This is a genomic window from Hydrogenophaga sp. OTU3427 (assembly GCF_038440225.1).
GTDB lineage: Bacteria > Pseudomonadota > Gammaproteobacteria > Burkholderiales > Burkholderiaceae_C > Hydrogenophaga.
On sequence record NZ_JASATI010000018.1, the window covers coordinates 1 to 56,276 of the forward strand.

Annotated in this window: 56 protein-coding genes (1 of these 56 running past the window's edge); 20 read left to right on the plus strand and 36 right to left on the minus strand. The window is 65.9% G+C overall.

What is annotated here, in order from left to right:
- Nucleotides 1–475 (plus strand): hypothetical protein (locus AAHB17_RS12160; RefSeq protein ID WP_342130851.1); only part of this gene is annotated, 475 nt, incomplete at its 5' end.
- 94 nt (nt 476–569) lie between these two features.
- Here the strand turns inward: AAHB17_RS12160 and AAHB17_RS12165 are convergent.
- The 4 genes from AAHB17_RS12165 to AAHB17_RS12180 all read right to left on the minus strand — a co-directional run bounded on the left by AAHB17_RS12165 (nt 570) and on the right by AAHB17_RS12180 (nt 3,523).
- On the minus strand, nt 570–1,490 hold the full coding sequence (locus tag AAHB17_RS12165) for a DUF4365 domain-containing protein (protein ID WP_342130852.1): 921 nt from the start codon (nt 1,488–1,490) through the stop codon (nt 570–572).
- Between the two features lie 9 nt (nt 1,491–1,499).
- Nucleotides 1,500–1,979: a hypothetical protein gene (locus AAHB17_RS12170; RefSeq protein WP_342130853.1), complete on the minus strand. Its 480-nt coding sequence runs from the start codon at nt 1,977–1,979 to the stop codon at nt 1,500–1,502.
- An 8-nt stretch (nt 1,980–1,987) separates the two neighbouring features.
- On the minus strand, nt 1,988–2,947 hold the full coding sequence (locus tag AAHB17_RS12175) for a hypothetical protein (RefSeq protein WP_342130854.1): 960 nt from the start codon (nt 2,945–2,947) through the stop codon (nt 1,988–1,990).
- Between the two features lie 432 nt (nt 2,948–3,379).
- Entirely contained in the window at nt 3,380–3,523 is a 144-nt protein-coding gene (locus tag AAHB17_RS12180; protein ID WP_342130855.1) for a hypothetical protein, read from the minus strand.
- A 47-nt stretch (nt 3,524–3,570) separates the two neighbouring features.
- Here AAHB17_RS12180 and AAHB17_RS12185 point away from each other — a divergent pair, with 47 nt between their 5' ends.
- The 3 genes from AAHB17_RS12185 to AAHB17_RS12195 all read left to right on the plus strand — a co-directional run bounded on the left by AAHB17_RS12185 (nt 3,571) and on the right by AAHB17_RS12195 (nt 7,562).
- On the plus strand, nt 3,571–5,403 hold the full coding sequence (locus AAHB17_RS12185) for a PAS domain-containing protein (RefSeq protein ID WP_342130856.1): 1,833 nt from the start codon (nt 3,571–3,573) through the stop codon (nt 5,401–5,403).
- A 279-nt stretch (nt 5,404–5,682) separates the two neighbouring features.
- Nucleotides 5,683–6,162, plus strand: a complete 480-nt coding sequence (locus AAHB17_RS12190) for a VOC family protein (protein ID WP_342130857.1) — start codon at nt 5,683–5,685, stop codon at nt 6,160–6,162.
- A gap of 77 nt (nt 6,163–6,239) precedes the next feature.
- The gene (locus tag AAHB17_RS12195) at nt 6,240–7,562 is read left to right on the plus strand and encodes an MFS transporter (RefSeq protein WP_342130858.1); all 1,323 of its coding nucleotides are present in this window, start codon (nt 6,240–6,242) and stop codon (nt 7,560–7,562) included.
- Nucleotides 7,563–7,719: 157 nt separating this feature from the next.
- Here the strand turns inward: AAHB17_RS12195 and AAHB17_RS12200 are convergent, their stop codons facing one another.
- A complete protein-coding gene (locus tag AAHB17_RS12200; RefSeq protein ID WP_342130859.1) occupies nt 7,720–8,631 on the minus strand; it encodes a LysR family transcriptional regulator in 912 nt (303 codons plus the stop codon).
- Between the two features lie 128 nt (nt 8,632–8,759).
- On the opposite strand from AAHB17_RS12200, the gene AAHB17_RS12205 reads away from it, so the two are divergent.
- Nucleotides 8,760–9,764: a helix-turn-helix domain-containing protein gene (locus tag AAHB17_RS12205; protein WP_342130860.1), complete on the plus strand. Its 1,005-nt coding sequence runs from the start codon at nt 8,760–8,762 to the stop codon at nt 9,762–9,764.
- A gap of 87 nt (nt 9,765–9,851) precedes the next feature.
- Here the strand turns inward: AAHB17_RS12205 and AAHB17_RS12210 are convergent, their stop codons facing one another.
- Genes AAHB17_RS12210 through AAHB17_RS12265 form a run of 12 tightly spaced genes read right to left on the minus strand, consistent with a single transcriptional unit; the run spans nt 9,852 to nt 20,719 of the window.
- Nucleotides 9,852–10,622 carry an ABC transporter permease gene (locus AAHB17_RS12210; protein WP_342130861.1) on the minus strand — a complete coding sequence of 257 codons (771 nt, stop codon included), beginning with the start codon at nt 10,620–10,622 and terminating at the stop codon, nt 9,852–9,854.
- On the minus strand, nt 10,619–11,383 hold the full coding sequence (locus AAHB17_RS12215) for an ABC transporter permease (protein ID WP_342130862.1): 765 nt from the start codon (nt 11,381–11,383) through the stop codon (nt 10,619–10,621). Before AAHB17_RS12215 ends, AAHB17_RS12210 begins: the two co-directional genes overlap by 4 nt.
- A gap of 1 nt (nt 11,384) precedes the next feature.
- Nucleotides 11,385–12,194 carry an ABC transporter ATP-binding protein gene (locus AAHB17_RS12220; protein WP_342130863.1) on the minus strand — a complete coding sequence of 270 codons (810 nt, stop codon included), beginning with the start codon at nt 12,192–12,194 and terminating at the stop codon, nt 11,385–11,387.
- Between the two features lie 35 nt (nt 12,195–12,229).
- Nucleotides 12,230–13,030 (minus strand): FAD binding domain-containing protein, encoded by an 801-nt coding sequence (locus tag AAHB17_RS12225; RefSeq protein ID WP_342130864.1) that lies wholly within the window; start codon nt 13,028–13,030, stop codon nt 12,230–12,232.
- 11 nt (nt 13,031–13,041) lie between these two features.
- A complete protein-coding gene (locus tag AAHB17_RS12230) occupies nt 13,042–13,509 on the minus strand; it encodes a (2Fe-2S)-binding protein (RefSeq protein WP_342130865.1) in 468 nt (155 codons plus the stop codon).
- 20 nt (nt 13,510–13,529) lie between these two features.
- Nucleotides 13,530–14,447 carry an ABC transporter substrate-binding protein gene (locus tag AAHB17_RS12235; RefSeq protein ID WP_342130866.1) on the minus strand — a complete coding sequence of 306 codons (918 nt, stop codon included), beginning with the start codon at nt 14,445–14,447 and terminating at the stop codon, nt 13,530–13,532.
- A 36-nt stretch (nt 14,448–14,483) separates the two neighbouring features.
- Nucleotides 14,484–15,248: an SDR family NAD(P)-dependent oxidoreductase gene (locus AAHB17_RS12240; RefSeq protein WP_342130867.1), complete on the minus strand. Its 765-nt coding sequence runs from the start codon at nt 15,246–15,248 to the stop codon at nt 14,484–14,486.
- A gap of 1 nt (nt 15,249) precedes the next feature.
- On the minus strand, nt 15,250–17,598 hold the full coding sequence (locus AAHB17_RS12245) for a xanthine dehydrogenase family protein molybdopterin-binding subunit (RefSeq protein ID WP_342130868.1): 2,349 nt from the start codon (nt 17,596–17,598) through the stop codon (nt 15,250–15,252).
- The gene (locus AAHB17_RS12250) at nt 17,595–18,419 is read right to left on the minus strand and encodes an alpha/beta fold hydrolase (RefSeq protein ID WP_342130869.1); all 825 of its coding nucleotides are present in this window, start codon (nt 18,417–18,419) and stop codon (nt 17,595–17,597) included. Before AAHB17_RS12250 ends, AAHB17_RS12245 begins: the two co-directional genes overlap by 4 nt.
- A complete protein-coding gene (locus AAHB17_RS12255; protein ID WP_342130870.1) occupies nt 18,416–19,252 on the minus strand; it encodes a DODA-type extradiol aromatic ring-opening family dioxygenase in 837 nt (278 codons plus the stop codon). The genes AAHB17_RS12250 and AAHB17_RS12255 overlap by 4 nt, the downstream gene beginning before the upstream one ends.
- Nucleotides 19,245–19,538 carry a subunit of meta cleavage enzyme gene (locus AAHB17_RS12260; protein ID WP_342130871.1) on the minus strand — a complete coding sequence of 98 codons (294 nt, stop codon included), beginning with the start codon at nt 19,536–19,538 and terminating at the stop codon, nt 19,245–19,247. The genes AAHB17_RS12255 and AAHB17_RS12260 overlap by 8 nt, the downstream gene beginning before the upstream one ends.
- A gap of 20 nt (nt 19,539–19,558) precedes the next feature.
- Nucleotides 19,559–20,719: an alpha/beta hydrolase family protein gene (locus AAHB17_RS12265; protein ID WP_342130872.1), complete on the minus strand. Its 1,161-nt coding sequence runs from the start codon at nt 20,717–20,719 to the stop codon at nt 19,559–19,561.
- A gap of 413 nt (nt 20,720–21,132) precedes the next feature.
- On the opposite strand from AAHB17_RS12265, the gene AAHB17_RS12270 reads away from it, so the two are divergent.
- From AAHB17_RS12270 to AAHB17_RS12290, 5 genes are all read left to right on the plus strand, one after another.
- Complete coding sequence (locus tag AAHB17_RS12270) at nt 21,133–21,942, plus strand: 3-keto-5-aminohexanoate cleavage protein (RefSeq protein WP_446719594.1); 810 nt, start codon at nt 21,133–21,135, stop codon at nt 21,940–21,942.
- 38 nt (nt 21,943–21,980) lie between these two features.
- A complete protein-coding gene (locus tag AAHB17_RS12275; RefSeq protein WP_342130873.1) occupies nt 21,981–23,099 on the plus strand; it encodes an FAD-dependent oxidoreductase in 1,119 nt (372 codons plus the stop codon).
- 26 nt (nt 23,100–23,125) lie between these two features.
- Nucleotides 23,126–23,692: a CoxG family protein gene (locus tag AAHB17_RS12280; RefSeq protein ID WP_342130874.1), complete on the plus strand. Its 567-nt coding sequence runs from the start codon at nt 23,126–23,128 to the stop codon at nt 23,690–23,692.
- A gap of 360 nt (nt 23,693–24,052) precedes the next feature.
- Complete coding sequence (locus AAHB17_RS12285) at nt 24,053–24,775, plus strand: nitroreductase (protein WP_342130875.1); 723 nt, start codon at nt 24,053–24,055, stop codon at nt 24,773–24,775.
- Between the two features lie 18 nt (nt 24,776–24,793).
- A complete protein-coding gene (locus tag AAHB17_RS12290; protein ID WP_342130876.1) occupies nt 24,794–26,479 on the plus strand; it encodes an AMP-binding protein in 1,686 nt (561 codons plus the stop codon).
- Between the two features lie 15 nt (nt 26,480–26,494).
- On the opposite strand, the gene AAHB17_RS12295 is transcribed toward AAHB17_RS12290, so the two are convergent.
- Nucleotides 26,495–27,181 (minus strand): Crp/Fnr family transcriptional regulator, encoded by a 687-nt coding sequence (locus tag AAHB17_RS12295; protein ID WP_342130877.1) that lies wholly within the window; start codon nt 27,179–27,181, stop codon nt 26,495–26,497.
- Between the two features lie 118 nt (nt 27,182–27,299).
- Nucleotides 27,300–27,734 (minus strand): Lrp/AsnC family transcriptional regulator, encoded by a 435-nt coding sequence (locus tag AAHB17_RS12300; RefSeq protein ID WP_342130878.1) that lies wholly within the window; start codon nt 27,732–27,734, stop codon nt 27,300–27,302.
- Between the two features lie 131 nt (nt 27,735–27,865).
- Between AAHB17_RS12300 and ilvB the strand changes: the two genes are divergently transcribed.
- Nucleotides 27,866–29,647, plus strand: coding sequence for a biosynthetic-type acetolactate synthase large subunit (gene ilvB / locus AAHB17_RS12305; RefSeq protein WP_446719592.1), 1,782 nt, complete (start codon nt 27,866–27,868; stop codon nt 29,645–29,647).
- Here the strand turns inward: ilvB and AAHB17_RS12310 are convergent.
- Nucleotides 29,644–30,702: a YeiH family protein gene (locus tag AAHB17_RS12310; protein ID WP_342130879.1), complete on the minus strand. Its 1,059-nt coding sequence runs from the start codon at nt 30,700–30,702 to the stop codon at nt 29,644–29,646. The two genes, ilvB and AAHB17_RS12310, sit on opposite strands and share 4 nt — an antisense overlap.
- Before the next feature lie 113 nt (nt 30,703–30,815).
- Between AAHB17_RS12310 and AAHB17_RS12315 the strand changes: the two genes are divergently transcribed.
- Complete coding sequence (locus AAHB17_RS12315) at nt 30,816–33,086, plus strand: molybdopterin guanine dinucleotide-containing S/N-oxide reductase (RefSeq protein ID WP_342130880.1); 2,271 nt, start codon at nt 30,816–30,818, stop codon at nt 33,084–33,086.
- Here the strand turns inward: AAHB17_RS12315 and AAHB17_RS12320 are convergent.
- Nucleotides 33,083–33,841, minus strand: coding sequence for an IclR family transcriptional regulator (locus AAHB17_RS12320; protein WP_342130881.1), 759 nt, complete (start codon nt 33,839–33,841; stop codon nt 33,083–33,085). The genes AAHB17_RS12315 and AAHB17_RS12320 overlap by 4 nt on opposite strands.
- A gap of 140 nt (nt 33,842–33,981) precedes the next feature.
- Here AAHB17_RS12320 and AAHB17_RS12325 point away from each other — a divergent pair, with 140 nt between their 5' ends.
- From AAHB17_RS12325 to AAHB17_RS12355, 7 genes are read left to right on the plus strand one after another with little or no spacing between them, the layout of a single operon-like run.
- Entirely contained in the window at nt 33,982–35,142 is a 1,161-nt protein-coding gene (locus tag AAHB17_RS12325; RefSeq protein ID WP_342130882.1) for a CaiB/BaiF CoA transferase family protein, read from the plus strand.
- 4 nt (nt 35,143–35,146) lie between these two features.
- Nucleotides 35,147–35,800, plus strand: a complete 654-nt coding sequence (locus tag AAHB17_RS12330; protein ID WP_342130883.1) for a cysteine dioxygenase family protein — start codon at nt 35,147–35,149, stop codon at nt 35,798–35,800.
- Nucleotides 35,797–36,549 carry an enoyl-CoA hydratase/isomerase family protein gene (locus AAHB17_RS12335; protein ID WP_342130884.1) on the plus strand — a complete coding sequence of 251 codons (753 nt, stop codon included), beginning with the start codon at nt 35,797–35,799 and terminating at the stop codon, nt 36,547–36,549. The genes AAHB17_RS12330 and AAHB17_RS12335 overlap by 4 nt, the downstream gene beginning before the upstream one ends.
- 53 nt (nt 36,550–36,602) lie before the next feature.
- Nucleotides 36,603–37,583, plus strand: coding sequence for a Bug family tripartite tricarboxylate transporter substrate binding protein (locus AAHB17_RS12340; protein ID WP_342130885.1), 981 nt, complete (start codon nt 36,603–36,605; stop codon nt 37,581–37,583).
- 24 nt (nt 37,584–37,607) lie between these two features.
- A complete protein-coding gene (locus AAHB17_RS12345; protein ID WP_342130886.1) occupies nt 37,608–39,740 on the plus strand; it encodes an acetate--CoA ligase family protein in 2,133 nt (710 codons plus the stop codon).
- Between the two features lie 38 nt (nt 39,741–39,778).
- Complete coding sequence (locus AAHB17_RS12350) at nt 39,779–40,516, plus strand: enoyl-CoA hydratase/isomerase family protein (RefSeq protein ID WP_342130887.1); 738 nt, start codon at nt 39,779–39,781, stop codon at nt 40,514–40,516.
- A 31-nt stretch (nt 40,517–40,547) separates the two neighbouring features.
- Nucleotides 40,548–41,519 (plus strand): Bug family tripartite tricarboxylate transporter substrate binding protein, encoded by a 972-nt coding sequence (locus AAHB17_RS12355; protein WP_342130888.1) that lies wholly within the window; start codon nt 40,548–40,550, stop codon nt 41,517–41,519.
- Nucleotides 41,520–41,531: 12 nt separating this feature from the next.
- Here AAHB17_RS12355 and AAHB17_RS12360 read toward each other — a convergent pair whose 3' ends face one another.
- Genes AAHB17_RS12360 through AAHB17_RS12385 form a run of 6 tightly spaced genes read right to left on the minus strand, consistent with a single transcriptional unit; the run spans nt 41,532 to nt 47,184 of the window.
- Complete coding sequence (locus AAHB17_RS12360) at nt 41,532–41,873, minus strand: carboxymuconolactone decarboxylase family protein (RefSeq protein ID WP_342130890.1); 342 nt, start codon at nt 41,871–41,873, stop codon at nt 41,532–41,534.
- Nucleotides 41,874–41,899: 26 nt separating this feature from the next.
- On the minus strand, nt 41,900–42,751 hold the full coding sequence (locus tag AAHB17_RS12365; RefSeq protein ID WP_342130891.1) for a sulfurtransferase: 852 nt from the start codon (nt 42,749–42,751) through the stop codon (nt 41,900–41,902).
- On the minus strand, nt 42,751–43,971 hold the full coding sequence (locus AAHB17_RS12370; RefSeq protein ID WP_342130892.1) for a CaiB/BaiF CoA transferase family protein: 1,221 nt from the start codon (nt 43,969–43,971) through the stop codon (nt 42,751–42,753). The genes AAHB17_RS12365 and AAHB17_RS12370 overlap by 1 nt, the downstream gene beginning before the upstream one ends.
- A gap of 26 nt (nt 43,972–43,997) precedes the next feature.
- Nucleotides 43,998–45,011, minus strand: coding sequence for a Bug family tripartite tricarboxylate transporter substrate binding protein (locus AAHB17_RS12375; protein ID WP_342130893.1), 1,014 nt, complete (start codon nt 45,009–45,011; stop codon nt 43,998–44,000).
- Nucleotides 45,012–45,049: 38 nt separating this feature from the next.
- Nucleotides 45,050–46,444, minus strand: a complete 1,395-nt coding sequence (locus AAHB17_RS12380) for an FAD-binding oxidoreductase (RefSeq protein ID WP_342130894.1) — start codon at nt 46,442–46,444, stop codon at nt 45,050–45,052.
- Nucleotides 46,444–47,184, minus strand: a complete 741-nt coding sequence (locus AAHB17_RS12385) for an enoyl-CoA hydratase/isomerase family protein (RefSeq protein WP_342130895.1) — start codon at nt 47,182–47,184, stop codon at nt 46,444–46,446. The genes AAHB17_RS12380 and AAHB17_RS12385 overlap by 1 nt, the downstream gene beginning before the upstream one ends.
- A gap of 150 nt (nt 47,185–47,334) precedes the next feature.
- Here AAHB17_RS12385 and AAHB17_RS12390 point away from each other — a divergent pair, with 150 nt between their 5' ends.
- Nucleotides 47,335–48,228 (plus strand): LysR family transcriptional regulator, encoded by an 894-nt coding sequence (locus AAHB17_RS12390; protein ID WP_342130896.1) that lies wholly within the window; start codon nt 47,335–47,337, stop codon nt 48,226–48,228.
- Nucleotides 48,229–48,301: 73 nt separating this feature from the next.
- Here the strand turns inward: AAHB17_RS12390 and AAHB17_RS12395 are convergent, their stop codons facing one another.
- The 9 genes from AAHB17_RS12395 to AAHB17_RS12435 all read right to left on the minus strand — a co-directional run.
- Complete coding sequence (locus AAHB17_RS12395) at nt 48,302–49,279, minus strand: NAD-dependent epimerase/dehydratase family protein (RefSeq protein WP_342130897.1); 978 nt, start codon at nt 49,277–49,279, stop codon at nt 48,302–48,304.
- A gap of 10 nt (nt 49,280–49,289) precedes the next feature.
- On the minus strand, nt 49,290–50,273 hold the full coding sequence (locus tag AAHB17_RS12400; protein ID WP_342130898.1) for a fumarylacetoacetate hydrolase family protein: 984 nt from the start codon (nt 50,271–50,273) through the stop codon (nt 49,290–49,292).
- Between the two features lie 16 nt (nt 50,274–50,289).
- Nucleotides 50,290–51,042, minus strand: a complete 753-nt coding sequence (locus AAHB17_RS12405; protein WP_342130899.1) for an SDR family NAD(P)-dependent oxidoreductase — start codon at nt 51,040–51,042, stop codon at nt 50,290–50,292.
- Nucleotides 51,039–51,617 carry a cupin domain-containing protein gene (locus AAHB17_RS12410; RefSeq protein WP_342130900.1) on the minus strand — a complete coding sequence of 193 codons (579 nt, stop codon included), beginning with the start codon at nt 51,615–51,617 and terminating at the stop codon, nt 51,039–51,041. The genes AAHB17_RS12405 and AAHB17_RS12410 overlap by 4 nt, the downstream gene beginning before the upstream one ends.
- 128 nt (nt 51,618–51,745) lie before the next feature.
- Nucleotides 51,746–52,741: a Bug family tripartite tricarboxylate transporter substrate binding protein gene (locus AAHB17_RS12415; RefSeq protein WP_342130901.1), complete on the minus strand. Its 996-nt coding sequence runs from the start codon at nt 52,739–52,741 to the stop codon at nt 51,746–51,748.
- A 2-nt stretch (nt 52,742–52,743) separates the two neighbouring features.
- Nucleotides 52,744–53,538 (minus strand): cyclase family protein, encoded by a 795-nt coding sequence (locus AAHB17_RS12420; protein WP_342130902.1) that lies wholly within the window; start codon nt 53,536–53,538, stop codon nt 52,744–52,746.
- On the minus strand, nt 53,535–54,692 hold the full coding sequence (locus tag AAHB17_RS12425) for an MFS transporter (RefSeq protein ID WP_342130903.1): 1,158 nt from the start codon (nt 54,690–54,692) through the stop codon (nt 53,535–53,537). Before AAHB17_RS12425 ends, AAHB17_RS12420 begins: the two co-directional genes overlap by 4 nt.
- Nucleotides 54,693–54,715: 23 nt before the next feature.
- Entirely contained in the window at nt 54,716–55,744 is a 1,029-nt protein-coding gene (locus AAHB17_RS12430) for a formylglycine-generating enzyme family protein (protein WP_446719593.1), read from the minus strand.
- Nucleotides 55,741–56,276: the 3' end of an arylsulfatase gene (locus AAHB17_RS12435; protein ID WP_342130905.1), read on the minus strand. Its footprint extends 1,183 nt past the window's final position; 536 of the gene's 1,719 nt are visible here — the last part of the coding sequence; the start codon falls outside the window, past its right edge; the stop codon is at nt 55,741–55,743. The genes AAHB17_RS12430 and AAHB17_RS12435 overlap by 4 nt, the downstream gene beginning before the upstream one ends.

Consider the following 56,276-nt stretch of genomic DNA (forward strand, 5'->3'; position numbering starts at 1 on the left):
TCGGGAGGCCGTCAAGTTCAAGCTGTCGGTCGCCAGGAAGGCGACGAAATCCAAGCCCGATCAGGCGGTAGTCGACGCGGCCATTCGCGACATGTTCACGCTCATCGAACAGACGATACGGTTCAAGCTCGTCCAGTGGGCGAAAGCCTACGTCGATCTCCTTAAATACGCCCTTGAAGCAGAGGGGCGGCCTGAAATGGTTCCGCTGGTCTACGACTTTTCACTCGCCCTCGAGCTGGGGGTCTCCACGACAACGGGCAGGTCTCTCGTCGAGTTCGGCTTGTCGCGCATCACAGCTTCTGCGATTGCCGGCTTGATTACCGACTCGTCCCTGACACCAGACAAGGTGAAAGCATGGATTCGCTCGCAACCGGAGGAAATGCTGTCACAACTATCCAGCCTCATCGTCGCTGAGCTGCGTGCCAAGGAATTGCTGTCCATGGAGGCGGCGGACGACGCCGTTCCTCCCGTTTGAACAAGAGCTTGGAGCTGCTCGCGCGGGCTATCAGTCTTGAATTTTGACCATCGGGAAGGCCGTGGAAAAATCCCCCAGGAGCAGGGCTCGCCGCCTAACGCTGAGTCCTGGTTCTAGCCGCCTCGGCCTCGAGATCCTCAAGCGTGAATGAGCGCGGCTCATCCGAGTCGGCATCCAGAAAGGCGTCGGTCACAAGGAAGCCTTCACCCAGCTCGTTCAACGAAAGTACCAGGCTGTAACGCTCAATTTCGCCGTCTTCGTACACCGGCACGAAGTAGTCGCGCTCAGGGTGGGCATCCTCATCCCACGGCTCTTCCGAATTCTCGTTGTACGCATCCTCGTTCATCGAGAACTCGGCCCATGGAAAGAGGTGTTCGAGCATGCCTTCAATGCCGGTGCCAGGCATGTAGGTCATCGGCAGCACCTCGGACTCCTCAAAGCATGACAGAGTGACCTGATACCGCGGAAGAGATTTGTTGACCCAGTCGTCGAATTCGACGACGACCTGATCCCCGTCGGCAATGCGCTCCATCCAGCGGCGGTCGACGCGAAGCTTGTTCAACCGCCTGACATACGGCTCAGGCTGAAGAATCTCGGATAGCAGGCGAAGCGTGCGCTCGGGGTCATCAAACGAATGGGCTTTAGGAACAACGACCTTCCATCCCTTCCCCGTGCTCACAGCTGTCTGCTTCGAGATGTGCTGCCAATACATCTGCTGCGTCTCGGGATGAAATAGCACCACGACGACGGGCATAGAGTGCTCCGTCCAGTATCGGATGTGCTTCTCGTCCGAGGGGAACGGTACTGAGTCATCCGTCTCGTTCGAGAAATAGCTCTTTCCAGCTTTGATTTGAAGTGCAATTAGCTCGCCGGTAGGAGCGCCCCCGCGAACTATTTCAACGTGCGCATCAATGCCCCAATCGTGGGTGAACTGTTCGCGGAAGTACCAGCCATTCTTGGCGAAGAACGCAGCCAGCGCAGCTACGCCTTGGCGCTCGGTCAGTCCTGTATCCATGCTGTTGTCTCAGTGTTCGAAGTTCAGCTGCACACGATGGTCGAGTACCGCACAAGCTCGCAGAACATGCAGGCTGGCCTGCACCAGCTTCTCATTGCGGCCGGGCTCCTGTTCGCCGTCTGGCAGGTACTTCCCACCATGGAACAAGTTATTCCTGACGGTGCGAACCATGCGAATTCCCTGCTGCGTCGGCGCTTGCTTGGGGTCGATTTTCTGATCGGCGAAGCCGAGCTGGTCGCCCAGCAGGACATGCTTGCGAGGCGGGGAATGCAGCAAATAGTTCTGGGCCTCGACAACGTCTGCGTCGGCAATCGCCATGAAGGCTGCGTTGACGCTGTTGGCGAAGGCGTCCCAGTTTGGGTCTACGCCTTTGTCGTTGCCGACGGCGAAGCCCCCTACTTTCAGCGCGTACTCCATGCGAGAGAACACTGCCAAGAACTCGACGGCCAGTTCCGGGTCGAAATGGAGATGGCGAAACATGTCTTGCATGGTGCTCCTCAGGTCGGCTTCTTCGGCAGCAGGCTGGCCTCGCTGGTCGACGCCCAATCATCCATTGACCGCGCAATCTCGTGCCAGCGCTCATGGAGGGCGGGCAACGTCTCCGGCAGGCTCCACGGTTGATCCAGGTGCTCCAGGACGTCAAACTGCGGCGTTGCGACCACTGAACCGAAGCCGCCCTCGGCCAGGAGATTCCAGGATACGAGCTGGCACACACGCACGATGATGCCCAGGGCCTCGTCAATATCGTTGTAGGTCGCCACGGGAACGGCCGGTGCGTCGGCGGCGAGGCGCTCAGCATGGGCGACTGTCTTGTCGACCATCGTGCACACCTTCTCGATGGTCGGATGCTTCAGTTGAGCGCGCAGGTTCGCGAGCAGCGACCCGTCGATGCGGTCCAGGGGCTTGCGTGCCCGCGGGTAGCCGCAGACAGCGTCAAAGGCCTCATGCATGCGTGCCGCAGTGTCGAAGGCCTCGGGTCCCGTCGTCGCCAGCCACTGCGAGCTTGGATCGGACTTGTACGTCTCCAGGTGCGCTTTGTAGACTGTCTCGTCGTCGAAGGGTAATCCGTCATGGCAGACGTAGAACTCGCGGGTGAGCAGTTCGGGTCGCCGCTCAATCCGGCCGATGACGTTCCAGACTGAGTCGGCGTTGGGGTGGGTGTCGACCAGACGCCGGATGCCGAGCGTGATGATGTTCGAGTAGCCAGCCGTCATCAGCTCCCACATCGCGCCGTTGACGCTGCGGGTAGGCTCCAGCCGTCGACTCTCGTTAAGGGTGCGGAACACGGCCGTGTGCCAGGTCAGGTTCAGCACCTGGTTCAGCACCGACGTGTCGGCTTCGCCCTGCAGCCGCTCCAGGCAATCGCGCCGGAAAGTCCTGTAGGCTTCGAGGGCAGGCCGCCTTACCGCGGGCACGCTGCACTGATCGACGGGATATTTGTAGTCTGGTAATCGCACGCTTGCATAATAAGGGAGGCCCCTAACCGACTCGCCCCTTCCGCGGCCTCGCAAATTCGTCCAGCTACTTGCCGCGGCGGAACGTAAGACTGTTGGTAAAGAAGGTCTTACCACCATCGGCCTCCCACTTGATTCGTTGGTCACGTTTCGGAGATCGAAAGTGCAGCTCAACTGCTCTGTCAAGGGGGCGACAAACTGCGCAGGTTGGTTTCCTCCACCGAGCTCCGGCGCCCGTTGCATCCAACGTTGAAAGGCCGCTTTGGAGCGCTGACCTCAGCGACTTGAAGGACCGCACCCGCTGCACAGTCGCCCTTCGAAACTCTACGTCGAATCAAGCTACCTGTAGGCGGTAAGCATGTCCGACCATGACAACAGCACGGAGCGCCTTTGCTCTCTTCACTCTGCAATGTCGCGCTCCTAGATCAGCTGGCTTCACATCTGAAGCTCGCGCTCCAGGCGTGCCCTCGCTTCAGCTGCAGTGGAAGGGATAGGCTTGAATCCGTTCTTCGCCATACGCTCCTTGATGGCTGGTCGCTCCAGCACATTGCGCAGTGTTGCATTGAGTTTGTCGATCACCGGTTTGGGCGTGCCAGCCGGAGCGAATGTTGACGTCGGCGACGGCCTTGAACAACTCGGCCGACATGTGGAACGTGCTGCCAGGTCCCGCAGATCCATGGTTCATCTTGCCGGGAGCTGCCTTGGCGGCCGCTACCAACTCCCCGATGCTGACCAGAACCCCTGCCATACTTAAACTGGTGTGGTTGATTTTCCTATCCGTTGTTCACCTGCCCCCTTTTTTGCGACAGCCCTGCATGCCTACCACTTTCACGCCGTCCGCACAGCTGCTGCACCTGCTGCCCGAGGCAGTGGTGCAAACCGATGCGCTGTGGGAGATCACTTACCTGAATCCGGCGTGGACCACGCTCACCGGCCATTCGGTAGAGGCCGCGCTCGGCAGGTCTCTGCTTGAATTTGTGCATCCCGGCGACGTTGGCACCATGCGCTCGGGCATGCCGGTGTTCCGGTTGCGATTTGCCGACACGGACTATCGCTGGGTGCGTCTGAAACTCCACCCGGAGACGGATGCGGCGGAGCGGGTGATCAGCCGCCAGGGTGTCCTGGTCGAGATCACCGAGGTCACCGAGCAGGTGCTGGTGGAGATTCGCCAGCGCTTTTTGCGCTTACTGGAAACCATTGATGGCGTAGTTTGGGAAGCTGAAATCGGCGTGGGCAATACTTTCCTAAGCCCGCAGGTCGAACGGTTGTTCGGTTACTCCGTGGAGGAGTGGCGGTCTGACCCGGGCTTTTGGCGGGCGCATGTGCATCCCGATGATCTGGCGCAGGCCGTGCTTATCGATGATGCCGCCTACAACGCCACGCACAGCTATGCCTACGAGATGAGTTATCGGCTGATTGCAAAGTCCGGCAAGGTCGTGTGGGTGCGCGATCTGTGCCGCGCAGTGGTCGAGCCGGGGCGGCCGAACCGCATGATCGGCCTGATGATCGACGTCACCCAGCAGAAGAACACCGAGCTCGAGTTGTTGCGCTCCGAAAACCGCTACTCGCTGGCGAGCCGCGGATCCAATGACGGCATTTGGTACTGGGACTTGCGAACGGACGCCCTGCATGTGTCCGGGCGCTTTCACCAGATCGTCGGGCTGGGTAGCGGCGATCATGTGCACGACGGTGGCTGGAGCTTTCTGGAGCAGCTCATCGATCCTGAAGATCGCGTGCGCGTGCAGGCGGCCTACCGCAGGCACCTGTCGGGGAACAGCCCGAACTTTTCGGTGGATTTCCGCGCGTTCCACGCGGCTGGACGGCTGGTGTGGGTCAATTGGCGCGGGCTCGCCGAGTTTGAAGACGGCGTTGCGGTGCGCATGGCGGGCTCGTTGAGCGATCTGGCTGACCGTGGCAGTTCCTACGATGCGCTGACCAGCTTGCCCGGCCGGCCGTTGTTCCGCGATCGCCTCGCGAATCTCATGGCGCTGCAACAGAACGAGGCTGCGAACGGTGATGGCGTGCCAACACGCGATGGAGCCACAATGTTCACCGTGCTGCTTCTGGATCTCAACGGGTTCAAGGCCGTCAATGACAACTACGGGCATCATGTGGGCGACCGGCTGTTGCAGCAGGTGGCGCGGCGGCTCGAATCCTGCGTGCGGGCGGTTGATCTGGTCGCCCGCATGAGTGGCGACGAGTTCAATGTGCTGTTGGAGTCCATTGATCCCGCTGAAGCCAGCAACCGCGCCCAACAGATCGCCGCCGCCCTCGCAACGCCTTACGTGGTCGGCGAACACACCGTGATCAGTGGCGCGAGTATTGGACTGGTCAGCAGTGCATCCATGCTGGCGACGGTGGACGACTACCTGCGTGCCGCAGACACCGCAATGTACCAGGCCAAAAGCCAGTCATTGGGCGTGTGCGTGTTTCAACCTACCTGTCGCTCCAGCTCCTGAATGTCAGTTCATGGTGCCGAAAGCGATCCGACGGCGCCTATCTGACAACCGGCAGCAATCGCTGCATGCAGGTCATACGCCCCCCGCATCGATTTTCACCAAAACCATCATCCAGCCAACGGCCATCACGGAACAAGCATCCGCCGTTCGCTCCATTTGTAACAACAACCTCTCAATCCCCGCCCAGGCAGACAATCCAACTTGCACACCCCCAGGCACACCAAGTGCCCTCCCCTCGTGGCAGCCCAAGCGGCCCACCCCCACCCAGGAGAAGCCCCCATGATCAGCAAAAACACGATCTGTCTCTGGTACACCGACGACGCGCTGGAAGCCGCGACCTTCTATGCCGCGACGTTTCCGGACAGCAGGGTGGGTGCGGTCCACCGAGCGCCGGGCGACTATCCCTCGGGGCAGGAGGGCAATATCCTGACGGTCGAGTTCACAGTGATGGGCATTCCCTGCCTGGGCCTCAACGGAGGGCCGGCGTTCAAACACAGCGAGGCATTTTCGTTCCAGGTGGCGACGGACGACCAGGCCGAGACGGACCGCCTGTGGGATGCGATCATCGGCAACGGCGGGCAGGCCAGCGAATGCGGCTGGTGCAAGGACAAGTGGGGCCTGTCGTGGCAGATCACGCCGCGCGCGCTGACAGCCGCCTACACCGATCCGGACCGGGCGGCGGCCAAGCGGGCGTTCGAGGCGATGATGACCATGGGCAAGATCGACATCGCGGCGATCGAGGCGGCCCGACGCGGCTGACGCATCCCGTGTCCACGCTGGGTTGGGCCCCTTCCCAATCTGCCAGCGCATGGTCCGGCGCGGCATAGACTCGCTGGATGAATCCTTCGCAACCGATTTCCACCGGCGCGGCACGCTTGCGCCAGCAACACGATTACCTGCGCCTGCTGGGCACGCGCGTGACCGGTGGCGCCGCCAACCAGATGCTGATGGTGGCGCTGGGCTGGCAGATGTACGACCTGACCGGGAGCGCCTGGGAACTGGGCCTGGTGGGCCTGGCCCAGTTCCTGCCGGCGCTGCTGCTGACGCTGCCGGCTGGCCACCTGGTGGACCAGCACGACCGGCGCCTGCTGCTGGCGGGCAGCCTGGGCCTGCAATGGGTGGTCGCGGTCAGCTTGGCGCTGTCCAGCGCCCAGGGTTGGATAGGCCCGAACATGATCCTGCTGCTGTCCATCCTGCTGGGCATGGCACGCGCGTTGCAAATGCCCGCGCAGCAGGCCCTGATGCCCACGCTGGTGCCTCCGGAGCTGCTGCCCCGCGCGGTGGCCGCCGCGAGTTCGACCATGCAGGCCGCGGTGATCGCCGGCCCGGCCCTGGGCGGCGCGCTCTACGCCCTGGGGCCCTGGGTGTCCGGCCAATTCGCGGGCGCTGACCACGGTGCCCAGGCCAGCGCGCACTGGGGCGCGGCGGTGGTCTATGGCGTCTCGCTGCTGCTGCTGATCCTGGCGATCTACGGCGTGCTGAGCATCCGGCATCGGCCCGTGCAGAGCCCGCGCGCCGCGCCTGGCCTGGCGCAGCTGACGGCCGGCATCCGCTTCATCTGGAACCGTCCGGTGGTGCTGGGTGCGATTTCACTGGACCTGTTTGCCGTGCTGCTGGGTGGCGCCACCGCCTTGCTGCCCATCTTTGCGCGCGACATCCTGCACACCGGCCCCGAAGGCCTGGGCCTGCTGCGCTCGGCGCCAGCACTGGGCGCGGTGGTGGTGGGGCTGTACCTGTCGCGCATGCCGATCGCCCGGCGTGCCGGGCGTTGGCTGCTGGGAGCGGTGGCGGTGTTCGGGCTGTCGATGATCGGCTTCGCGCTGACCACCTCCTTCTGGGTCGCTTTCACGGTGCTGGCCATCGGCGGCGCGGCCGACATGTTCAGCGTCGTCATCCGCCAGTCGCTGGTCCAGCTCGAAACACCGGACGAGATGCGGGGCCGCGTGGGCGCGGTGAACTCGGTCTTCATCGGTGCCAGCAACCAACTGGGGGAGTTCGAGTCGGGTGCGACGGCGGCCTTGCTGGGCCCGGTGGGCTCGGTGTTGCTGGGTGGGGTCGGCACGCTGGTGGTGGTGGCCCTGTGGTTCCGGCTGTTTCCGGCACTCGCGCAACGCGACCGGCTGCAGCCGGATGCACCGCCACACCGGGCACAGGGATAGCGGTTTCCTTGGTCTGTGCACCAGGCTCGGTGCGCTTGCTGGTGTCGATAGGCGGATGGAAATCAACGCCGAGCGAGTGCAGCCTGCTCCGAAAGATGCATGCCCAGATTCAAGATGACCGGTTCAAACAACGACATAGAGGTCGGCATCAACCGCCTCAATGGCGCAACTCTCTTGCCACATCCTTCAACGTCTCTCTCACCCAAGAAATCGCCGGGTCCAAGGTTTGGTAGCGATGCCACTGAACAGCGGTGACGACCGGACTGATCTTGATCGGACAGCGCACCAGTCGAATGGGCCATTGGGACCGCATGGACATGGCGAGACGGGTCTGCACGGTCGCCACACGCTGGGTGTTCTCAAGAAAAGCAGGCACCATGGAAAACGTAGGCGCCCGAATTTCCACGCGCCGACGGATCCCTTGCTCCTCAATGGCAATTTGATCCAAAGTCGTCACACGACCATGGCCCAACACCACCGCCACATGTCCCAGTGACTGAAATTGGGCCAAACTCAACCGATCCTTCACCGTTTGGTGACCTGTCCACACCAGGCACGAGAAGTCGTCCTGATAAAGAACCTCGCTGGGATGGCGATCGGAGACGCCAGAAGCCAGCGACACAACGATGTCCACGTCACCCTGGTCGAGCTCGCCGCTGATGTAGCCGCTGATGGATCGAACGTCAAAGCGCAAACCAGGCGCTTCATGCGCTGCCCGGCGGAACAAGGGCGCGAGAAACACCGACTGCACGTAATCCGAGCCGACGATGGTGATCTCCCGTTCGATCTTCGATGCATCCAGTTCGGGGCGCCGTCGGGTCAGCGCCCGGACTTGCAACAGCAAATCACGAACAGGTTCGGCCAGCGATTCAGCGAACGGCGTAAGGACCAGGTTTCGTCCATGGGGAATCATGAGGGGATCCCCGAAATAGTCGCGGAACTTGGCAAGGGCCGCGCTCACGGCCGGTTGGCTCAGGTGCACCACGACAGCTGCGCGACTGACGCTTCGCGTCAGCAGCAAGGCATCCAGCAGCGCCAGTTGATTCAGGTCCAGTTTATTGATTCGCACGATCCGGGTCTTCGACAACCTATCCACCCGATGGATAGGTTCTATCAACAGTAATCATTTCCGCAGAACCACGCAAGCTGGCACAGTCGCACCCCAAGGTCGGCACCCGAGCGACACAGGAGACAACCATGAGCCACAGCATGCCATCGGGCAGCGAGTACCTGCCGCACTTCGCCACGGAAGGCCCGTCTGACGACGCCAAGGCGCACGCATTTCGCCAGCGCATGCAAGACATGTTCTCGGTTGGCCTCAACGTGAAAAGCCTGGAGGCTCGTCCCTTGGCTGCGCAGATGATGGCCTATCGCGGGCGTAAACTTCGTTTTGCCGCCTTGCGCTTTTCGCCGCATTCGACCGTTTCATCCCCAGCGCCAGCCGGGAAAGAGACCCGCTTGTTGGTGTCCCTGCACAAAAAGGGACCCGCCGTTGTCTCCCAGGGAGGACGAGAAAACCGAATTGAGACGGGTGATCTTTTCGTGATCGACCCTTCCCGCCCGTTCTACATCGAGACAGGGGAAATCGAGACCCACTCGCTTTACGTCAACGCCACCGAGCTGCGTCACCTGGTCCCTGAACTGGACGTGGCCACCGCCCGCGCGATCCGTTGTGACAGCGGTGTTGGCGCACTGTTTCGCTCAACCGTTGACGAGGTGTTCACCATGGCACCCTCATTGACCGAAGACGTGGCCGACGAAATTGCAGACGCCCTGCTGCATCTGCTGGCCCCTGTGGTGCGCTCCAGCGTCCAGGCCACCGAACACTGTCCGAACCGCCTGGCGTCCATGCACCGCCAACGCATCGTTCGCTTCGTCCGGGAAAACCTGAGCGACAGCAACCTCGACGCCAACATGATCGCCAGCGGGGTCAACCTGTCTCCCAGGCATGTCTATCAGTTGTTCGACGATGCACAGAAACCCTTGATGCGGTGGGTGTGGGCCGAACGGATGGCACGTTGTCGGCGGGATCTAGAACAACCAAGCCTGAGAACCAAAACCATTGGCGAGATCGCTTTCCAGTGGGGTTTCAGCAACGTCTCGCATTTCAGCAGAGCATTCAAAGCCGAATTCGGCATGACCCCACGCGAGCTGCGCAAGAACGCCGGCATCCACACCACCGAATCGATCGAATTGCGCTGATCTGACGTCATCGCAACGCTGGCGTACCTCCGCCGCCACCCCGCGCGCCCGCGGGTTGGCACCCAGTCGACCCGCGGAATCCCAGGATCAAGTGGCGCTGCCGCGCCACCGCAGGACATGGTTTTCCGCCGTTTGAATGACGGTGGAGGTGATGAAGCCAATCACGCCCAGCAACACCACGCCAGCGTACAAATCGGGGGTCTTGAAAGACCGCTGTGCCAGCAGTATGTTCTGACCAATGCCGGTGAGCGACGCCTGCATTTCAGTGACCACCGCCAGGATCAGGGCCACCGCCAACCCCACGCGCGCACCAGCCAAAATGCCCGGCATTGCACTGGGCAAGTCGATCTTCATGAAGCGGGACCAGGCCGACATCCTCATCACCGCCGATACCTCGCGCAAGCGTTCATCCACCGCGCCAAAACCCTGCACGCTGGCCAACAGCACTGGCCAGATGGAACCGAACGCAATCACGGCAAGCGACATCGTGGAAGACAGACCGAACGCAAGAATGGCGATGGGGATGATCGCGGAGGCCGGCAGCGGTCGCATGAACTCCAACAGGGGATCCAGCAGCCGACGCGCGAGCAGGGAACCCGCAATCAGCGCGCCCAGAAGTACCCCGAGCACCGAAGCCAGCAGCCATCCCCACACCATGCGTTCCACCGTCGCCAGCAAGGGCTCCCACAGCCGACCGTCGGCAGCCTGCTGCCACAGTGCCCCCAAGGTGCGCCCAGGTGACGGAAAGAACAGCGGTGAAATCCATTGCAGGGTTGCAAGCAGCTGCCACAAGCCGACCAGCGCCAACGCAAAGCCCACGGCTGCGACACGTTCCTGGAAATGGGACCGTTTCATCATGTATTTCCTTCCGTCGATCCGAGGCGAACGCCCGGCAAACGCTGTATGCCTGCCAGGGACAGGGCGCTGATGGCCCACCCCAGAAAGCCCACCCACAACAAATGGGCGTACATCTGGTCGAAGCGCAAGGCCTGTTGAGCCGACATCATTTCGTGCCCCAAGCCGCGGGGATTGATCACGATCTCCACGGTGATTGAAACAATCAGGGCAATGGCCAATGCCAATCTGAGCCCCACCACCATGCCGCTCAAGGCAGCAGGCAGGACAATTTTGGTGGTCCTTTGCCACGCGTTCAACTGCAACGCCCGACTGACCTCCAGCAAGCGTGGCTCTATGCCCTTGACGCTGGAGATCGTGATCAGCAACACGGGCCACAAGCAGGCAAATGCCACCACCGTTACCTGCATGGTCGCGCCAAACCCAAAGATCATGAGCGACAGCGGAATCAATGCCACCGAGGGAATCGGGCGCAGGGCATCGATCGTGGGCGCCACGATGCGCTCCACCTTGGGTGCCAAACCCAGGCCAATGCCCACGGTCATCCCGATGACACAGGCGGTCAACAAGCCCGCCAGGGCCGCTTCCAGGGTCTGGAAGGTTGCACGAACCACGCTGCCGTCGCCGAGGCCGCTCACGAAAGCACGCACGACATCGGTTGGCCGGGACAGGGACTCCAATCGCCACGCGTCCACGTACCACCAACCTTCCCACGCCAAGAGCAAGGCGGCGGGGATGATGGCCCCCAACACATAGCGCTTCATGTCAATGGCCCTCCAGCAGTCCGTGGAGGTGATGGCGGTGCGCGAGGAAACGTGGATGCTCGCGCGTGGTGAGCTGCGAGCGGGGCCGCTCTATACCGACATCCACCGCCTCCAGAATACGGCCAGGGTTGGCACCCAACACAATCACCCGGTCACCCAAGTAAATCGCCTCTTCCAGATCGTGGGTGATGAACACCACGGTCGTCCCATGTTCGGCCGCAAGCTTCGCCACCTCGTCCTGTAGGTGCTGACGGGTGATGGCATCCAGCGCGCCAAAAGGCTCATCCATGAGCAACAAACGCGGCTTTTGAGCCAGACAGCGCGCGATCTGGACCCGTTGTTGCATGCCTCCCGACAGTTGGTTCGGATAACGGTCTCGGGCCTGTGTGAGTCCCGTGGTCTGCAAGAGGATCTCGATACGGGCCTCACGCTCATTAGCGGGAACACCACATGCCTCCATCGCCAGTGCGACGTTGGACGACACCGTGCGCCATGGCAAGAGCGCGCGACCATAGTCCTGGAACACGATGGCACGCTCCAGCGAAGGCCCATGAATCGTTTCGCCATGAAAATGCACTTCACCCGTGGTGGGTGAGGCAAGGCCGGCCAGCAACCGCAACAAGGTGGTCTTGCCACAACCGGAGGGCCCCACCAGACACAAAAATTCTCCCGGTCGCACAGCAAAGCTCATGCGGTCGATCACGACTCGGGGACCAAATGACATGGTGACATCGTGCAACGCGAGCGCGGGTGGTTCGAGCGACGCCGGGGATGTGGTCGTCGAATTGAAGTGAGGATTGGGAGACAACATGACGTATGAAGATCGGAGTGAAGCTGCGGGTTCGTTCAACGCAGGATGTGTGACACGGCACGGCTGGCCATGACACGCACCAGATTCGCACGGTAGGCCGCCGTCGCCTGCAGGTCGGTGTTGAAGTCGCTGTCGTCAATGTGCACCTCCCTGACTGCGTCTGGGCTGAAGCTGCGGGTGAGCGCCTCCTCCAACGGAACACAACGGAAGGCGCAGGCGGCCGCGCCGGTCACCGCCACGCGCACGCTGCCATCGAAGTCGGCCACGAACACACCGACCAAGGCAAAACGGGAGGCCGGGTGCTTGAATTTCATATAGGCGGCCCGGCTCGGACGCCTGAACTCGATCGAACGGATCAGCTCACCCGGCTCCAAGGCTGTGGTGAACAAGCCGAGCAGGAAGTCGTCCGCGCCCATGCGACGGCGGTCCGTGACCACCGCGCCATCCAGTGCGAGCAAGGCGCTTGGCCAGTCGGCTGCTGGATCGTTGTTCGCCAGCGAGCCACCCACCGTGCCCTGGTGTCTGACCATCGGATCGCCAATGCCGCCCGCCAATGTGGTCAGCGCTGGAATTGCACGTCGGACCTCGTCGGACGCCGCGACCTCCGCATGGGTGGTCATGGCACCAACGATCAGGTGTGTCGACTCGAAGGAACGGATGCCGCTCAGATCCGGAATCCGCCCCAGATCCACCAGGGCATCCGGTTGGGCCAAACGCATCTTGAGCGAGGCAAGCAAGGTTTGGCCACCAGCCAGATAACGTGCGTCGGCAAACCCCTCGAAGGCCCGCCTTGCGTCGTCCGTGGAGCGGGCGCTATGGTATTCAAACGCGTACATGCTTGCCCTCCTCACGCACTGGCACGTTGGGCACACATCCGCACGGCCTTGACGATGTTCTCGTAGCCCGTGCAGCGACAGAGGTTGCCCTCCAATCCGTGGCGGACGGCGGCATCGTTCGCCTGGGGATCGCGACGCAACAAATCGATGGCACTCATCACCATGCCTGGCGTGCAGTAGCCACACTGCAGGCCATGGCATTCACGGAAGGCCTGCTGCATGGGGTGAAGGGTCCCATCGGGGGCCGCCAAGCCCTCGATGGTTGCCACCGACCGGCCATTCGCCTGCAATGCCAATAGGTTGCAGGACTTGACCGCCTTGCCATCCAGATGGACGGTGCACGCACCGCATTGGGCGGTGTCACAGCCTCGGTGGGTTCCGGTCAGACCAGCGGTTTCCCGGATGAAGTCCGACAGCAGCGTCCGTGTTTCCACATCGCCCCGAACCGGTTTCCCATTGATCGTGATATCGACTTGCATGGTGTCCTCCAGCATCGTCATCAACGGACCAGCATCTGGCTGACATCGACCGGCTTGCTCAGGTAGCCCACTTCGCGGGCATAACGAACATAGGTTTCCAGATCGGCGTTGCTCACAGGAAGCGAATACGGAAGCAGCACCGGCGTACTGAATCCCAGGTACTTCAGTTCGATGGCACGGGCTTCCTCGTTGTTGGTCTTGATGAAGTCGATGGCCTCGGCCAGGGATTCACGGAACGCCGTCACAGCACGGGGGTTGGCAAGCGCCCACTCGCGCTGCCCCACCCACACGCCACCCAGCACATCGGGATTGACCTCGGCAACGTAATCAGCGAGACGAAAACCGGTGTTGTCGGCCACGATCCGAGAGCGGAAGGGCTCCAGCACGGCCACGGCGTCCAGCGTTCCACCCTTGAGCAAGTCCCGCATCTGGGGAAATGGTGCCTCCACGATGTTGACGCGGGCCAGGTTGACACCTTTGTCCAGCAGCCACTTGCGGAACAGCACATCCGCGATGCTGCGCAAGCCAGGCACGCCCACACGCTTGCCTTCGAGATCCTTGGCGCTGGTCGCCGTCAGGCCCTGGCGCACCACCACGCTGAAGATGGCCGGGTTCTTCACAAACCGGGTGCCACCCGCCACGCCCACCAACGGCAGACCAGCGTCGGCGGCGTCGATCAGCACTGTGGGCGTGCTCACACCCAAGTGCAAACTGCCCGACAGGATGGCCGAAGGCACATTGGAGATGATGGCCACCTTCGTCAAGGTGACGTCGAGGTTGCGCTTGTCAAAAAGGCCCTTGTCCTTGGCCACCAAGGCGGGCAACCAGTCGCCCGCCGGGACATAGCCCACGTTGAGCTTGGTGGTTTGCGCTGAAACGCCGATCGCGCCCAAGGTCACCGCCAGCGCGGCAAAGAGTCGAATAAGAGGCTTGAACATGAATGTCTCCTTATGTGGGGATCAAAGGGAAAGGGATCACCAGGCGGTGTGCCCGCCATCGGCGGAAAGAACAGAGCCGGTCAGGAACACACTGTCGTCACTGACCAGGAACAGGACCGTCGCGGCAATTTCGTCAGGCGTCGCAAAGCGGGGAATCAACTGGCGCCCGGTCAGCTTGCCCAGCAGCGATTCACGCTGGTCGGCCGACACGCTCGCCAACAAGCCTTGGGACATCGGGGTGTCGATGCCACCGGGACAGACCGCGTTGCAGCGCACTTCGGGCGCGAGCTCGACCGCGACGGCGCGCGTCATGCCAAGTACGGCGGCCTTGGACGCGCAATACACGCTCATCAGCGGCAGGCCGCCCTGGGCGCCAACTGAGGCCACATTGACGATGGCTCCACCCGATGCCCGCAGTGGAGGCGCCATCGCCTGGATGGCCAGCAATTGCGCCAGACAGTTCACGTGCATGACGTGGTCAAATCGGTCCAGATCAACGTCATCGATGGTGCCGGCCCCCAGGGTGCCCGCCACGTTGCACAACCCGTGGATGGCACCAAAGGACGCCAACGCGAGATCCCGCAATTGGCTGTGGGTCTGCGATTGTGTGATGTCACCCGTCAGCGCCACCACGCGAGCCCCCAGCCCATCGGCCTCATCGCGGACAGCAAGCAAGCCGGTCTCGTCGATGTCGGTCAAGGCGAGTGCTGCGCCCTCTCGGGCAAACGCCAAAGCGGTCGCACGCCCCAGGCCGCTGGCTGCTCCGGTGATGACCACGGTCTTGTGCTGCAGACGCGGCATGTCAGTGCGCCTTGTTGGCGGCATGGATGGCGTTCCACACCTTCAGAGGCGTGGCAGGCATGTCCAGGTGGTGAATACCCAAGGGACGCAACGCGTCCAGCACAGCGTTCATCACAGCGGCCGGTGCCCCGATGGTGCCGCCCTCGCCCACCGCCTTCACGCCGATGGGATTGGTCGTACACGAAAATTCAGCCATCTTCACGTTGAAAGCGGGCAGGTCGTCGGCGCGTGGCATGCCGTAGTCCATGAAGCTGCCACTCAACAACTGACCGGATTCGCGGTCGTACACCACGTGTTCGAGCAAAGCCTGTCCAATGCCTTGCGCCACACCCCCGTGGATCTGCCCTTCGCAGACCATGGGGTTGAGCGCTCGCCCGACATCGTCCACCGCGCTGTAGCGGTCGACGCGAACAACCCCTGTTTCGGGATCGATCTCAACCTCGCACAGATGGCAGCCGTTTGGGAAGTTGGGCGGATCGGTATTCCACGTGCCTGTCGCTTCAAGCCCGACGCCGAACTGGGAAAGCGGCCCCGCCTTGATGAAGCAGGCCTTCGCAACCTCAACAAACGGAATCTGCCGACCTCCGCCATCAACAAGGTAATGGCCGCCTTCGTAGCGCACGGCGTGCGCTTCGCACTGCAAGAGAAATGCAGCCAACGGCTTCGCTTTCGCGACCAACTGGTCACATGCCAGACGCAAGGCACTGCCACCGATCATGGACGAACGCGCCGCGTAGGTGCCACGCCCAAAGCTCACCTTGTCCGTGTCCCCTTGCACGTAACGGATGGAACCCACCGGAAGTCCCAGCCACTCGGACACCAGCTGAGAGAACACCGTGGCGTGACTTTGGCCGTGGGAATGTGTGCCGGCCAAGATGGTGGCCCCTCCGCTCGGGTCGAACCGCACGGTCATCTGATCGTTGAAAACACCGCCTTGCTCGATGAAGAAGCCGATCCCTCGGCCACGCAACAGCCCCGCGCTTACCGAGGCCTCTCGCCGGGATGCATAGCCACGGGCGTCGGACAGTTCGAGACACTGGTCAAGCAGGTTGGGAAAGTCACCGCTGTCGTACACAAATCCGGTCTGGGTGGCATAGGGCAACTGATCCGGTTGGATGAAATTGCGCCGGCGGATCTCAACTGCGTCAAGCCCCAACTCGAACGCCGCCTGGTCCAGCAGCCGCTCGCACACATAGGTGGCTTCAGGCCGACCGGCGCCTCGGTACGGACCAGTGGGTGAGGTGTTCGTGAAGATCCCAACGTTGACGCCATGAAACGCGGGCACGTCGTACACACCCGGAACGAATCGCATGGCGAATGTCAATGGCGCCACCGCGGCAGACACCACATAGGCGCCAAAGGCGTGCATGGAGCGGACCCGAATACCAAGAATCTTGCCATCCGCGCGCAAGGCCATCTCGGCGGACACACGTTGATCCCGCCCGTGGTTGTCGGTGGCCAAGCTTTCGCCACGCGTGGGAACCCATTTCACCGGCCGTCCGCAGCGTCGTGCAGCCCACAGCACCAGACCGTCCTCCGGGTATGCATCGGCCTTCATGCCGAACCCCCCACCCACATCGGGTGAAATGACCCGCAGTGCCGTCTCGGGAACGTGCAGGACTTGGGTGGCCAGCATCTGGCGCGCACCGTGTGGATTCTGAGAACTGGTGTACAGCAGGTACGTGCCCTCGGCCTCGTCGTAGGCGCCAATGGCTCCCCGAGGCTCGATGGAGTTGGCACTCAGCCGGTTGTTTTCAATCTGCAACGAAGTGATGTGGACGGCCTGGTCGAAAGCTGCGTCTGTCGCCTGCTCGTTGCCAAACATCACCATGCAGCACCTGTTGCCAGGAGCGCCCTCCCACAACTGGGGGGCACCGTCTTTGACGGCATCCTCCAGTGAGGTCACAGAAGGCAAGGCTTCGTACTCCACTTCGATGAGTTCGAGCGCATCGCGCGCTTGCGCGGCCGTTTGCGCCACCACGAAGGCCACCCGGTCGCCGACACATCGGACCCGATCGGAAACCAGCAGGGGGCGAGACGTGCGATACCCCTTGGATCCGCCCATGTCCTCGGGCATGAAAAGAGGAGGCATGCCGCCCAACCGATCGGTCTCCAGATCCTGTCCCGTCAAAACGGCGACCACCCCAGGGGCGACGACGGCCGCCTCGGTCCGAATGGACACGACACGGGCGTGGGCATAGGGCGACAGCAGCGGTACACCATGCAACATGCCAGGCAACACGATGTCGTCGACATAGCGGCCACGTCCGGTCAGGAACTTGTGGTCTTCGACCCGCAACATCGAGGTACCGATCCGGGCGATGTCGGGTACTTGCACCGTGGCGTTCATTTCAAAGTCTCCATGGTCGTTTTGATGTGCGCGAGCGGAACGCTCAGCGCAGCTTGCAGGAACGCCCCCACGATCTCTGTGAACTGGATCGGTGCCTGGACATTGCCCAGGTGTCCGGTGCCATCCAGCAGTCGCAGTTGGGCGTTGGGCAATTGCTCAGCCAGCTGTCGGGCCACCGCCGGGGGCACCGCTGCATCGGCATGACCAGCCAACACCAGGGTAGGAGCCGTGATGGTGTGCAGGCGGTCCAAGTGGTCCAGTCCCTGTATCGCACGTATCGCCGAGATGTAGCCGCCAGGTTGGGTCGCGTGGATCATGCCAGCCACCCAGGCCAACGTCAGTGGCGACTGCTCGGCGAATTCACGGGGAAACCAGCGTTGCAACGTGGACTGGCTCAATACCTCCATGTCGCGGGACTCAAACTGGGCGATGCGTTGATTCCAGATCTCCTGCACGGCCGCATCGGTCCGAGCACCTGCGTGCGCAATCACCAGGGCCTGGACCCGCGCGCCGTGACGCAGCGCCAACGCCTGTGCCACCATGCCGCCCAGTGAAAGTCCCACGACGGCTGCCTGCTCAATCCCCAGACCATCCAGCACAGACAGCACCTCGTCGGCCAAGTCGTTCAGCGTAAACCCGTCGGACCACTCCGGACTGGCGCCATGCCCGGGCAGGTCCACGCTGATGACCCGAAACATCTGGCACCACACCCGACGCTGCGACGCCCAGAGTTCGCTGTGGGTGGCGAGCGAATGCAACAACACCAGCGCAGGAGCCTGTGCATCGCCGTCTTGGCGGAAATGGAGTGCAGGACGCTTCATGCGACGCCTCTCGAAACCCAGCGCCCAAGGCCGATGCCGGTGTACCAGTTGGCAACGCCTTTGTAGTAGATCGGCTCGAACCTGGCGCCGAAGGATTGGGCCGCGCCATGGGCCACCAGCCAGGTGCGAATTTCCTCCGCACCATTTCCCGCCTCGTTGACGTGATCGGTGGCGTAACGCACCAGGGCTTCGTCATCTCCGCCCAGCAACCGGAGAAATTCGCGGTCGAAGTCCTCGTTGAGCAAACCCATGCGTGGCGTGGCGATGTCATGGCTGATGCCCCCGGTGGCCAACACAGACACCCGCGCACATCCCTCGTAACTGGCCAAAGCCTGGCCCAGGAACCGACCCCACTGCAATGCACGCGACATCGGCGGCAGCGGCGGCTGCACGCAATTGACGAGCACGGGCACGACCGCGACGTCGGCGGTGATGTCCGCCAAGTGCAGCGGCGTCAGCACACCGTGATCCAGTGTCAGGTCCATGGAAAACGAGGGATCGAAGCCGTTCTGGAGAGCCTCGCCCAGCAGGTGCGCACCGAGCTGCGAGTCACCGCGAAGCGTCTGCTTCCTGACCTTGAGCCAGTGCTCGACGGGCGTGGGGTAGTTCGCGGCCGCGCCGATACAGAACGCCGGAAAGTTGTTCATGAAGAAGTTGTGCACGTGGTCGTCGGAAATGACGATCAACGCGTCGGGCCGTGCGTCCAGGATCTCCTGCCCGACGGTGCGGTAGGCGGCAAAAATGTCCTCGCGATCAGTTGCTGGAACTGCGTCCGCAAAATTGATCATCACCGGCGTGTGGCTGGTGGCATGCACGGAAACGATCTCAGCCATGGGTGGCGTCCTTGCTGTTGGGTTCGGCAACGGCGCGCAACGACTCCAGGAAGGTCTTCTCTGAAATGTGAAGTCCCAGGCAGTGCGCGCGCAAAAGATAGGGGTTGACGCCTGCGAGGTACATCGCGCCGATGTCGTTGTCGCGAATGGCCGCCTTGAGCTCAGGCGACAACGGTGTCCCCAGCATGTAGGCATCGGGATCGGCCTTGTAACGTTCCAGGTGGCTCGCCTGATGGTGCACGTCGAACAAAATGCGATTCATCCAGTACGCCTGTGGCGTGGGCATGTCTTGACGCCAGTTCCTGCTCATGACCTCACCCCCGCACCTGACACTTGCCGCACCAGCCATTCAACGATGGTGGGTAGCGTTGCCGGCGTCAGGCCCATGTGCCCGCCGGGGAACATGCGCACCGTCTTGGGCGAACCGTGATCAAGCAACAGGTGGATGTCGGCAACTGGACATTGCTTGTCCTCCCGACCATTGACCAGCAGCAGCGGGGCGCTGCGTTGATCTAGCAAACCCTGATCCAGCAGCGACAGGCGCTTGAAGGCAGCCAAGTACTCGCCGTCATCGCTGGCGCCCAGCATCATGCAGCGCGTCTCGACCAGCTCCATGAGATAGCTGTCCGGGTAACGCGACGCGGAAATCCATTCGGGTTGGAACATGTGGTGGGCACCGCCGCCCCAGTTGACTGCGCCGGCGATGCGATCGGGAACCATGTGGGCAAGCTTGGTGGCCCAATAGCCGCCGAACGAACGCCCCAGCAAGCCAACACGTTCAGCCCGCCAATCGGTGCGCGCCTGAACCCAGTCCATGACCGTCAGGAACTGCCGTTCGGCATCGGGCACGCCTCGCACCGGCGACTCACCCGTTCCAGCGTTGTCGATGGCCACCGTGGCCACTCCATGCCGCAACAGGGCGTCACTGGCGGCTGTCATCTGCTCCTTGCAAGCATCGACACCGCCCCACATGATGACCACCGGCGGCTTGTCTAAACCTTGCGGTCGACGCACCAAGGCCACGACCTCATGCCCTTCGTCGGCGCGCCAGTCAAAAGGAATCGCAACCCGTTCGATAGGCGCCTGCCAGTAGCGGCTTTGGGCCAGATAGGTTTCCCGTTCGGCTTGGGCACAGCGGAGTTTCGCGGGGTGGTTGGGGCAGGGAAAACGACCCATGAAGTACAAACCCGATGCCTTTTGGTAGAGCTTTTCCGCCTGTGCGGGATGGCCTTGGCTTGCGGCCTCGTCGGCCGCGAGACGGACCTCATCGCCGAGGCGCCCCCAATAGCCGCCCCAGGCCTCACCATCCAGCCCTGGCACGCCATCGATGAGCGCGGGGCCTTCCTCCAGGCTCAACGCATTCATGGGATGAAAGCGCGCCGCGAGACGTTGATTCATCCACGCCTTGGCCTCCGCCAGGTTCTTGGGGCGCTCCGTCAACGGCGCATCCAGCACTGCATTTGTCAAGAAAACCTCCAGTTTGTTGATGGGGTGGCGCAGTCCCAAACAAGCTGGGCCACCCCGCATTGATGACTGAAGGGATGCTAGGTATTTGGTGTGTTTGACGTTGTTCCAGATCGGCGGTCGAACTTGCTCAGGAATGCAACCCTGGCTGGGGTTTTCCCTAGATGCCTATGTGCTCCGTGTGCGAATCAGTCGAGCGCGAGCAGCCGGCCAAAAGACGGTCGATGCAACCCAAACAGGAGCGACTTGACTCCATGTGCACTCAATGTTTTCCGTCAAAGCAAAAGCATGCCTCGGCCATTGACGCACCCGAAGCCCTTGCGCCTAATCCGCCGCCAGAAGGAGACATCACCTTGTCTGGACCACAGCACAACACATCGGAAACAGCCCTCCATCCATCAACACGAAATCCGGTCGTGTTGTGTGTGGCCCCCAATGGGGCGCGTCGGACCCCAACCGACCACCCTGCTCTCCCGCTGACGGGTCCCGAGATTGCCCGAGAGGCATCGCGCTGCATGGAAGCAGGCGCATCGGTCATCCACTTGCACGTTCGGGATCGCAGCGGCGCGCACACGCTCGATGTCGATCAGTACAAGGACGTGATCACGCAGGTGAAGTCGGCCGTGCGCGACCACATGGTGATCCAGGTCACCACAGAAGCGGTGGGTCGATACCAGCCGCAAGAGCAAATGGCGGTGGTCAGGACACTTCGCCCCACGGCCGCCTCGGTGGCTTTGCGCGAGTTGGTGCCAGACGAAACCCATCTATCGCAAGCCAGCGCATTCTTCGTCTGGGCCGCCACCCACGGGGTGGCGTTGCAGTTCATCGTCTACAGCCCGGATGAGGCGGTTGAGCTGCAAGCGCTGGCTCGCCGAGGCGCACTGGGATGCGACTCTCCCAACACGCTGTTCGTGCTGGGGCGATACACGGCGGGACAACGTTCACAAGCCACAGACCTCTTGCCGTTCCTCGCTGATTGGCCGTCGACAGCCTCTTGGTCTGTTTGCGCATTTGGTCCCACGGAGGCGCAATGTGCAACCGCGGCGATAGGACTCGGTGGCCACGCGCGCGTGGGCTTTGAAAACAATCTCTTCGACGCCAGTGGATCGCTGGCCGATCACAACGCCCAACTGGTGTCCAACGTGGCCGACGTTTCCCGGCGCAGTGGTCGGGGCGTGGCCACGGCAGACCAAGCCAGATCGATTTTTGGCGTCACACAGGCATAAGCCTCCCGCCCCTTCATTCCTTAGCAAAGGTTTTTTCCATGATTCAACGAGCACTTGTGGTCGGCGGCGGCGTCGGAGGCATGTCAACCGCAATCACCTTACGCAAACTTGGCATCTCCGTTGACCTCATCGACCTCGACCCGCAGTGGCGTGTCTACGGCGCGGGGATCACCATCACCGGCGCCACACTGCGCGCATTCAAAGCACTGGGCATTCTTGACGCGGTGGCGGAACGTGCCTACACGGGTGACGGCATTCAGGTCTGCGACGTGAATGGCAACCCGTTGCATCTGGTGCCAACCCCTGCCGCCGTTGGCGAGGACACCCCGGGATGTGGCGGAATCATGCGCCCCATCCTGCACAAGATCCTGTCGGACGAAACCCTCAAATTGGGCACCCAGGTGCGACTCGGGCTCACGGTGGACGGGATCAATTCAGACGCCGAAGGCGTTGACGTTCGATTTTCTGATGGATCAACGGGTCGCTACGACCTGCTGGTAGGTGCCGATGGCGTCTTCTCCCGAGTTCGCACCCTGCTGTTTCCCGATGCCCCCCGCCCTCGGTACACCGGCCAATGCGTCTGGCGGATCGTCGCGCCACGGCCTGCATCCATCACACGTCGGCATTTCTTTCTGGGTGGACCGGCCAAAGTGGGCTTGACGCCGGTTTCAGACGACGAGATGTACATGTTCTATCTGGAGACCACCGAAAAAAGAACACCGCTGCCAGATGAACAATTGCCGCAGGAACTTCGCCGTTTGATGTCCGGCTATGGCGGCATCCTCGCTGAGCTGCGCGACAACCTGGGACCACAGTCCCGCGTTGTATTGCGACCGTTGGAAGGTTTTCTGCTCCCTCGGCCCTGGCAAAAAGGCAAAGCGATTCTGATCGGAGACGCTGCGCATCCCACCACGCCCCAGCTTGCCTCGGGGGCAGGCTTGGCTGTTGAAGACGCACTGGTCCTGGGTGAAGAACTCGCTCACGGCATTTCAGTTGACGAGACCCTTGTGCGCTTCATGGACAGGCGTTACGAGCGATGCCGGTTGGTGGTGGAGAACTCGCTGGAGATCGGACGGCGGGAGCAGGAATGTGCACCGGCCGAGGTTCAAACCCGCATCGTTCAGGAATCGCTTCAAGTCCTCGCTCAACCCATTTGACAACTTTCAACGGAATATCACCCGCCATGCAACTCGCCAGCCAACAAGTCTTGTCCGTGTCTCGGCAACACGCCTGGGACGCACTCAACAACGTCGACATCCTGCAACGATCCATTCCAGGGTGCAGCTCGCTGGTCGAGATGGCTCCTCAGCACTACGAAATCCTCATCACGGCGGCAGTCGGTCCTGTGAAGGCGAAGTTCAAAGGGAAACTCAGCCTTTCTGACTTGAACCCGCCGCAGTCCTACCGCATCGACTTCGAAGGGCAAGGGGGCGCTGCAGGACATGGCAAAGGATCGGCCACCGTTCGGCTTGAACCCACTTCTGCGCAGCGATGCGTCTTGTTCTATGAGGCCACCGCATCGGTCGGTGGAAAAATCGCTCAAATCGGGCAACGCCTGGTCGACATGGCGGCGCAGAAAATGGCCAGTGAGTTTTTCAACAACTTTGAAGCGCAGTTGGCCACGACGTATCCAACTGAAGACGAAAAACCGGTCACAACGGTGGCGCCTGATGCCAGTGTCTGGACCCGTCTATGGCGCTGGGTACATCGCGTTTTTGCCGGGAAAGCCGCTGAAACGAAGGACGCGTGACCTCAATGGAAAGGGCCTGGCACATCTTCCGAAAGCCAGCAACGGCGATGTGAGGGGAACACCGTTTGATGCGAAACGCGCTTGGGGTCATCAAAACGATGGAGAACAACTGAACGCGCCCACAAGGTTCGCGTTGTCCCAGCGCAGCCCTGGTGCACCAGGGTGCAACAAGATGGTGGGACCACACTGACCTGACCACGGATGGCACCGCGTGGCCTTCACCGCTGCCTCGCGACAAAGGCCTTGCAGCCAGACATCGTTGCTGGCACGCGCCGGAGCGCGGCGAAATGTCTTTGCGCAGACAGTCATGGGGCACCTGTCTGCCTAGGATGCGGCCACTGCCCTTCAGCGCCGCCCACCATGAACCGACTCGAGCCCACGCCCGCCCTGCCCGCCGCCACCCTGCAACAGGCCGTCGATTGGGCGGTGGTGTCGCGCCGAAGCATCCGCGCCTTTCTGCCCACGCCCGTCAGCCGAGACGAGGTGTTTGCCATCCTGGATGTCGCGCGCCACACCGCCTCGGGCGTGAACACACAGCCCTGGCGGGTGCGTGTGTTGTCTGGCGCCTCCAAGGAGCGTTTGAGCGCTGCCATCCTGGCCGCGAACGACAACCCCGCACTGGCCGGGGACCTGCGGGAACCCTACACCTACTACCCGGAGCAATGGGTGTCGCCTTACATCGACCGCCGCCGCAAGGTGGGGTGGGATCTGTACGGACTGCTCGGCATCGCCAAGGAAGACAAACCCGGCATGCACGCCCAGCACGGGCGCAACTACCGTTTTTTTGACGCCCCGATCGGACTCATCTTCACCCTGGACCGCGTGATGCAGGCGGGCAGCCTGATCGACTACGGGATGTTTCTGCAAAGCATCATGGTGGCGGCCCGGGCCCGGTCGCTGGACACCTGCCCACAGGTCGCCTTCACGAAATTCCACCAGATCATCGCCACGGAACTGTCCATTCCCGACACCGAGATGGTGGTGTGTGGCATGAGCCTGGGGCACGCGGATCCAAGCCGCGTTGAAAACACCCTGGTCACCGAGCGCGAGCCGGTGGACGCGTTCGCCAGCTTTCTTGACTGAATCCAAGGAGACTTCCAGATGAACCACAGTCCTTACGCCCAGGGCCTCGATCGCACACCCGCCAACTTCCTGCCGCTGACCCCGCTGGGGTTTCTGGACCGTGCCGCGCTGGTCCATCCGAACCGGACCGCGCTGGTGCACGGCACCCAACGTCAAACCTGGCAACAGACGCGCGATCGCTGCCATCGCCTGGCCTCGGCGCTGGTGCGGCGGGGCATTGAACGGGGCGATACCGTCTCGGTCCTGGCGCCCAACACGCCGGCCATGCTGGAGGCGCACTTCGGGGTGCCACTGGCAGGCGCCGTCCTCAACGCCATCAATTGCCGCCTGGATGCCGAAGGCATCGCCTTCATCCTGCGCCACGGTGAATCGCGGGTGCTGCTGGTGGACCGTGAGTTCGCGGCGCTGGCGTCGCAAGCCGTCGCCGCGCTGGAACACCGGCCCCTGGTGATACGGATCGACGATGCGTTGGCGCCCGACACGCCTTCCGAGGCCGCCGCCCTCGTCTACGACGCGCCGGACTACGAGCAGCTGCTGGCCGAAGGGGACGCGGACTTCGAAGGGGTCTGGCCGCTGGACGAATGGGAGCCGATCGCGCTGAACTACACCTCGGGCACCACCGGCGACCCCAAGGGCGTGGTTCCCAGCCACCGTGGCACCTACCTCATGAGCCTGCTTCAGCTGACCGACTGGGCCGTGCCCAAGGCACCGGTCTATCTCTGGACCCTGCCCATGTTCCACGCCAACGGCTGGTGTTTCACCTGGGCGATCACGGCGGCCGCGGGCACACACGTGTGCCTGCGCAAGGTCAGCGCGCCCGCGATCCTGGATGCCATCACGCACCAGGGCGTCGACCACTTCTGTGCCGCGCCCACCGTGCTGGCGATGCTGGCCAGCCACCCGGCCGCCGACCCCACACCCTTGCCCCGCCAGGTGCGGGTGCTGACGGCGGGGTCCCCGCCACCGGCCGCGATTCTGCAGTCGATAGCCGCCATGGGCTTCGATGTGGACCATGTCTACGGCATCACCGAAGTCTCCGGCACGCCGGTCAGCTGCGTGCGCCAGCCCGAATGGGACGCCCTGGAGGACACAGACCGCGCACGGCTGCAGGCGCGCCAGGGTGTGCGCGCGGCGGCGCTGGAGCAGCTGCTTGTGCTGGACCCCCGGACATTGGAGCCCGTCCCCCGGGACGGCGCGACCACCGGTGAGATCATGATCCGGGGCAACACGGTCATGAAGGGCTACCTGAAGAACACCAGCGCCACCGCCAAGGCGTTCGAGGGCGGCTGGTTCCACACCGGTGATGTGGCCGTTGTCCACCCGGACGGGTATGTCCAGATCACGGACCGGTCCAAGGACGTGATCATCTCGGGCGGCGAGAACATCTCCTCGGTCGAAGTGGAGGACGTGCTGCACCGGCACCCATCGGTCCTGCTGGCGGCCGTGGTCGCGCAGCCCGACGAACGCTGGGGCGAGGTGCCCTGCGCCTTCATCGAGCTCAAGGCCGATGCCGAGGCCGTCACGGAGGCCGGGCTGCTGGCCTTCTGCCGCGACAGGTTGGCGCACTTCAAGTGCCCGCGCCGCGTGGTGTTCGGCGCCCTGCCGAAAACCGCCACCGGCAAAATCCAGAAGTTCCGCCTGCGCGAACTGGCGGGCAGCCGCGATGCCATCACGCGCCTGGCGGCCGTGCCCGAAGCCACCTGATCGCGCCGTCGGGTGTCAGCTGTCGCGGGCGATGGCCTGCAAGGCACTCAGGTCGACGATCTCGATCGATCCGTAGCTCAACCGGATGACGCCTTGTTCCTGCAGCTCCTGCAAGGCCCGGTTGGCCACCTGGCGCGACACGCCGCTGAGCCGGCCAAGCTCTTCCTGGGAAATCGTGATGCGCCGCTCCGTGTTCGGGTAGAGCGCCGGGTTGAACAACTCGGACAGGCTGTAGGCCACCTGGGCCGTGGTGTCCCCCAGGCGAAAGTTCTGCACCAGCGCCACGTAGTGGCCCAGGCGGGCGTTCAGCTGCGCGATCAGCCACAAGGCGAACGGATGGCTCTCTTCCAACATGCGCAGGAAGGCCGCACGGGGAAGAAAGGCCACCACGCTGTCGCGCAGGGCGACCACCTCGTAAGGCCGCATTTCGCCCTTGAGCACGGAACCTTCGCCGAACCACGCCCCCGAGGGCACGCTGGCAAAGGTGCTGCCCTTGCCCCCCTCGGACAGATTCTCCAGCTTGAGCATGCCGTCGACCACGCCCAGCCAGTGGGCCGAGGGGGTGGCACGCGCGCACACCGTCTCACCGGCCACAAACGACCGGAAGGTCAAGGCCTGCCGAACACCCGCGGCCTGTGCGTCGGTCAGGCAGGACAACCACGATGACTGGGCCAGGAAACGTTCGGTGAGGACTGGATTCACGGTGGAGCAACCCAACAGAAGAAGGGCGCATTGTGCTATCGCCTGGGGAGGACGCCAAGCGCAAGACTCGCTTGACCGCGCTGGCCGCTGATGCCTGGCCTGAACCACGCGAGCACGCTCACAGCGGCATGCGCTCGTCCTTGAGCACGCGCAGCACGAAGCTGGACTTGCTGTGGCGTATACCGGGGATCTTGTAGAGCTTCTCGCGCAGCAGGCGTTCGTAGTCGCGCGTGTTCTTCACCGCGATGCGGATGAAGTAGTCGTAGTCGCCCGAAATCAGGTAGGCCTCCATCACCTCGGGGATGGTGGCCAGCGTCTGGCCGAACTCGTACAGCGCCTCGTCGGTGTGGCTGTCCAGCGTGAGCTGCACGATCACCGTGTCCTGCCAGCCCAGCTTGGCGCGGTTGAGGTCGGCGGTGTAGCGCTTGATGACCCCTTCGGCCTCCAGCCGCTTGATGCGGCTCCAGCAGGTCGTGGGCGAGAGGTTCACCGCCGCGCCGATCTCCTGCAGGGTCTTGCGCGAGTCGGCCAGCAACTCGCGCAGGATGGCCATGTCGAAGCGATCGAAGCTGACCGGGAATTCTTCGTCAGAAGAACCGATTGGAAGATTATTTTTCGGCTTTCCCACCCTGAACATCCCCATAAATCGAAAACATTCTGGCAGTTTCGCAGAAAAATTACCGCATGAATACGCAAATCACCGAACACCTTTCCCGCGACACCATGGCCGGCACCGACCCAGCGGCCATGCGCAATGGCGCCGAACGGCTGCTGGACACCCTGCTGGCCTGTGGCGTCGACACGGTCTTCGGCTACCCCGGCGGGGCCGCCCTGCCCATGTACGACGCGCTCTACCAGCGCCCCGCCCTGCGCCATGTGCTGGTGCGCCACGAACAGGCCGCCGTGCACGCGGCCGAGGGCTACGCGCGCAGCACCGGTCGCGTGGGCGTGGTGCTGGTCACGTCCGGCCCGGGCATGAGCAACACCCTCACCGGCCTGCTGGACGCCCACAGCGACGCCATTCCCGTGTTGTGCATCAGCGGCCAAGTGGCCACCGGCGTGATCGGCACCCAGGCCTTCCAGGAATGCGACGCCATCGGCATGTCGCGCCCGGTGACCAAGTGGAACCACCAGCTGCGCGATGCCGGTGAGGTGGAGGCCGCCGTGCGCCAGGCCCTGTACCTCGCCGCCTCGGGCAAACCCGGCCCCGTGCTGCTGGACGTGCCCAAGGACGTGCAGCTGCAACGCATGCCCAACACGCAACGGGTGGACGACGTGCCACCGCCCCGCTCGGCCCCTGCCCTGCCCGCGCCCGCGTTGCTGCGGCAGGCCGCGGACCTCATGCTGGCCGCCCGCCAGCCGGTGCTGTACGGCGGTGGTGGCCTCATCAACGCCGGTCCCTCCGCCTGCGCCGCCTTCACCCGGCTGGCGCGCGACCTGCACCTGCCCACCACGCTGACGCTGATGGGCCTGGGCGCCTTCCCGGCGTCGGACCCGCGTTTCCTGGGCATGCTGGGCATGCACGGCACGCTCGAGGCCAACCAGTCCATGCACCACGCCGACCTCATCGTCTGCGTGGGCGCGCGCTTCGACGACCGCGTGACCAGCAAGCTGGCGGACTTCGCTCCCCACGCCCAGAAGATCCACATCGACATCGACGCGAAAAACATCAACAAGGTGGTGGCGGTCGACGTGGCGCTGCTGGGCGACTGCGGCGCCGTGCTCGATGCCCTGCGGGCCGTCCTGCCCACCGAGCCGCCGGCCTCGGCCCGCCTCGATGCCTGGTGGCAACGCATCCAGGGCTGGCGCGGCCTCGACAGCCTGGGCTTCACGCCGCGCGACGATGTGATCCTGCCGCAGCACCTGATGCACGAGCTGCAACGGCAACTGACGCGGCACGACGCCATCGTCTCCACCGACGTCGGCCAGCACCAGATGTGGGCCGCCCAGCACCTGCGCTTCGAGTCGCCCCGGCGCTGGCTGACCTCGGGCGGCGCGGGCACCATGGGTTATGGCCTGCCGGCGGCCATCGGCGCGCAGATCGCCCACCCCGACAAGACCGTGGTCTGCGTCAGCGGCGACGCCTCCATCCTGATGAACATCCAGGAGCTGTCCACCGCCGTGCAGCACGCCACACCGGTGAAGGTGGTGCTGTCCAACAACACCTACATGGGCATGGTCCGGCAATGGCAGGAGCTGATCCATGGCAACCGGCTCAGCCACAGCTGGAACGCCGCCCTGCCCGACTTCGTGGCCCTGGCCAAGGCCTTTGGCTGGAACGCCCGCCGGGTCGACGCCCCCGATGACCTGGCGGGGGCGCTGGCCGAATGCCTGGCCTGTCCGGGACCGTTTTTCCTCGACGTGCGCGTGGCCCAGCAGGAAAACTGCTACCCCATGATCCCGGCCGGCAAAGGCCACCAGGAAATGATGCTGGGCGACCAGCGCTGGTACCCGGCGGTGGCTTAAAGGGGCGCGAAACGCGCGGCCGCGATCCACAGCCCATGGAACAGCGCGGCCAGGAACACCGTCTCCAGCACCATCAGCGCCACCGGCTTCCAGCCCACCGTCAGGATGTCCTTGAGGTGGGTCTTCATCCCGATCGCCGCCATCGCCGCGATCAGGCACCACTGCGACGCGCTCTTGCCCGCACTGACCACCGCCGCCGGCAGCCAGCCCGTGCTGTTGACGCCCACCAGCACCGCAAACGCCACCGCGAACCACGGCAGCAGCGGCGGGCGCGGCCCGCCCATCGCCTCGCCGCTGGCCAGCATCTGCCGGCGCGCCAGCCACGCCGCCAGCGCGATCACCGGCAGCAGCATCGCCACCCGCATCAGCTTGACCAGCGTGGCCGCGTCCCCCGCCTCGTGCGACAGGCTGTAGCCCGCGCCCACCACCTGCGCCACGTCGTGGATGGTGCCGCCGATGAAGTAGCCCGCTTGCACCGGTGTCATGCCCAGCCATTGCGTGAGCATGGGGTACAGCACCATGGCCAGGGTGGACAGGGTGCTCACGCCGATCACGGTGAACAGCGTGGCCTGCTCCTTGCGTGGGTGCGCCGGCATGGCGGCTGAGAGCGCCAGCGCGGCCGAGGCCCCGCAGATGGCCACCGCCCCGCCGGTGAGCAGGCCGAAGAACATCTGGAAGCCCATCAAGCGGGCCAGGGCGATGCCCACCACGATGGTCAGCGCCACGGCCAGCACCACCATGGCGATGGGCTGCCAGCCCAGGGCCATGACCTGGTCGGCGGTGATGCGCAGCCCCAGCAGCGCCACGCCCAGGCGCAGCACCTGCTGGGCGGTGAAGCCGATGCCGGCGGCGCTGCGGTTCTTCTGCCCGCCTTCTTCCTGCGTGAGGAAGTTCAGCGCCATGCCCAGCAGCAGGGCGAACAGCATGACCGGCGCGCCGTAGTGCTCGGACAGGAACATCGCCGCCACCGCCACCACGGCACTGATGGCCAGGCCGGGCAGCAGGGGTTTCAGGCCACCAGGTGCTTCTGGTCCCAGGACAGGGGTCTCGCTCATGTTCTTCTTGTTTCCAAATATGGAATCATGGATTGCAAAGAAGGAACAGCATACATTCAAACCCGAACGAAGACCACACGCCGCCCGGCGGCACAGCGAGCAGACAGGCCAGCATGAAAAAACACAGTTCGCACTGGGGCGTGTTCACCGCCGAATGGCGGGACAAACAGCTCAGGGTCCAGCCACACGGCAGCGACCCCGACCCCAGCCCCATCCTCGACAACTTCACCACCGGCCTGAGGCACCGCGCCCGCATCACCGCGCCCATGGTGCGCAAGGGCTGGCTGGAGCGCGGCCCCGGCCCCGACAGCCGCCGCGGTCAGGACGAATTTGTCGAGGTGCCCTGGCCCGAGGTGCTGGACCGCCTCGCCAGCGAGCTGCAACGTGTCCAGCGCGAGCACGGGTTGAACGCGATTTTTGGCGGCTCCTACGGCTGGTCCAGCGCCGGCCGTTTCCATCACGCGCAGAGCCAGGTGCACCGCTTCCTCAACACCACGCTCGGTGGTTATGTGCGCAGCGTCAACAGCTACAGCGCCGGCGCCGCCGAGGTGCTGCTGCCCCACCTGCTGGGCGGCATCGAACAGGTCGCGCGCCGCAACGTCACCTGGGAACAGGTGGCCGAACACAGCGAGGTGGTGCTGGCCTTCGGCGGCATGGCGCTGAAGAATTCGCAGGTCGCCAGCGGCGGCGTGAGCCGCCACGTGGAGCGCGAGTCCATGCGGCGGGCGGCGGCCCGGGGCTGCCGTTTCGTCTCGATCAGCCCGCTGCGCTCCGACCTGCCCGACGAGGCCCACTTCGACTGGCTCGCCCCCGTGCCCGGCACCGACACCGCCCTGATGCTGGCCATGGTCCAGGTGATCGTGAGCCGCGGCCTGCATGACACGGATTTCATCGCCCGCTGCTGCGACGGCTGGCCCGCGTTCGAGGACTACCTGATGGGGCGCACCGATGGCACGCCCAAGACACCCGCCTGGGCCGCGCCCCTGTGCGGCCTGCCGGCGGCACAGATCGAGGCGCTTGCCCTGTCGCTGCCGGGCAAGCGTGTGCTGGTGGTCATGTCGCACTCCATGCAGCGCTCCGAGCACGGCGAACAACCGATCTGGATGGGCCTGGTGCTGGCCGCGGCGCTGGGCCAGATCGGCCTGGAGGGTGGTGGCTACAACTACGCGCTGGGCACCTTGTCGCACTATGGCCGCCGCAACAACCTGGTGGCCCCCGCCGCGCTGTCGCAGGGCGACAATGGCATCCAGGACTTCATCCCGGTGGCCCGCATCACCGACATGCTGCTGCACCCCGGCGAGGCCTTCGACTACAACGGCAAGCGCCACACCTACCCACACATCCGCCTGGCCTACTGGATCGGCGGCAACCCCTTCCACCACCACCAGGACCTGAACCGCCTGGCGCGGGGCCTGCGCCAGCTCGACACCTTTGTCGTGCACGAGAGCGCCTGGACGGCCACCGCCCGCTTCGCAGACATCGTGCTGCCGGCCACGCTGACGCTGGAGCGCGAGGACCTGGGCGGCACCCCGACCGATCCCCTGCTGGTGGCCATGCACCGCATCGCCGAACCCCACGGGCTGGCGCGCGACGACTACGACATCTTCTGCGACCTCGCCCAGCGGCTGGGCCGGCTGGAGGCCTTCAGCGAGGGCCGCAACGCCCACGAATGGGTGGTCGAACTCTACGAGCGCACCCGCCGCGCCTGGCAGGACAAGGGAGTGGAACTGCCCGACTTCCCGACCTTCTGGACGGGCGGCGAATTCCCCCTGCCGCAGGCGGCGGACGACGGCGGCGTGCTGCGCGCCTTCCGCAACGACCCCATGGGCAAACCACTGCTCACGCCCAGCGGCAAGGTGCAGATCAGTTCACCGCGCATCGCCAGCTTCGGCTACGCCGACTGCCCCGGACACCCCACCTGGCTGCCGCCCGTGGATGTGCCGACACCCGCTTACCCGCTCTACCTGGTGGCCAACCAGCCCGTGGGCCGCCTGCACAGCCAGCTCGACTTTGGCGCCTACAGCCAGTCGCTCAAGCGCCATGGGCGCGAGGTCTGCACCCTGCACCCCCGGGCGGCGGCGGCGCGAGGCATCGCCGACGGCGACGTGGTGCGGCTGTTCAACGACCGGGGTGCCTGCCTGGCGGCGGTGCGCCTGTGCGAGACCATGCGCGAGGACGTCGTCCAGTTGCCCACCGGCGCCTGGTTCGACCCCATGGACGATGGCCAGGGCCGCATGATGTGTGTGCACGGCAACCCCAACGTCCTCACCCGCGACGTCGGCACCTCCTCGCTCGGCCAGGGCTGCACCGGGCAGTTGACGGTGGTGCAGGTCGAACGTTTCGAGGGGGTGTTGCCGCCGATACGGGCCTACGACCCGCCTTAAGCCAGCGGATTCCCCCGCGCCAGCAACACCGACGCCTGGCGCGCCGCCTCGACTACCAGGGCGGTCATCTTGCGCACGCCGCGTGCGCGCACCCGCGCCGCCGGGCCGGAAATGCCGATCGCGGCGGCGGCCAAACCGTTGGCGGTCAGGACCGGGGCGGCGATGCCCCACACGCTGGCACGCCACTCCCCCCGGTTGACCGCATAGCCCTGCTGGCGCACCTGGGCGAGTTCGATGGTCAGGGCACCGGTGTCGGCCAGGGTGCTGGGCGTGTAGCGGTGCAGCTTGCGTTGCGTCCACACGGCGTCCACGCGCTCATCGCGCCAGGCCAGCAGGACCTTGCCCGTGGCCACGCAGTACGCGGGGGCGCGGCCACCGATGGCGCTGTAGGCGCGCACGGGCTCGGGGCTGTCGAGCTTGTCGATGTAGATCACCTCTTCGCCGCTGAGCACCGACAGGTGGACCGTCTCGTTGCTTTCGGCCAGCAGCCAGCGCATGGCCGGCGCCGCGGCTTCGCGGAAATCCAGCCGGTGCAGGGCCCGTGCGCCCAGTTCCCACACCTTCAATGACGCGCGGTAGCTGCCGCGCCCGCCGTCGTTCACCGCATAGCCCATGTCCACCAGGGCCTGCAGCAAGCGGTGCACGTTGCTGCGGGCCATGCCCAGCTCGGTGGCCAGTTCGCTGACGCCCATGGCGCCATCCCGCGCCACAAGGACTTCGAGCAGCTGCAGGCCCTTGATGAGGGTGTTGTTCATGTCCTTCTCCTGTTCCCAAATACGGAATCATGGATTGCAAATAAGGAACAGCATACAGTCAATCCAGACAGAAATACCAACCGCCATTCCGCGGCGTCGCTCCCCACCGTGGCACCGCGCCCCCTCACAGAGGATCATCCATGACAAACGCACCCCGGCCGCTGACGGGGATCAAGGTCGTCGAGTTCTGCCAGGTCGCCGCCGGACCGTTCTGCGGCATGCTGCTGGCCGACTACGGCGCCGAGGTCCTGAAGATCGAGCCCCCCGAGGGCGACACCCTGCGCCAGTGGCCGCCCATTCACAACGGCGACTCCGAGAACTTCGCCTCGCTCAACCGCTCCAAGCGCTCCATCGCGCTCGACCTGAAGAACCCCGAGGACCTGGGCCTGGCACGCCGGCTGGTGCTGGAGGCGGATGTTCTGGTGGAGAACAACCGGGCGGGCGCCATGGAGCGCCTGGGCCTGGGCTGGAGCTGGTGCCACGCGCACAAGCCCAGCCTGATCTACTGCTCCATCTCGGCCTACGGGCAGGCCGGCCCGCGCTCGGGAGAGGGGGGCTTCGACCTCACCATGCAGGCGGCCGCAGGCGTGATGAGCGTGACCGGCGAGGCCGATGGCGCGCCGGTGAAGTGTGGCGTGCCGATTTCGGATTTCACCGCCGGCCTGTACGCGGCCTTCTCGATCAGCGCGGCGCTGGCCCAACTGCGCGGGGGCGGAGAGAACGCCCGGGGGTGCCACATCGACGTGCCCATGTTCGCCACCACCATCGCCGTGGGCGCGCTGCAGACCAGCGAATATTTCGGTACTGGCCGCAACCCGCGCCGGCTCGGCTCGGCCCATCCGCGCAACGCGCCCTACCAGGCCTTCCGCTGCGCCGATGGCTGGTTCGCCATCGCCGCGGGCAACAACAAGCTCTGGCGCGCCGTGTGCGAGGTGGCCCACACGCCCGCACTGCTGGACGATCCGAGGTTCGCCACCACCGCCCTGCGCGCGGCCAACCAGACCGCGCTGAAGGATTTGCTCGAGGCGGTGTTCACGCACGCCAACATCACCGACTGGGTGAGCCGCTTCGCCGCCGCCGGCGTGCCCTCGGCGCCCATCAACGGCTTCGCGGAGGCGCTGGCCGATCCGCAGGCCGCCTTCCTGGACCTGGTGCGCCCCATGCAGCTGCCGGGTGGCCGCGAGAGCCGCACCGTGGGCTGCCCGGTGCGGATTGACGGGCAGGCCATCGCAGTCGACACCCGCCCGCCCGCACTGAACGAGCACGGCCTGCACATCCGTGCCACCCACCAGGAGGGCTGACCCCATGCACCTGCCACAGGCCGCGTCCGGTCCGATGGACACCCTGGCGCCACTGCGCGACTTCGTCACCGCGACCACCCACATCGTTGGCCAGGCCGGCCAGAACGAGGCCCAATGTGTGGCCGCGGTGCGAGAACAGCTGGCGCGCCTGATCGCGCACGACGGCTGGCTGCCCGACTTCGCCACCCTGCCCCACCCCGAGCACTACCAGCAATACCTCCTGCACTGCGATCCGCTGGAGCGCTTCAGCGTGGTCAGCTTCGTCTGGGGTCCGGGCCAGCGTACGCCGATCCACGACCACTGCGTGTGGGGCCTGGTGGGCATGCTGCGTGGCGCCGAGACCGGCCAGGCCTTTGAGTGCCAGGCCGCAGGCCCCATGCGGGCCAAGGGACCGGCGGTGCGCTTGTCGCCGGGCGACATCGAACTCGTGTCGCCGCACACCGGCGACATCCACCAGGTGGCCAACGCCCTGGCCGACCAAAGCTCCATCAGCATCCACGTGTACGGCGGCAACATCGGCGCCGTGGCGCGGCACGTGTACGACCCCGCCACCAGCGTGGCCAAGCCCTTTGTGTCGGGCTACTCGTCGGCCCAGGTACCCAACCTGTGGGACCGCTCGCACAGCGTACGGGCACGCCTCGCGGGGAGCAGGCCATGATCGAACAGCACGGCGACCAAGGCGTCCGCGTGCTGACCCTCGCGCAGCCGCAGCGCGGCAACGCCTTGTCCGAGGCCTTGGTGGAGGCACTGATCGCGGCGGTGGAAACCAGCTGCGCCGACCCCACGCTGCACACGCTGGTGATCGACGCGCAGGGCCGGCACTTCTGCACCGGCTTTGACCTCGGCGACGCCCCCCAGGCCAGCGCCGAGCCACAACCGGACAACGCCGCGGACCGGGATGGCCCGCTGCTGTGGCGCTTCGCCCGCATCGAACAGCTGCTCGCCCTGCTGTGGCATGCGCCGCTGCGCACCGTGGCGATCGCCCAGGGCCGGGCCTGGGGCGCCGGTGCCGACCTGTTCGCCGCCTGTGACCTGCGCTGCGCCACGCCCGAGACCCAGTGGCGCTTCCCAGGGGCCGGCTTCGGCATCGTCCTGGGCACGCGGCGCCTCGCGGCGCTGGTGCAAGAGCCGCAGGCCATGGCCTGGGTGACCCAGGGCCAGACCATCGATGGCGCCCAGGCACTGGCCAGCGGCCTGGCCACCGCCCTGCTGCCCGACGCCAGCGACTGGCGGCAACACCTGCCGCCGCTGGCGGTGGACCGCGCGACCTATGCCCAGCTCAAGGCGGCCACGCGCCCCGACCACCGCGACGCCGATCTCGCGGCCCTGGTGCGCTCAGCGGCCGCGCCCGGCCTGCGGCAACGCATGGCCGCCTACCGCGAGCGCAGCAGGCGGCCCCCACCGTAGACGCGGCGCCCGCCCCCCCGATTCGTCAGCAACAACACCCACAGGAGACACCCATGAACCACCCACTTCGCCGGCGCTTGCTCGCCGCCTTGGCCCTGGCCACCCCGCTGATGGCCGCCATGCCCACCGTCCACGCCCAGGACGGCTGGCCCTCACGCCCCATCCGCATGGTGGTGCCCTTCCCCCCCGGTGGATCGTCCGACATCCTGGGCCGGCTGATGGCCGAGCAGATGGGCAAGCTGCTCAACGCCAACATCTTCGTGGACAACAAGCCGGGTGGCACCACCCAGGTCGGCACCGACTTCGTGGCCGCCGCGGCGCCCGACGGCTACACCCTGCTGCTGGCCGCCGCCACCAGCTTCACCGTGCTGCCCAACCTGCGCAAGCTGAGCTACGGCATGGAGAGTTTCGAGACCGCCGGTGGCATCGCGGACTACCTGGCGGTGATGGCGGTCAAGAAGTCCCTGCCGATCAAGAACGTGAAGCAGTTCGTGGCCTACGCCAAACAGCGCCCGGGCGAGCTGTCCTTCGGCTCGGCGGGCGAGGCTTCGGCCGGCCATGTGTACGGACTCACCCTGGCGCGCGACACCGGCATCAAGGTCCTGCATGTGCCCTTTCGCGGCTCCGCCGCCGCATCGACCGCCCTGGTCGGCGGCGAGATCGACTTCATCATCGATGGCGCCATCACGCCCATGGTGAAGGCCGACCGCGTCGAGCCCCTGGCGGTGATGTACCACAAGCGCCACCCCGACCTGCCCAACGTGCCCACGCTGCACGAGGCCGGCTTCGACATCACCTCGGCCAAGGGCGCGGGCTGGGGCCTGCTGGCGCCCAAGGGCACACCTGCGCCCATCATGGCCCGCCTGTCGGAAACGCTGCAAAAGGTGCTGCAGCAGAAAGAGGTGCACGAGGCCCTGCAGCGCGCCAACTCGATACCGGCCTGGCAGACGCCCGAGGAGTTCCGGCAAGGCATCGCCGCCGACCGCGCCATGTACAGCGAACTGCTGCCCGCGATCGGCATTCGCGGCAACTGAACCCCACGGAACCCCACGCCCACCATGAACCTGTCCGACATGTCCACCCCGCGCTACCCGCAAGCCAACCAGTCCGTCCGCCAGATCCTGCACCCCGCCAGCGTCGCCATCGTCGGGGCCTCCGACAGCGAGGCCAAATGGGGCGGCCGCCTGCTGCGCTACATGCTCAAGCACCGCCACGACGGGGCGCTCTACCCCATCAACGCCCGCGCCACCGAGCTCCTGGGGCAAAAGGCCTACGCCTCGCTGCTCGACTGTCCCGGCCCGGTGGACCTGGCCATCCTCCTGGTGCCGCGCGAGCACGTGCGCGCGGCGATTGAAGACTGCGTGAAAAAGCAGGTCGGCTGCGCCTTGTGCATCACCGCCGGCTTCGCAGAAACCGGGCCCGAGGGCCGGGCCGACGAAGAGGAACTCGTGGCCCTCGCTCGCGCCGGTGGCGTGCGCCTGATCGGCCCCAACTGCATGGGCCTGATGAACGCCCACCACAACCTGTGCGCCACCACGGGCGTGGTGATGGGATCGGTGCCGCGCCTGCCCGCCGGCGGCATTGGCCTGGCCAGCCAGAGCGGCGCGCTGATGGGGGCGATGATCTCGCGCGGCGTCGATGTGGGCGCCGGCTTCTCGTCCACCATCTCGGTCGGCAACCAGGCCGACCTCGACCTGAACGACTTCCTCGAGTACCTGATCGACGACCCCATGACCGAGGTGATCTGCCTCTACATGGAAGGCGTCAAGGACGCCGGCCGCTTCACCGCCCTGCTGGCCCGCGCGGCCGCAGCGGGCAAGCCGGTGTGTATCGCCAAATCGGGCCGCAGCGAGGCCGGCGCCAAGGCGGCGGCGTCCCACACCGCCAGCCTGGCCGGCGCCTGGCCCGCCTTCGAGGCCATCTGCCGGCGCTGGGGGGTGTACCTGTTCGAGACCATTTATGACCTGTTGCAAGGCGCGCAACTGCTGCAGCGCGGCAAGCGCGCGACCTCGACCCGTGTCGCGGTGTTCTCGGGCTCGGGTGGTGGCGGCGCGTTGCTGGCGGACGCCCTCGAAGCCCACGGCCTGGACCTGCCCCACCTGTCGAGCGACACCGAGGCGGCCGTGGCCAACGTGCTGCCCGCCACCCACCGGCAACTCCCGTTTGACTTCGGCATGCTCAACCACAACACCCCGGCCGACCCCGAGGTGGCCGGTGGCTCGGTGGGCATCGCGCTGGACCGCGCCATGGCGGACCCCGCCGTCGGCGCGGGCATCCTGCTGCTGACCACCCAGCCCGGGCAGGAGCGGGTGGTCGAGGCGGCCATCTCGGCCGCCGACCGCAACGGCAAGCCGCTGCTGTTCGTGCAGGGCGCGGGCGACCACGGTGACGTGGCGCGCCGCATGTTGCGCGAGGCGGGCCACGGCTACCTGGACAGCCCACACGACGCGCTCAAGGTGGCCGCCGCGCTGACCCAGCGCGAACAGCCCGAGCCGCTCCCGGCGCCCACGCCCCGCCACCCGCTGCCCGACGGGCTGGCCAGCGGCTTCCTCACCGAACCCGATGCGCGGCGCCTGCTGGAATCGGCCGGCATCCCCACCACCCGCTGGCGCCTGGCGCTGGACGCCGATGCCGCCGTGGCGGCGGCGCGCGAGATCGGCGGCGCGGTGGCCATCAAGGCGGTGAGCGCGGCCATCGTGCACAAGAGCGACGTCGGCGGCGTGCGCCTGGGCGTGTCGGGCGACGCCGCCGTGCGCCAGGCCTGCGAGGGCATCGCCGCCGCGGCCAGGGCCGCCGGCGTGCCGGCCCTCGACGGCTTCCTGGTGACCGAGATGTGGCGCGCCGATGCCGAGCTGATCCTGGGCATCCAGCACGACCCGGACTTTGGCCCCATGGTCATGGTCGGCGCGGGCGGCGTGCTGGTGGAGCTGATGAAGGACGTGCAGCTCGCCCCCGCCCCGCTCTCCCACGCGACCGCGCGGCGCATGCTCGCTCGCCTGCGCAGCCTGCCACTGCTCACCGGCTTCCGCGGACGCGCGCCCGCCGACCTGGACACCATCGCCGACGTGCTGGTGCGCTTGGGCACCCTCGCCGCCGGCGCGCAGGGACAGATCCGGGAACTCGACATCAATCCCCTGTTCGTGGCCGGCAACCGGGTGGTCGCCGCCGACGCCCGCGCCACCCTGGCCTGAGTTTTTTTGAACACACCCACACCACAAGGACACCCGACATGCCAGCCATCCTCTACGAATCCAGCGAAGGCATCGCCCGCATCACCATCAACCGCCCGGACGCCCGCAACGCCATCAACAACGATGTCGTCCAGGGCCTGCACGACGCCTGGCAACGCTTCGCCCGCGAGGACGACCGCGTCGCCGTGCTGTCGGCGGCGGGCGACCTGGCCTTTTCGGCCGGCGCCGACCTCAAGGACATGCCGCGCGACATCTGGCTGTCCATGCCCAACCTGTCCGTGCCCTGCGACAAACCCATCATCTGCGCCATCAACGGTGTCGCCGTCGGCGCGGCCGCCACCATGGTGATGCTGGCCGACATGGCCGTGGCGGAAGAGCAGGCCCAGTTCATCTACCCCGAGGCCAAGATCGGCGCCTTCGCCGGCGTGATGGCGGGCTTTCCCCCCCGCATGCAATACAAGGCCGGCCTGGAATGGCTGATGACCGGCGACCCCATGTCGGCGCAGCGTGCCTACGAGATCGGGCTGGTCAACCGCATCGCGCCCAGGGGCGGCGCCCTGCCCGCCGCGATGGAGACCGCCCGCAAGATCGCCGCCAACGCGCCGCTGGTGGTGCAGGCGATGAAATCCATCGCGCGCCACACGCTGCCGACCTCGCCCACCGAGCGCTACTACCCCCAGCGGGCCATGCTGGACGGCATCGCCCAAAGCGCCGACATGCAGGAAGGCGTGGCGTCCTTCAAGGAAAAGCGCGCGCCCCGCTTCACCGGCCGCTGAGGCCCGTTCCCCACCCCACCCAGGAGACACCATGCACCTCACCCGACGCCTTCTCGCGCTGACGGCCCTGGCCGCCTGTGGCGCCACCCTCACCCCGGCCTGGGCCCAGGCCGACAAGGGCTGGCCCAACAAGCCCATCCGCTTCATCACGCCCTACCCGCCAGGCGGCTCCTCGGACATCATCACCCGCTTCATCGGCGAACGCGTGTCCAAGGCCGTGGGGCAACCGGTGATCGTGGAGAACAAGCCCGGCGCGGGCGCCACGCTGGGCACGGAATACGCCTCGCGCGCGCCGGCCGACGGCTACACCTTCTTTGTCGGGCCCACGGCCACCGTGGCCATCGCGCCCTGGCTCATGAAGGTCGGCTACACGGCCGACAGCTTCGTCTCCGTGGCCAAGCTCAGCTCGTCCTATGGCCTGATCGCCGCGCGCAAGGACGCCCCCTTCAACAACTACAAGGAGTTCGTGGCGGCGGCCAAGTCCCAGCCGGGCAAATTCAACTTCGCCTCCAACGGCGTGGGCTCCATCGTCCACATGACGGGCGTGCTGCTGCACAAACAGTCGGGCATCGACGTCACGCACATCCCCTACAAGGGCGCGGTCGAGTCCATGACCGACATGATGGGCGGGCGCATCGACGTGATGTACGACCCCGTCACCGCGCCGCGTGTGAAAGCCGGTGAACTCAAGGGCCTGGCCACCACCGGCAACGAGCGCAACCCCAACCTGCCTGATCTGCCGACCCTGAAGGAGCTGGGCTTCGACATGGACACCCCAAGCTGGTTCGGCCTGTTCGCCCCCAAGGGCACACCGGCCGACATCGTGGCCCGCATGGCCGAAGAGACACGCAAGGTGCTGGACGGCCCCGGGGTGCGGCAGCAGTTGTTGATCTCGGCCATGTACCCCGACTACGAGGGTCCGGCCGAGTTTGGCAAACGCGTGTTGGCCGACGCGGCCTTCTTCCGCAACCTGATCCAGAAGGAAGGCATCAAGGCGGAGTGAGGTCCGCGCCGCTCAGGCAGCAAACGCGCTGTGCGCGTCCATGGCCTTGAGCGAATAGACATAGGCGGCGCCGGCGTTGAGGGCGATGGCCGTGGACAGGGCCTCGGCCAACTCGGCTTCCGTGACACCCGCGGCGCGCGCGGCCTGGGCGTGGGATGCGATGCAGCCCTCGCAGCGTGTGGTCACGGCCACGGCCAGGGCGATCAGTTCGCGGGTCTTGGCGTCCAGCGTGCCGGTGCCGCCCTGCGCTTCGTTGAGGCCACGGAAGGCGGTGAGCAGCTTGGGGTGGTGCTTGGCCAAGGCGCCGCTGACGGCGCGGTTGTTCTTCAGGAGATCGAGCCAGTTGTTGAGCATGTGAAGGTCCGGCAAAAACAAGGTGATCAGTCGCGGCCCGCGGCGATGGGCCGCCGAGGGTCGGCGCACCATTCGCTCCACGAGCCGGCGTACAGGCGGCCCATGGGCAGGTCAGCAATTTCCATGGCCAGCAGGTTGTGGCAGGCGGTCACGCCCGAGCCGCACTGCGCCACCACCGCGTCGCCACGGTGCGCGCCCAGCACGGCCCGCCATTCGGTGGCCAGCAGATCGGCCGGTTTGAAGTGGCCATCGGGCCCCAGGTTGTCGGTGAAGGGCCGGTTCACCGCGCCCGGGATGTGGCCGGCGCGGGGGTCGATCGGCTCCACCGTGCCGGCATACCGCTCGGCCCCTCGGGCGTCCACCAGCAGCGCATCGCGGCTGTGCAGGTTGCGTTCGACGAAGCGGGCGTCGACCCACAGGTGATCGTGTGTCACCGGCGCTTCAAAGACCATCGCTTCGTGCCGTGGCGCTTCAGTAGACACCGCGCCGCAGGCCGCCACCCAGGCCTGCCAGCCGCCGTCCAGCACACGCACCTGACGGTGTCCGAGCCAGCGCAACAACCACCACAGGCGGGCGGCGTACATGCCCCCTGAACGGTCGTAGGCCACCACCGGCGCGCCAAAGGCAACGCCCTGCGCGCCGAGCCAGCGCACCAGGGCACCGGCCTCGGGCAGGGGATGGCGTCCGTTGGTGCCGGTCTTGGCGCCGGAGAGGTGCTCGTCCAGATGCGCATGCACGGCGCCGGGAATATGGCCCTCCGCGTACTGCCGCGCACCGGCGAAGGTGTCGCCCAGGTCGTGGCTGCAGTCCACCACCCGCACCTGCGCCAGTTGTCCCAGCAGCTCGCCGGCCGTGATCAAGGCTGTGTGGCGCGCCATCAGATCACCCCCGCTTCGCGCAATGCCGACATCTGTGCGCCCGACAGGCCCAGCTCCGCGGCCAGTACGCCCTCGGTGTCGGCGCCCAGCTGAGGCGGTGGCCGCAAGTCCACCGGTGTGCGGGAAAAACGGAAGGGGCTGCGCACCACCGGCAGCGCGCCGTGCTGCGGGTGCTGCACCTCGGCGCGCAATCCACGGTGCACCACCTGCTCGTGCCCGAAGGCGTCGGCAATGCTGTTGACCGGGCCACAAGGCACGCCCTTTTCACCGAGCTGGGTGGTCAGCGCGCCACGCAGCATGGTCTGGGTCACGGCCTCGATCTCGAGGTCGAGCTCGGCGCTGTGCTGCATGCGCGCGGCGTTGGTCTGGAAACGCGGCTCGGAGAGCCATTGCTCGCGCCCCAGGGCCTTGCACAGGCGGGCCCATTGCCCGTCGTTTCCGATCTGGATCAGCAGCGGGCCGTCGGCGCAGCGGTAGCAGTTGGACGGGGCGAACAAGAGACTGCCGTTGCCCGCGCGGCCGGCCACGCGGCCGGTGTTGAGGTAGTTCTGCGACAGGTGGGTGGTGGCGGCCACCGCCACGTCGAGCAGGGCCACATCCAGGTGCTGACCTTCGCCAGTGCGCTCGCGGTGGAACAGCGCGGCCAGCACCGACGAGGTCGAGATCATGCCGGTCATGACGTCGACCAGGGGCACCATGGAGCGCATGGGCCCGGCGCCGGGCCTGCCCTCGGGGATGCCGCAGGTGCTCATGATGCCGGACACCGCCTGCAGCACCGGGTCGTAGCCCGGCCAGGAGGCCATGGGGCCGTCCTGCCCGTAGCCGGTGATGGAGCAATAGACGATGCCGGGGTTGACGGCGCGCACGGCGTCGTAATCAAGTCCGTAGCGCTTGAGATCGCCCACCTTGAAGTTCTCGGCCAGCACGTCGCAGCGCGCGGCGAGGTCCAGCACGATCTGGCGGCCGGCGGCCTGGGTGAAGTCCAGGGTCAACGAACGCTTGCCCCGGTTGACGCTGATGTAGGACGGCGTGTCGCGTGTCGGCTGGCCGTCGGGGTTCTTGAGAAATGGCGGGGAGTGGCGCATCTCGTCGCCCACGCCGGGGCGTTCGATCTTGTAGACCTCCGCGCCCATGTCGGCCAGGGCCTGTGTGCACCAAGGCCCTGCGAGCACGCGGGTGAGGTCCAGCACCTTGATGCCGGAAAGGATGTGTTGTGTCATGGATGACCTGTGGCTGCCGGGTGGCGTCAATCGATCTGGATCCTGGCGCGGCTTCGGATGTCGGCGACCTTCCTCAGGTCGGCCCGGATCAGCTCGCCGAAGGCACTGCCGGTGAGCAGGGACATCTCCAGGCCAGCGGCCTGGAAGGCCTTGCGGGCCTCGGGATCGCCCACGATGTCCTTGCCGACGGCGGCGATCTTCTCCACCACCTCAGGCGGCAGCCCCGCTGGCCCCACCAGGCCGAACCAGCCGAACAGATCAACGGCCGGCCCGCCCGACTCGGTGATGGTGGGAATCTGTGGGTAGGCCTCGACACGCTGCCGGCCGAGCGTGGCCAGGATGCGGATGCGGTTGTCGCTGGCCTGCGTCAGCACGATGGGGTCGATCATCATCTGGATGCGGTGGGCCATCATCTCGGTGAGGCCGGCCGCCGAGCCCTTGGCCGGCACGTGCAGCATGTCGCTGCCGGTCAGCAGCTTGAAGTATTCGCCCACGAAGTGACCAAAGGAGCCGATGCCGGACGAGGTGTAGTTCAGTTTGCCGGGTTCTTTTTTTGCCAGGGCCACCAAGTCGGCCACCGTGCGCACCGGGAGATCGCTGCTGACGGCCAGGAACTGCGTCGCGTCGACCACCTTCATGATGGGCGTGACCAGGCGCGCGGTGTCGTAGGGGCTGGGCTCGCGGCCGGCCGACTGGATCACCAGCGCGCCGTTGTTGGCCGACAGCAGGGTGTAGCCATCGGGCTTGGCGCGCATGACGGCCTGCGAGCCGACCACGCCCGCCGCGCCGGGCTTGTTCTCGACGATGAAGGGCTGGCCCAGCGCCTTTTGCAGGCGGTCGGCCACCAGGCGCGCGACCACATCGTTGGTGCCACCCGGGTTGTAGGGCGAGACGATGGTGACCGGGCGCGAGGGCCAGCGGTCCTGGGCCAGGGCACGGCCGGTCGCCACCAGGGGCGCCGCCGCCGCCGCGGCCAGCAAGGTGCGGCGACGCAATGAGGTGGGCGTGGCCAGGGCGTGGGAGGGTTGGGTGGGGTTCAATGCTGTCTCCGTCTTGTGGTGGTGCGCGGGGCGTCGCTCTAGAAAATCTTGTCGGGGTTGAGGATGCCGTGGGGGTCGAGCACGCTCTTGATCTGCCGCATCAGATCGACCGCCGGCGCGCCGGTCTCGCGCAGCAGAAAGGCCTTCTTGTGGTAGCCGATGCCGTGCTCCCCGGTGCAGGTGCCACCCATGGACAAGGCCAGGTGCACGATGGCCTCGTTGAGCGCCTCGGCGCGGTCGCGCTCCGCCTCGCTGTCGGGGTCGACCACCATCAGCACGTGGAAGTTGCCGTCACCCACATGGCCGAAGATCATGTGGGGAAAGGGGGCGTCGGCCATGATGGCGGCCGCGCCTTCGATCGACTCGGCCAGACGGGAGCGCGGCACGCAGGTGTCGGTGGTGATGATCTGCGCGCCCGCCCGCACCTGGCGGCAGCTGTAGTAGGCGTGGTGCCGGGCCTGCCAGAGCCGGGTGCGCTCCTCGGGGCGTTCGGCCCACTGGAAGTCCTCGCCCGCGTGCTGTTGCGCGATCTCGCTCAGCAGGCCGATCTGCTCTTCGAGCGAGGCCGGCGAGCCATGGAATTCCATGAACAGCGTGGGCCGTTCGCGCAAGGCCAGCTCGGGCGTGGCGGTATTGATGGCGCGGATGGAACGCGCGCACAGGTACTCGCTGCGCGCGATCGGCAACCCGGCCTGAATCGCCTCGATCACCGTGCTCACCGCCGAGTGCGCGTCGGAGAAGGTGATCACCGCCGCCGACACCGACTCGGGCAGCGGGAACAGCCGCAGCGTGACTTCGGTGATCACGCCCAGCGTGCCCTCGGAGCCCACGAACAGGCGGGTCAGGTCGTAGCCCGCGGCGGACTTGACGGCCCGGGTGCCGGTGTGGACCACCCGGCCGTCCGACATCACCACGGTGAGGGCCAGCACGTTCTCGCGCATCGATCCGTAGCGGACGGTGTTGGTGCCAGAAGCGCGGGTAGCGGCCATGCCACCCAGGCTGGCGTGTGCCCCCGGGTCCACCGGGAAAAACAGGCCTTCGGTGCGCAGGGCGGCGTTGAGCTGCTCCTTGGTCACGCCCGCTTGCACGGTGGCGGTGAAATCGCTGACGTCGATGCGCACGATGTGATTCATGCGGGACAGGTCCAGACAAACGCCGCCACGCGTGGCCAGCAACTGCCCCTCGAGCGACGAACCGGCACCGAAGGCGATGACGGGGACGCGCTGCGTGTTGCACAGCGCCAGCACGGCCTGCACCTCGGCCTCGTTCTCGGCAAACACCACCACATCGGGCGGTGTCGCGGGAAACGGCGACTCGCCGCGTCCATGCTGTTCGCGCACCGCCGCGGCGGTGGAGCAGCGATCGCCAAAACGCGCCCGGAGTTCGTCCAGCAGGGCCTCGGGCAAGGCGCTCGGTTCATGGCGGTCCATCATCAGCATCCAGTGAATTGGGGGGCACGCTTCTCGCGGAAGGCGCGCACGCCTTCCTGGGCGTCGGCGCTCTGGACCACGCGGTCCACCAGGGCACCCGTGCGGTACATGGTTTCCGAAGGGCTGCTGGGCAGCGTGGCCAGGGTCAGCTCCTTGAGCTGCGCCAGCACCAGCGGCGCCGACTTTGCCAGCTGGGCGGCCATCTCCAGCGCCACCGCCATCTGCTCGCCGTGTGGCGTGACACGGTTGACCAAACCCACATCATGGGCACGGGCGGCCGACACCGGGCCGCCGAGCAGCATCAGCTCCATCGCGATCTTGTGTGGCACCCGCACGCCCAGGCCGGCAATCAGTCCCTTGGACACACCCACGCGCGCCTCGGGGTACAGAAACTGTGTGGTGTCGGAAGCCACGCAGAGATCGCAATAGGCGACGATGGCCAGCGCCAGGCCAACCACATGGCCTTGCACCACCGCGATCAGCGGCTTGCCGACCACGATGCCCACGTCCGGCACCGCGCGCCAGAACTGCTCTGGCGGCGCCGTCAGATCGGCGCCCGCGCAGAAGCTGTCGCCACTGGCACACAGCAGGCCCACACGATCCTCGCCGTCTCGCAGCCGCTCCAGCGCGGCCCTCAGTTCCTCGCACATGCGCGCGGTCATGGCGTTGCGCTTGTGCGGCCGCTCGAGGGTGATGACGGCCACACCCGCTTGCGAGCGGTAACTCACCGATCCTTCGCTCATCCGTGTCTCGCTCTTTCTTGTCTGGCCGCGCCATCAACAGGTGGCGCGGAGCCCGCACTCTAGGCCGGTCCATTCAAAATAAAAAGCGAGAAATTCTTTAGGATTCACAAGCAAACAGATAACAATACAAGCGCTATCGCTCCCCGATTCATGCAAGTCAAGATCCGACAACTCAAGGCCCTGGACGCGGTGGTCCGCCTGGGCAGCTTCGTGGAAGCCGCGCAGGCGCTGCACGTGACGCCGGCCGCGCTGAGCCTGGCCATCCGCGAGCTGGAGGAATGTGTGGGTTTCCGGGTGCTGGAGCGCACCACGCGGCGCCTGGCCCTGACCGACGCCGGCCGCGGGTACCTGGTGTTCGCGCAACGCGTGCTGTCGGAGCTGGAAGCGGCCGAGCGCTACGCCCGCGACATCCACGCCGGCCATGCGGTCGTTCGCATCGCCACCACGCAGACCGTGATCGCCACCCTGCTCACACAGGCGCTGATCGACGTACACCGGTCCTTCCCCCACATCCGCCTGCAACCCCTGGACGTGGCGGCCAACGGGATCGTCGACGCCTTCGCCAGCGGTGCCGCGGACATCGCCATCGGGGTCAACCTGCCCCTGGACGAAGGCATGGAGTCGCAGCTGCTGTTCGCGTCGCGCTGGTTCGCCTATCTGGCCAGCGGCCACCCCCTGGGACGCCGCCGCCGACTCGACTGGCACGAACTGGCGGGCCACAGCCTGTTCATGACCAAGTCATCGAACTACCTCAAGCTGCGCGCGGCGCTGGGCCGTTCGGTCGACCTGGTCGACGTGCAGGAGTCCACCGCCACCGCCGGCATCGCCATGGCCTCGGTGGGCTCCGGCATCGCCGTCTTCCCCGGTTATGTGCAGCCGATCGCCAAGGTGCTGGGCGTCAAGTGTGTGCCCATCGTCGCCCCGGCCATTCCCCACGAGCTGTACATCGGTGTGCGGCGCCAACCGTCCAGCAGCGCCCCCATCCACCTGGTCCGCGACGCCATCGCACGCGCGGTGGCCCAGCAATGCCAACACCTGAAGTGACGGACACCCAGGGCGACTCTCCAAAAAAAAGAGCTCCCTGCGGGGAGCCTAAACCTTGGAAATGGGGTGCCCCTCAGTGCTGGAACGCCTGGCGGACCAGCGCCTGGAGGCCATCGTCACGGGTGAAGCCCAGGGCATCGGCGAGGTCAGTGCGCAAGGGCGGAAATCGGCCAAACAGGGCTTCGATGTGTTCGTCCGGGTCATAACGGACCAGGCCGTGCGCGGCGGTGCCATGAACTTCGGCAATGGCATCCACCAGCTGGTACATGGAGAAACGCAGCGCGGGCAAGGTCCACGCCCGGCTGGCCGTGCTGCCGTCCAGCACCAGCGTGGCGGCATGAAGCAGTTGATCGAGCAAGCAGGGCAGGGACGAGGCCCAGGTCGTGGCCGACGCCGACACCGGGCACACGAACGGCCGGCCCGCCGCCAGCTCGCGGATGATGTCGCTCAGGAACGCGGACAGCTGGCCAGTGGGTGCCGGCGGCCGGGCCAGCACGCCAGGAATGCGCACGGCGCGGCCATCGATCCAGCCGCGCCGGCTGCAATCGCTCACCAGGATTTCGCCGATGAGCTTTTGTGCGCCATAGGTCATCTGGGGCCGGGCTGGCGTGTCGTCCGTCACCTGCGCCGGCATGCGCCCCAGCACGGCGATGGAGCTGGCGAACACAAAAATCGGCGCCCGTCCGCCACGCTCCACCTGCGCCTGCCCCAACTCCAGCAGTGTCTGCGTGGCATCCAGGTTCACACGCCGGGCGCGGCGGGGATGTTGCTCCGCCGTGCCTCCTGGCAGGCTGGCCAGGTGAAACACCACATCGATGGCTTGATGGCCCAAGGCGGAGGCCAGCCAGTCGGCGTCGCCGATGTCGCCCGCGAGTGTGCGCACCGACACAGGCGCGGAAATGGCCGCCGCGGCGGGCAGCGGCGCGGCGAAGTCCAGGTCCACCAACGTGAGCTGCTGGATGGCACGCCCCCGCAAGACGCCGCTGGCCAGCAGGCGCCCGACCAATGCGCTGCCCACAAAGCCCGAGGCGCCGGTGATGACGATATGCATGGGGTCCACCTCAGGCCTGCGCCACCACGCGCTGATCGATGGCACCGAAGGGACCGTCACGGCCATCGTCGAAGCGGGCCGACATGCGCACCTGGTCGCCAAAGCGCATGAAGCCCGTGCGGATCTCACCGAGGTCGATTTTTTCGATCACACGTCGCTCCGCCACACAGGCCGAACCCGCTTCCCTCGAATGGTTGGACACGGTGCCGGAGCCCACGATGGTGCCGGCCGTGAGGCGGCGCGTGCGCGCGGCGTGGGCCACCAGTTGCCCAAAAGAAAAATTCATCTCGCCACCGTGCGGTTCACCGAACCGCTCACCATTCCACTGGACCCCAAGCCGCATGTGCACCCGGCCATCGCGCCAGGCGCCGTCCAGTTCATCGGGGGTGACCGCCACTGGAGCAAACGCGGTGGACGGCTTGGCCTGCAGGAAGCCAAAGCCGGTTTTCATCTCGTGGGGCCCCAAGGCCCTCAGGCTCCAGTCGTTGATCTGCACGATCAGCCGCACGGCGGCCAGTGCGTGCTCGGGCGAGGCTCCCATGGGCACGTTGTCGCAGACCACACCGAACTCGCCCTCGAAGTCGATGCCGTCCTGCTCGCTGGGCAAGGGCACATCGTCGTGTGGTCCGAGGAAGTCGTCGCTCGCGCCCTGGTACATGACCGGGATGGTGTCGAAGTGGGGTATCGGTGGTGTGTTGAAGGCCTGTTCCATCAAGCGCCCGTGGTTCAGGAAGGCCGATGCGTCCAGCCACTGCGGGCTGCGCGGCAGCGGCGCCCCACAGGCGCGGGGGTCGAAGGCAAACGCCGCCGCAAGTCCACCGGCGTTCAGCGCGTCATACCGGGCCTGCAGGCAGGGCGCCAGTTGGCTCCAGCCCTGCAGTGCCTCCAGCAGGTTGGCGGCCAGGTCGGGCACGGCAACCGCCTGGCGGCCGTCGCGAGATACCAGCACCATTTGCCCGTCCAAGCTGCCGTTTTTCAAGGTGGCGAATTTCATACAAGCTCTTTCAAAGTCAGTTGCCGTCGGAGATGGTCGTCCCACCATCGACGACAAGGTTGTGCCCGGTGACAAAGCCACCTGCCCTGCTTGCAAGCATGGCAACGACGCCCGCGATTTCGTGCGGCTCGCCGACCCGCCGCAAAGGCGTGGCCTGCAGCCGGCGGGCCATGAATCCCTCATCGGCCAACAACCCTTGTGCCAGCGGCGTGCGGATCAGGCCCGGGGAGACGGCATTCACCCGAACCCCTTGCGGCCCCCACGCCACCGCGAGATTGCGTGCCAGTTGGGCGAGCGCGGCCTTGGACAAGCCGTACAGGCCGATGGCCCGGTTGCCTCGCAAGCCCGCGATGCTGGACATCAGGACCACGCTGCCCCCACCCCGCGCCGCCATGCCGGGAATCAGATGACCGCACAGGCGTGCCGCGCTGCGCAGGTTGATCTCCATCACCTGCTGCCAGTCGGCATCGGTGCAGGCATCCAGCGGCCCGGCCGGCCCCTGAACACCTGCGTTGCTGACCAAGACGTCACATGGTCCCGCCTCTGCCGCCAGCGCGGCAACAGCGGCCGGATCGGCCAGGTCGGCTGCCATCCCGCAAGCGTTGGGCAAGGACGACGCGACACGCGCGCAGGCAGCGGCATCGCGGTCGGACACCAGCACCCGCGCGCCCTGCCCGGCCAAGGCCTGCGCGATCGCCAGGCCCAGTCCCTGCGTGGCGCCCGTCACCAGTGCCGTGCGCCCCGACAGGTCGAACAGACCCGCACTCATCGCGCGGCCAGGGCCTGGGCAACGGCCGGGTCGTATTGACCGTCCACCAGCACAAACAACATCCGGCAGAGCTGGCCCGAGCGATTCGCCCAGGCATGGTTGGTCCCTCGCTGCACGACCACGCTGCCGGCTTTGAGCAAGACCTCACCCTCATCCAGAACCAGGGTCATCTCGCCCTCGATGACGATGCCGTAGTCGACCGACTCGGTGCGGTGCATCAGCGGGTGGGGTGAGTCGGCCCTCACGGTGGACGCCTGCGCGTCACCGATCTGCGCAAAGGCGTCGTGCATGCGTGCCGCGCCATGGGCCAGGTAGTCTGCGGTGTCGGGCGGGATGTCGACGATGCGCATGCGCGTGCCGTGGCGCGGGGGAGGCAACACGATGGGGCCAACCGTGGGGTCCGGCCCGTTGTTGACTGGCGCGGGTGTGGCGTCGGTGCTCCAGACCTCGTGGAAGATGGTGCCTGGGATAGCCGCGATTTCGATCACGCTGGGCAGCGGGCCGTTGCTCGTGACGATGGCGCGTCCATCGGCATCGTGGCCGGTGACGACGCGGTGAATCGGGGGGAATGACATGGAATCTCCTGAAATCTAGGGGCGTTCGGCGCGCAGCGACACCGCGGCGGTTCTGAAGGCTTCTCGGCCCTGCGCCAGCAGGACCGGCCAGGCGGTGCGGCGCGAGGGCAAGCGAACTGGTGGCTGCGTCATTCGACGGTGATGTGGTTGTCTTGCACCACGCGCGCCCAGCCTTTGGCATCCTCGGCCAGGAAACGCCTGAACGCGGCGGGCGTGCTGCCATCGGGCACCAGGCCATAGCCACTCAAGGTGGCGCGGAAGTCGGGCGATTGCACGATCTGGTGGGAATGGGCCACCACGGTTTCGACGATGGCGTCCGGTGTGCCTTTTGACGCGAACACACCATGCCAGGATTCACCGACGAAGCCTGGGTAACGCTCCGCAATCGGCGGGATGTCCTTCAAGGCTTCCACGCGCTGCGCGCTGGTGATGCCCAGCGCGCGCAGCTTGCCGCCCTTCAACTGGCCGATGGTGGTGGTGCTGGCATCCAGCGCCACGTCGATGCGGCCCGCGATCAGGTCGGGGATGTAGTAGTCCTTGTAGGGCACGTGGGTGAGCTGGATACCGGCCTGGTTGAGCAGGTAGGCCATGACCACGTGCAACGACGTGCCCACGCCAGCGCTGGCGTAGGTCAGCTTGCCGGGCTCGGCCTTGGCGGCACGCACCAGATCGTCCAGTGACTTGTAGGGTGCATCGGCCGCCACCAGCAGAACAAAAGGCACCGAGAGAATGCGCGTGATCGGCACGAAGTCGTCCGCGCTGTAGGGCAGCTTCTTGTAAATGAACGGATTGATCGAGAAGGTGTTGTTGACGGTCCAGAACAGGGTGTGGCCATCGGGCGCCGCTGCCGCCGCGGCCTGTGCCGCGATAAGGGTGCCCGCGCCCGGCCGGTTGTCCACCACCACCGGCTGGGCCGCGAGCTTGGCGAAGCGTTCGCCCCAAAGCCGCGCGATCACGTCCGGCGACGTGCCGGCCGGAAAGGGAACGATCAGGCGAACGGGCCGCGTGGGGTAGCGCGGCTGGGCGTGCAACGCGGGAAAAACAGCGGACATGGCCAAGGCACTGGCCCAGCGCAAAGCAGCGCGCCGACCGGCCAGCTGAGGAGAAAGCATGGAATGTGTCATGGTCATTCTTCAAAGATGGCAACGGCGCGCGTCCAGCCGGCGCTGGCCCCGCGAATCTTGTGCGGGAAACAACTGATGGTGAAGCCGTGGGCTGGCAGCGCCTCCAGGTTGTGCAGCTTCTCCAGATGGCAGTAGCCGATGTCTCGGCCGGCCTTGTGGCCTTCCCAGATCAGCGCCTTGTTGCCGGTCTCGGCCACCTTCTGCGCGGTGTAGGCAAAGGGCGCGTCCCAGCTCCAGGCATCGGTGCCGGTGAGGCGCACGCCGCGCTCCAGCAGGTACATGGTGGCCTCGTAGCCCATGCCGCAGCCGGCGCTGACAAAATCGTTGTGGCCATAGCGGGAGCCGGCCCGCGTGTTGACCACCACGATGTCCAGCGGCTCCAGCTCATGACCGATGCGCGCCAGCTCGGCCTCCACATCCGCAGCGGTCGCCACATATCCATCGGGGAAGTGGCGGAAGTCCAGTTTGACGCCAGGCTGGAAGCACCACTCCAGCGGCACCTGGTCGATGGTGATGGACGGGCGGGCGCCACCGTTCTTGGCGTCTTGCGTGGAGTGGAAATGCCAGGGCGCGTCGAGGTGGGTGCCACTGTGGGTGGTCAGCGTCACCCATTCGGCGGCAGCGGCCTCGCCGTCCGGGTAGTCCTCGGGTTGTGTACCGGGAATCATGGCCATGAACTCGGGCAGCGTGTCGGCGTGCTTTTGGTAGGTGATCTTGGGTGCCAGCGGCGGGGGGTCGGAGAGCACGTCGTTTTCGAGATAGATCGACAGATCGACCAGGCGGTTCTTGCGTTTCATGTGAGGGCCTCTTGCCGTTGAACGGCATGGGGAGAAGGAAGGCGTGAGAAGCACACCAGTGCCAGCGCCGCGATGAGCACAGCCGCCACGACCAGGCTGCTGTAGCCCAAGGACTTGACCAGGGTGCCGCCCAGCACCGGACCGATGGCGGCGCCCGTCATCAACATGGCGGGCGTGGCGGCCAGCGCACGGCCACTTCGATCCAGTTGGGCCAGGAGGCCGAAGGCGAAGGTGTGCGTGAAGATCATCACGGCGGCGAACACCGAGGCCGCCGCTGCGTAAGGCGCGAACTGGGTGGACAGCATGATCACGGCCACCAGCAAAGCCTGTGCAGCGGCGCCACACAGCAACACGTTGCGCGCGGCCAGGCGCTTTTCCAGCCAGGCAGCCAGCGCGGGCGGCGCCAGGTTGACGATGCCCAGCGCCACCAGCACGCCGGTGATGGCAGCAGCGCCAAAACCCCGGTCGCTGCCCACGCGCTCCAGGAAGCTGAAGGCCATCGCCTGCACCAGACCCATGCAGGCGATGCCGACAATGCCACACCACACGGCGGCCGCGAGGGGCTCGCGTGCCGCGGCGGATTGCGCCGGTGAGCGCATGTTGTCCGGCACCGGGAACGCCAACATGGCGGCCAGTGCAGCCACAGCCATCACGACCGCGAATACCTGAAACAGCACCGGACCGCCGAGTCGAGCGACCAGTGGCGGCGTGGCGCCCATGAACAGAATGCCGAACACGGCCAGCGCCATGCCGACGATGGCAAACAACCGGTGCGGGTTGCCGCTGCGGGCGATGGTGCCGTGGGTCGCACTCAGCGCCGCGCCCGAAGCCGTGCCGCCCAGCGCGTGCAACACAGCCAAGGTCCCAAAGTCCTGCGCCGTGGAGGCCACGCCAAACACCAGCGCGGCCAAGCCAAAACCCAGGGTCGCCACCACCCGGACGTTCAAACGATGGAAGCGTGAAGCCAGGGTCACGCTGGCCAGCACCGCGCCGATCAGAAACAGTGAGGCGAGTGAGCCGGCCTGCTGGGCGTCGAAGCGGTACTGCGCCACCAATGTCCCGACCCAGACCGGCAGCGCCACCAGGTCGACCATGCCGGCGCAGTGGCCAACCATCAGCGCGACGCGCCCGCGTTTTGAATCCGTTGTTGTCATCGTGTGTCTCCGTATCGGTTCATTCATGGCGTTCGCAACACCGTGCGAAAACCCACATGGGAAGTCCCCAGATCCGCCTCCTGGGGGTGACGTGCAGCGGCGCGGTAACGCACGCAAAAATCGGGGGCGCACAGGAACGAACCACCCTTGATGACCGCGATGTCGGGTCCCGGCGCTGCGCCCGCTCCGGCCCGCGCTGCGACGGGATCACCACTTTGGCTGCCCATCCGCGCTCCCCGGTAGGGATCGCGCGTCCACTCCCAGACGTTGCCGATCAGGTCATGCAAGCCATAGCCGTTGGCGACGTAACAGCCCACAGGTGCTCGCCCGGCGTGGCCGTCCTCGCCGGTGTTGATGTCGGGAAAACTTCCTTGCCAGTAGTTCGCTGTCGGCGTGCCATCCACGCCACGCGGCTCATGTGCGCCCCGATTCCCGCGTTCGATGCGCTCCGGGTCCCCTCCACCCAGTGCGGCCCATTCCCACTCGTCCTCGCTGGGCAGCTCTCGCCCCAACCAGCGGGCATAGGCTTGTGCGTCGCCACGGCTCAGCTGCACGGCGGGTGCCTGCGGGTGATCGGCGGCGTTGCTGCCCGGCCCTTCCGGGTGTCGCCAACTTGCGCCTGCCACCAGCGCCCACCAGCTGTTGGGCGCCACCAGCCGTCCCCGCGCCGGAGCGCTGAAAACCACCCCAGTGCCCTCCCGTTCGGCGTCCGTGACATAGCCCGTGGCCGCCACAAAAGCGGCGAACTGTGCGTTGGTGACCTCGGTACGGTCCATCCAGAAGTCCTTCACGCTGACGGCGCCTTTGGGCGCTTCGTCGGGGTAGCCGCTGGTGCTGCCTGGCGTGAAGCGGCCCGCTGGCACAGGCAACATGCCGGCGCGTGATCCTGGGCCAAAGCCCGCCGGCAACCCATTGAACTGTTCGCATGCGGAACGGCTGCCGAGCACAGGCTGTTCGGTGCGCACGGTGGCCTGTGCCGCCCACCAGCCATGGGTCGCGCCCACCACCGCCAAGGCGACAGCACACCCAAATGAAAGCCACACGTGGTTCATCGCCCGCTGTAGGCCTGGGCCTGCTCAAGCACACCGGCGCGGCGCACGTAGCTGTCCCATTGCGCCTTCAGTGCCGCCACGATCTCCGGGTGCTGGTCTGCAAGGTCCTGCGTCTCACCTCGGTCGGTGTGCAGGTCGTACAGACGCCACGGCACGTCGGCGCGGCGCACCGGCGTCGGCGACAGCAACGGTGTCTGGCTCAGTTTCCAGCGCCCCTGGACAACGTAGCCTGTGCCCAGCAGCTCACTGGCATGCACACGCGTTGCCACCTGAACAGGCGACGCCACCGATTGCAAGGCTGGCCACATGGACAAGCCCTCTATCGGCTGCACCGACCGCCCCTGGTGGTGGGCTCCGGGCTGGGCCACCCTGGCCGCCTCCAGCACCGTCGGCAGCACGTCGCTCACGTGCATCCAGGCATGGCTGTCCGGCAGCCCACGTGATTGGCGCGGCATCTTCATGATCAGTGGTGCGCTGGTGCCACCTTCGGCCCCCTCGAAGCCCTTGAACAAGCGGAACGGCGCCGCGCTCA

Bases quoted from the DNA above. Each gene is read 5' to 3' on its own strand.
- AAHB17_RS12165 (WP_342130852.1), bottom strand. From the start codon at position 1,490: ATGGATACAGGACTGACCGAGCGCCAAGGCGTAGCTGCGCTGGCTGCG.
- AAHB17_RS12170 (WP_342130853.1), bottom strand. From the start codon at position 1,979: ATGCAAGACATGTTTCGCCATCTCCATTTCGACCCGGAACTGGCCGTC.
- AAHB17_RS12190 (WP_342130857.1), top strand. From the start codon at position 5,683: ATGATCAGCAAAAACACGATCTGTCTCTGGTACACCGACGACGCGCTG.
- AAHB17_RS12195 (WP_342130858.1), top strand. From the start codon at position 6,240: ATGAATCCTTCGCAACCGATTTCCACCGGCGCGGCACGCTTGCGCCAG.
- AAHB17_RS12205 (WP_342130860.1), top strand. From the start codon at position 8,760: ATGAGCCACAGCATGCCATCGGGCAGCGAGTACCTGCCGCACTTCGCC.
- AAHB17_RS12210 (WP_342130861.1), bottom strand. From the start codon at position 10,622: ATGATGAAACGGTCCCATTTCCAGGAACGTGTCGCAGCCGTGGGCTTT.
- AAHB17_RS12215 (WP_342130862.1), bottom strand. From the start codon at position 11,383: ATGAAGCGCTATGTGTTGGGGGCCATCATCCCCGCCGCCTTGCTCTTG.
- AAHB17_RS12220 (WP_342130863.1), bottom strand. From the start codon at position 12,194: ATGTTGTCTCCCAATCCTCACTTCAATTCGACGACCACATCCCCGGCG.
- AAHB17_RS12225 (WP_342130864.1), bottom strand. From the start codon at position 13,030: ATGTACGCGTTTGAATACCATAGCGCCCGCTCCACGGACGACGCAAGG.
- AAHB17_RS12230 (WP_342130865.1), bottom strand. From the start codon at position 13,509: ATGCAAGTCGATATCACGATCAATGGGAAACCGGTTCGGGGCGATGTG.
- AAHB17_RS12235 (WP_342130866.1), bottom strand. From the start codon at position 14,447: ATGTTCAAGCCTCTTATTCGACTCTTTGCCGCGCTGGCGGTGACCTTG.
- AAHB17_RS12240 (WP_342130867.1), bottom strand. From the start codon at position 15,248: ATGCCGCGTCTGCAGCACAAGACCGTGGTCATCACCGGAGCAGCCAGC.
- AAHB17_RS12245 (WP_342130868.1), bottom strand. From the start codon at position 17,598: ATGAACGCCACGGTGCAAGTACCCGACATCGCCCGGATCGGTACCTCG.
- AAHB17_RS12250 (WP_342130869.1), bottom strand. From the start codon at position 18,419: ATGAAGCGTCCTGCACTCCATTTCCGCCAAGACGGCGATGCACAGGCT.
- AAHB17_RS12255 (WP_342130870.1), bottom strand. From the start codon at position 19,252: ATGGCTGAGATCGTTTCCGTGCATGCCACCAGCCACACGCCGGTGATG.
- AAHB17_RS12260 (WP_342130871.1), bottom strand. From the start codon at position 19,538: ATGCCCACGCCACAGGCGTACTGGATGAATCGCATTTTGTTCGACGTG.
- AAHB17_RS12275 (WP_342130873.1), top strand. From the start codon at position 21,981: ATGATTCAACGAGCACTTGTGGTCGGCGGCGGCGTCGGAGGCATGTCA.
- AAHB17_RS12280 (WP_342130874.1), top strand. From the start codon at position 23,126: ATGCAACTCGCCAGCCAACAAGTCTTGTCCGTGTCTCGGCAACACGCC.
- AAHB17_RS12285 (WP_342130875.1), top strand. From the start codon at position 24,053: ATGAACCGACTCGAGCCCACGCCCGCCCTGCCCGCCGCCACCCTGCAA.
- AAHB17_RS12290 (WP_342130876.1), top strand. From the start codon at position 24,794: ATGAACCACAGTCCTTACGCCCAGGGCCTCGATCGCACACCCGCCAAC.
- AAHB17_RS12300 (WP_342130878.1), bottom strand. From the start codon at position 27,734: ATGGCCATCCTGCGCGAGTTGCTGGCCGACTCGCGCAAGACCCTGCAG.
- ilvB (WP_446719592.1), top strand. From the start codon at position 27,866: ATGAATACGCAAATCACCGAACACCTTTCCCGCGACACCATGGCCGGC.
- AAHB17_RS12310 (WP_342130879.1), bottom strand. From the start codon at position 30,702: ATGAGCGAGACCCCTGTCCTGGGACCAGAAGCACCTGGTGGCCTGAAA.
- AAHB17_RS12315 (WP_342130880.1), top strand. From the start codon at position 30,816: ATGAAAAAACACAGTTCGCACTGGGGCGTGTTCACCGCCGAATGGCGG.
- AAHB17_RS12320 (WP_342130881.1), bottom strand. From the start codon at position 33,841: ATGAACAACACCCTCATCAAGGGCCTGCAGCTGCTCGAAGTCCTTGTG.
- AAHB17_RS12325 (WP_342130882.1), top strand. From the start codon at position 33,982: ATGACAAACGCACCCCGGCCGCTGACGGGGATCAAGGTCGTCGAGTTC.
- AAHB17_RS12330 (WP_342130883.1), top strand. From the start codon at position 35,147: ATGCACCTGCCACAGGCCGCGTCCGGTCCGATGGACACCCTGGCGCCA.
- AAHB17_RS12335 (WP_342130884.1), top strand. From the start codon at position 35,797: ATGATCGAACAGCACGGCGACCAAGGCGTCCGCGTGCTGACCCTCGCG.
- AAHB17_RS12340 (WP_342130885.1), top strand. From the start codon at position 36,603: ATGAACCACCCACTTCGCCGGCGCTTGCTCGCCGCCTTGGCCCTGGCC.
- AAHB17_RS12345 (WP_342130886.1), top strand. From the start codon at position 37,608: ATGAACCTGTCCGACATGTCCACCCCGCGCTACCCGCAAGCCAACCAG.
- AAHB17_RS12350 (WP_342130887.1), top strand. From the start codon at position 39,779: ATGCCAGCCATCCTCTACGAATCCAGCGAAGGCATCGCCCGCATCACC.
- AAHB17_RS12355 (WP_342130888.1), top strand. From the start codon at position 40,548: ATGCACCTCACCCGACGCCTTCTCGCGCTGACGGCCCTGGCCGCCTGT.
- AAHB17_RS12360 (WP_342130890.1), bottom strand. From the start codon at position 41,873: ATGCTCAACAACTGGCTCGATCTCCTGAAGAACAACCGCGCCGTCAGC.
- AAHB17_RS12365 (WP_342130891.1), bottom strand. From the start codon at position 42,751: ATGGCGCGCCACACAGCCTTGATCACGGCCGGCGAGCTGCTGGGACAA.
- AAHB17_RS12370 (WP_342130892.1), bottom strand. From the start codon at position 43,971: ATGACACAACACATCCTTTCCGGCATCAAGGTGCTGGACCTCACCCGC.
- AAHB17_RS12380 (WP_342130894.1), bottom strand. From the start codon at position 46,444: ATGATGGACCGCCATGAACCGAGCGCCTTGCCCGAGGCCCTGCTGGAC.
- AAHB17_RS12385 (WP_342130895.1), bottom strand. From the start codon at position 47,184: ATGAGCGAAGGATCGGTGAGTTACCGCTCGCAAGCGGGTGTGGCCGTC.
- AAHB17_RS12390 (WP_342130896.1), top strand. From the start codon at position 47,335: ATGCAAGTCAAGATCCGACAACTCAAGGCCCTGGACGCGGTGGTCCGC.
- AAHB17_RS12395 (WP_342130897.1), bottom strand. From the start codon at position 49,279: ATGCATATCGTCATCACCGGCGCCTCGGGCTTTGTGGGCAGCGCATTG.
- AAHB17_RS12400 (WP_342130898.1), bottom strand. From the start codon at position 50,273: ATGAAATTCGCCACCTTGAAAAACGGCAGCTTGGACGGGCAAATGGTG.
- AAHB17_RS12405 (WP_342130899.1), bottom strand. From the start codon at position 51,042: ATGAGTGCGGGTCTGTTCGACCTGTCGGGGCGCACGGCACTGGTGACG.
- AAHB17_RS12410 (WP_342130900.1), bottom strand. From the start codon at position 51,617: ATGTCATTCCCCCCGATTCACCGCGTCGTCACCGGCCACGATGCCGAT.
- AAHB17_RS12415 (WP_342130901.1), bottom strand. From the start codon at position 52,741: ATGACACATTCCATGCTTTCTCCTCAGCTGGCCGGTCGGCGCGCTGCT.
- AAHB17_RS12420 (WP_342130902.1), bottom strand. From the start codon at position 53,538: ATGAAACGCAAGAACCGCCTGGTCGATCTGTCGATCTATCTCGAAAAC.
- AAHB17_RS12425 (WP_342130903.1), bottom strand. From the start codon at position 54,692: ATGACAACAACGGATTCAAAACGCGGGCGCGTCGCGCTGATGGTTGGC.
- AAHB17_RS12430 (WP_446719593.1), bottom strand. From the start codon at position 55,744: ATGAACCACGTGTGGCTTTCATTTGGGTGTGCTGTCGCCTTGGCGGTG.